Below are 56196 nucleotides of genomic sequence, written 5' to 3'. Positions count from 1 at the left end.
ATCCCAAGAAACATTGCGCACAGCGCTTGCTATGGGTGCAGATCGTGCGATTCTCGTCATTGCTGCGGATGATGTTCACACAGACATCGAACCTCTTGCAGTTGCGAAGATCCTCAAAGCCATCGTTGACGAAGAGCAACCAGGCATCGTTCTTGCTGGTAAACAGGCCATCGACAACGACATGAACGCAACCGGTCAGATGTTGTCTGCTCTGTTGGGTTGGTCACAAGGTACCTTTGCGTCAGAACTCGACGTAGACGGCGACAGCGCGACAGTAACACGCGAAGTTGACGGCGGCCTTCAGACGATCAAAGTCAAAATGCCTGCGATCATCACTGTTGATTTGCGCTTGAACGAACCACGCTATGCGTCTCTGCCAAACATCATGAAAGCGAAGAAAAAGCCGCTTGATGAGAAAACAGCAGCTGACTACGGCGTTGACGTAACTCCACGTCTCGAAATCGTTGGCACAACTGAACCAGAAGCACGCGCTGCCGGCATCAAAGTTGGCTCTGTTGACGAGCTGGTAGAGAAACTCAAAGAAGCGGGGGCTGTATAATGGCTGTTCTTCTTCTCGCAGAAGTCACCGATGGTGAATTGGCGCTCGACGCGACCGCAAAAGCTGTAACAGCTGCGGCCAAACTCGGCGACGTAACTGCACTTTGTGCAGGCGCAAATGCTGCCGCCGCTGGCGAAGCTGCTGCAAAAATCGAAGGCGTGTCAAAGGTACTCGTTGCCGAAGACGCCTCTTTGGGCCACCGCCTTGCGGAACCAACTGCAGCGTTGATCGCATCTTTGGCTGGCGACTATGAACACATCGTAGCCCCGGCAACCACTGACGCGAAAAACGTTCTTCCACGTGTAGCGGCATTGCTCGACGTAATGGTCATCTCTGACGTTTCTGGCGTCGTAGACGGCAACACGTTTGAACGCCCAATCTACGCGGGCAACGCGATCCAAACCGTTAAATCATCTGACAGCAAAAAAGTTGTGTCTTTCCGGACATCTACATTTGACGCTGCAGGCGAAGACGGTTCAGCTTCTGTTGAAACCATTGGTGCTGCTGCTGATCCAGCGCTCTCCGAATGGGTTGAAGACAAAGTTGCTGCGTCTGACCGTCCAGAACTCACCTCTGCTGGTGTTGTTGTTTCTGGTGGTCGCGGTGTTGGTTCCGAAGAAAGCTTTGCTTTGATCGAAACACTTGCAGACAAACTTGGCGCGGCTGTTGGCGCGTCGCGTGCGGCTGTTGACTCAGGTTATGCACCGAACGATTGGCAAGTTGGCCAAACTGGTAAAGTTGTTGCACCTGACCTTTATGTTGCGGTTGGTATTTCCGGCGCGATCCAGCACTTGGCTGGCATGAAGGATTCAAAAATCATCGTTGCAATCAACAAAGACGAAGAAGCACCAATCTTCCAGGTTGCTGACTTCGGTCTCGTTGCTGACCTGTTTGACGCTGTTCCAGAGCTTACCGAAAAACTCGGCTAACTCTTACGAACCCAAAAATACAAAAGGCCCGCTGTATACAACAGCGGGCCTTTTGCGTTCTGACCCGCGCTTTAAAGAAGCTCTTTGATCACCGGCGCGAGCATCTGCGCTGTTTCTCGATGTGCCCCGACCGACATCATGTTACGCGCGGCTGGTTCTTCCAACGGCGAAAAGACCATCCCCTCCGTCCCACGTTCACGCGCAGAGGCACTTGGGATGACTTCCACGTATGAATTCACCGATGGCCGCAATACGTCAATCATCGCCCGATCCACAAACAAAGGATCATCTCCTAAACCCTGCCGAACGTGATCTTGCTCCGGAGCATGATTGGCCAACCACAATAAAACCTTCACACCAGTAATCTGATCCAACAGTAATTGCATACGTGCCAGCCACGTTTCGCGTAACTCTGCCTGAACGAGGTTAAACCGATCAGATGCACGTGTTTTCAGCGCCGTCAACAAATGGCGTGTGAAATGAAACTCTGTAAAATCCACTTCACGAAACACTGATTGCATCAAATTCGTTGGCGCCAAGAACCGGTCATTGCGGCGCGGATGCACAGTATAATACCGGTTCGAAATGTTTTGTGCCCCAGTGATCTGAATCACTGTCACCTTGGCCCCTCGGCAATAACGCATCACCTCAGGATCCCCCAGAAAGGCATCGACTCCTGCATTGACACATCCGAAATTTAACGCGGGCATACGCATCTGTCGTTCAACCTGATTGATTAATGGGTTTTCAATAAATTTACCATAAATCTCAGACCCACCTAAAAAGGACAGATAGTTCCCTCGTGTTTTACGTTTCGGGCCACGAAACAACATTTTTGACCGCCCATATTGGCACGGACTATAGTCCAACAGGCTTTCGCCGTGGTGTTCATATGTCATGATACCCCCATATCCTAATTTAGACTCACCCAAGCCCAGTTAACCTGCCGGAGGTTTCTAAGTTCCTAAATCAGGAATTTGATGAAATTTTTCGAAACTTCGGTTTTTCAATCGCCCCTCTTGCGTCTTTGCGGCAGTGCAGCATAAGCTGCGCACGAATGGCGAAAGGAAGCCCAATGGAAATTCAATCGATCGGAATCGTTGGTGCAGGGCAAATGGGCAATGGGATTGCACATGTTTGCGCGTTGGCTGGTTATGATGTGATCTTGAATGATATTTCGCAAGAAGGCTTAGATAACGCTGTTGCCCTGATAAAAAAGAACCTTGATCGTCAGGTAAGTCGCGAAAAAATCTCGGCTGTTGAGGCCGAAACAGCATTCGCACGCATTACCACTACCTTAGACTTGTCTGACGTAGGTCAAACCGATTTGGTGATCGAGGCCGCAACGGAACGCGAAGATGTTAAAAACTCAATCTTCGACGCGCTTTTGCCTCACCTCAAACCAACAACGATTTTGACCTCTAACACTTCTTCGATTTCGATAACACGGCTTGCCTCCCGCACGGATCGGCCCGAGCGCTTCATGGGCTTCCATTTTATGAACCCCGTACCCATCATGCAGCTTGTTGAACTCATCCGTGGGATTGCTACTGATGAACCCACGTTCAAGGCCTGCTTGGCCGTTGTTGAACGTCTGGGCAAAACCGCTGCCAGCGCCGAAGACTTCCCGGCCTTTATCGTTAATCGCATTCTGATGCCGATGATCAACGAAGCCGTCTATACCCTCTATGAAGGCGTCGGATCGGTCAAATCCATTGATGAATCCCTCAAACTTGGGGCGAACCACCCAATGGGGCCGCTTGAACTGGCAGATTTTATTGGGCTGGACACATGTCTGGCGATTATGAACGTACTGCATGAGGGCCTTGCAGACACCAAATACCGTCCCTGTCCGCTGCTCACCAAATATGTCGAAGCAGGTTGGCTCGGCCGCAAAACACAGCGTGGCTTTTATGATTACCGCGGTGAAACACCTGTACCGACGCGATAATGCGTCGCTCCGATATGGTAACTGAGAAAACTTAGCGGTTTTTCAATGCGAGCGTTTTATCACGAAGCCACGCCATAAACTCGCGCGGTTTATCAACCATATCACCCATTTCATCTGGTGTAATAGCCTCACCAATAACCGGGTTTTGAGGTTTGTTGAGTGAACGACGTACCTCATGCAACAACAGCCCCTGCCGAAGCGTTGCTGATACTTTATCCGCAATATGATACGCCCGCGAATTCTTACCCGGAAAATAGATCGGCACGACGGTCGCGCCCGAACGTTTAATCATCTTCGCAGTAAATGGATTCCAGTCCCGTTCAATCGCTTCGCCAAACATGGTTTCCGTCGCTGCCACAGCGCCCGCAGGGAACAATACAATCACCCCACCCTTTTTCAAATGGGCCATGGAATCACGGCGCATCTCAAGGTTCTTCTGCACCGCATCCGCTTCGTGTGGAAAGGCCACCGGAATCATAAATTCTGCAATCTCAGGTACGCCCGTTAACAAACTGCGTGTCAGGATTTTATAATCAGTCCGAATACGGCCAATCAATTCGGCCAGAACCATCCCATCGACCAACCCGTGCGGGTGGTTCGCCACCACAACAACCGGACCTGTTTTTGGGATATTTAAAACCTGTTCTTCAGGGGTGAGCAAATCAATACCCATGATTTCCAGCCCTTGTGGCCAGAATGTCTGCCCCACAGGCGCACCTTGGCGTTCAAACTTACGGATCAACTGAAGCAGTTTAATCTTACCCGTCGTCCATTCGATCAGACGAATGGTGTTGGCCTTCCACGGGTTGCTAAACGTATTGGCATAGGACAGCCGCCCATGATCATAGGTTTCTTCGCCGATCTGTTCATTGGGTTGTGTATTATCTACCACGTTTTATCCGGTCTTCGCCATTGTGAGTGTCGCACGGCCTAAGCGCATCATATGCCTTCGCCGAAACGATCCGCAATCAAAGCTTCTAAAGCTGCCATCAGCTCGTCGGCTTGATCCCCTTTGGTTTCGACCTCGATAGATGTCCCGCGCGATGCAGCAAGCATCAGCAATCCCATGATTGAATCACCAGATGCATCCATGCCTTCGCGGGTAATATCAGCACTTGCGTTGAATTGCTCGACCACCTCGACAAATTTCGCCGAAGCCCGCGCATGCAAGCCCTTCTCATTAATTATATCAAGCGTTTTAAGCGCCATATCGGTCTTCCTAACCCAAAGGTCCGTCGCAACTGTTAATGTATTTCCGCCCAGCTTGTAAGGCCGCTGCGGTGGCCTCTTCAACTGATCTTGCCCGGCTTTTGGCCAATTTAACCAACATAGGCAAATTTGCACCATATAAGACCTTGCGATTGGCGCACTGACAGGCAGGTAGCGACAGATTTGACGGAGACCCACCAAACATGTCTGTTACCACGACGACACCGTCGCCTGTGTCCACCGCATCTGCCGCGGCGCAAATTTCGTTTCGTTTGTGGGCCCGGTCGTGATCGTATTCGATCGCAACCGCGCTTATACCTTCTTGCTTGCCGACAACATGCTCAACGGCTGCCAAAAACTCATTGGCGAGCCCCCCATGCGCAACGATCACTATTCCGATCACGCGTTATCACTCCGCTTGCTGGGGCTGCACCAGGCCCCCTCGTTCCAATTCTCGGTGCCGCACAGAAACAAGCCACCCCGCTTGCGCCAAATCCCGTGCCAATGCGATGGCTAACGTCACAGACCTATGTTGCCCGCCCGTACAACCAAACCCAATCGAAAAATGCGCTTTTCCCTCATCCATATAGGCCGGAAGCAACATTTTAGACAAATCTGACACTTTTTCGAAAAATGCCGGAAATCGTTTATCTGTAGAAACATAATCCGCCACAGCTTTATCCTGCCCATTTAAACGGCGAAGCTCTGCCTTCCAATAGGGGTTTCGCAGAAACCTCACGTCAAAGATCATGTCAACGCCACGTGGGATGCCGCGTTTATAGGAAAAAGACTGAACCGTCACCGCCAGGCGCTGCCCCGTTGTTCCGCCAAATTGGCGGCCAATCTCAGCGCGCAAATCATGTGGAGTCATTTCTGACGTATCAATCAATACGTTTGAGCGCGCCCGGATCGGAACAAGCAAATCAAATTCTCGCTCAATTCCTGTTTTTGGAGTTTCTTCGGGGGCCAAAGGATGACGCCTGCGGGTCTCTGAATACCGCCGCATCAGTACATCTAACCGACAATCTAAAAACAGGACTTCTAATGAAACACCCTGACTTTCACTCAGTTCGCCAATCATATCAACGAGCGCATTGGTGCTAAAATCCCGGTTTCGCACATCGATGCCCAATGCCATTGGTCGTTTTGCCGGTGGACCATCCAACAATCGCGGCAACAACGTCAGCGGCAAGTTGTCGATGGTTTCAAACCCCATGTCCTCAAACGTGTTGATCGCAGTTGATCGTCCCGCGCCCGAAGGCCCAGTGATGAGAATAATCCGTTGGTTTGCATCCGTTTGTGAGGATGGGTCAAGCATCAGGCATGTCGTCCATGTTTAACAAGTTGCAGTAACGCCGCTGCAAAATAATCTGCATTGACCTTGGCAAGCAAAGGCAATCGGACCCCTAAAATGCGGCATTCTCGCGGATGCGGCAAGCGGTCCTTTTCGACAGTCTCAAGATCAACAACCCATCGCAAATCAACAGGCCCTGCTGTCACTGCTCGCAATATCCCCACGCCGCGCGCTTCGATCAGCCCAGTTAGGGTTTCCGGACAACGCGCAATCAACCGTCCGCCCAATCGACCGACCTCAGTCCGGTCATCCGCAACCAATTCAGCACCGTACCCAAGCAACTGCAATGCCAAACCAGACTTTCCGCTGCCCGAGGGCCCTCGGATCAACAGCCCAGCCCCTTCAACAGACACCGTTGTCGCATGAAGCACCGTGCTTTCATCAAAAAGACCGCCCTTCTCGAAGGACGGTCTTTTTTCATTTTGCTTCGGTCTTTCGCTCATATTTATATCGGCAACCCGACCACAAACCGCGCGCCCAATGGCTCCGATGTTGCGTCCATATCTGTTGGGCGAATGTTTTCCGCCCAAATCACCCCACCATGCGCCTCAACGATCTGTTTAGAAATCGCGAGCCCAAGACCGGAGTTATTGCCAAACTGACCCTCTGGGCGTTCTGAATAGAACCGGTTAAACACTTTGGTCAGTGCCTGATTAGGGATCCCTGGGCCGGTATCTTCGACCACCACCAATACCCGATTTTCACGTTGCCGAACCCAAACACGGATCGCGTCCCCATCTTCGCAGAATGAAATCGCATTGGTGATCAAATTCACGAAAACCTGCGCCAACCGCGGCTCTAACCCCTGCACCAAAATTGTATCGCTAGGCACGTCAGAGATGAATTCGACCCCTTTGGATTTAGCCTCTTCGCCCAGATACTCAACAATATTGCCCAGCATTTTAATGAGGTTAAAGGTCTCTTCTTCCTCTTTGACCAACTCGCTATCCAACCGGGACGCATTGGAAATATCGCTTACCAAACGGTCAAGCCGGCGCACGTCATGTTCGATCACCTGCAGCAGCTTTTCCCGTTGATCATCACGTTTCGCAACACGCAAAGTACCCACAGCCGACCCAAGCGACGCCAAAGGGTTTTTAATTTCATGCGCCACGTCCGCTGCAAATTGTTCATTTGCATCAATACGATCATACAGCGCAGCCACCATCCCACGCAACGCACCCGACAGACGCCCGATTTCATCAGGACGTGCCGTCAAATCCGGTATTCGCACGCGACCCGGGCTCATTTTCCGGGCATTGCGATCACGACCCAGTTCCGCCGCCGCGGCCAAATCAGACACCGGATTGGCAATGATTGACGCGAGAACAAGGCTCAGCCCGATCGACACCAAAATCGCCACCACAAACATTTGTAGCACTTGTTCACGTTCTTGACGCACCAGCTGGTCGATTTCACCCGCCGCAGACACCAGCGCAACGACACCAACGGTATTCCCATCCACGACAATCGGCGACGCAACGCTAAAGCTCATACCGCTGTCTTCGGCTCGGATTGTATTGACCTGCGTATCACCCGCCATCGCTTCCATGGCCAACGCGCGCGCACGTTCTTCGGAGGTTAGGCTTATACCGTCATCGGCAACACCCAGTAGACCCGACAATCCCAACCAAATGCGATTTAGAAAATCAGTAATCAATGTGCTGCGGCCGGTGCGATCCGCCCCGGTCAAACCAGATTCAATTGGATTAAGCGTCCCAACCTTTGTCGCGACGACCTCTTCAGCGGGATCAAAGACAAACGCCTCAACCCCCGCCGGAAGATCAAGACCCTGAAGAACAGTATCAGGATCAACAAGCGCATCACTTTCGCTTACCGCCAAAACGCTTTCGAAAACATCGGCAACCAGTTCGGCCTCAACGACCAATCCAGCTTCGCGTTGATACACCAATGAATCGCGGAAAGGGTTCAGAAACAGGACCCCCACGACCAAAAAGATCAGTGCCAGCAAATTAAATGTGATAATTTTACGCGCCAATGGCGACCGGTTCAGCAGGATAAATCCGCGCCGTTCCCGTCGATCACGGGTCTCTTTGTCGGCCGTGCTTTCTGGGCCGACCCAGTCTTCGCCTAGGACGACATCCGCATTATGTGTTGAACTTTGGCCAGACAAATTGAACCCCGTTGTCAGCGTCACTCTTCGTTGTACCTGTAACCAATACCATAAAGTGTCTCAATCGCAGAGAAGTCACTATCTACATTTCGCATCTTTTTACGCAAACGTTTAATATGGCTGTCGATCGTACGGTCATCGACGTAAACCTGATCATCATAGGCCACATCCATCAGCTGATCTCGGCTTTTCACAAAACCGGGTCGCTGCGCCAGCGCCTGAAGCAACAAAAACTCTGTCACAGTCAGCGAAACATCCATACCCTTCCATGTCACCGCATGGCGCAATGGATCCATAGACAACTCACCGCGTGAGATCACTTTTTCTTCTTCGACTTCCGCAACTTCATCTGTTGCAATCGCTTCTTGCCGACGCAGAAGCGCGCGAATGCGTTCCACCAACAACCGCTGTGAAAATGGTTTTTTCACATAGTCATCCGCACCCATTCTCAGGCCAAGCACCTCGTCAATTTCGTCATCTTTTGATGTTAGGAAAATGACTGGCATTTTGGTTTTCTGGCGTAAACGCTGTAGCAAATCCATGCCATCCATGCGGGGCATTTTGATATCCAACACGGCCATATCTGGCAATTTACGATTAAATGCGTCTAGGGCAGATTGCCCATCATTATATGTTTCAACCTCGAATCCCTCGGCCTCAAGGGTCATGGAAACGGAGGTCAGGATGTTCCTGTCATCATCCACTAGCGCGATTTTCGACATTAGGATTGTCCTTATTCTGCTCTGATTATTATTTGCCTAATTTTTGTCACATTCTCCGATGTCTGCACTCAGGAATCAACCGCAAACGCGAATCACCGGGGGTAAGTGGCTACAATTCAACATATTAACCGTAACTATATGGCTAATTTGCCTCACCCAAGCCTAGCACCCCACGGAATCCAGCTGTATACAGCCGATGATTGCGCTAACTTCATTTGATTGCGCTAACTGGGCAAAACCAACCTGTTGTTTCTCTGAAACCCCATGTTAAGAGAGCGACATCAAATCGGCTCTGGTTTGATCAGCACCGGGAAGACCCGATGCCGAAAGTATTTAAGAGACAAAGGCCGCCACGGGCTGGCCACAGGAGTTTGAAGATGACAGGACGGGTCAACCCCGAACGCCGACTGGAAGATCAAGGTATCAACGGTCTTGGTAATGTCTATTACAACCTCATGGAGCCTGCCCTCGTAGAGGCAGCCCTAAAACGCGGCGAAGGCACGCTCGGTAAAGGCGGGGCTTTTTTGTGCTCCACCGGCAAACACACCGGTCGCTCCCCTAAGGACAAATTTGTGGTCCGCACGCCAAGCGTTGAGGATAGCATTTGGTGGGAAAATAACACCCCAATGGCGCCTGACGCATTCGACGTCCTTTACGCCGACATGCTAGAACACATGAAGGGTGGCGACTATTACGTACAGGATTTGTTTGGCGGCGCTGACCCAGAACACCGTCTAGACGTGCGTATGGTGACAGAGCTTGCCTGGCACGGTCTTTTCATCCGCACCATGCTCCGCCGTCCCGACCGCGAAGAACTGGACGAATTCGAACCAGAATTCACCGTCATCAACTGCCCCACCTTCAAAGCCGACCCCGCCAAACACGGCTGTCGCTCTGAAACAGTGATCGCTCTCAACTTTGAGAAAAAGCTGATCCTCATTGGTGGCACCGAATACGCAGGCGAAAACAAAAAATCTGTCTTCTCCCTGTTGAACTACATCCTGCCGGGCAAAGGCGTGATGGCGATGCACTGCTCCGCCAACCACGCAATCGGCAACCCTGTTGACACCGCCGTTTTCTTCGGCCTGTCCGGCACTGGTAAAACCACCCTGTCCGCTGATCCATCCCGCACACTGATCGGTGACGATGAACACGGCTGGTCTGACAAAGGCACCTTCAACTTCGAAGGCGGATGCTACGCCAAAACCATCAACCTCTCTGCTGAGGCTGAACCAGAAATCTACGCCACCACCTCTAAATTCGGCACCGTGATCGAAAACATGGTGTTTGACAAAGAGACCCTGGAGCTTGATTTCGACGATGACAGCCTGACCGCTAATATGCGTGCCGCCTACCCGCTGCACTATATTTCCAACGCGTCAGACTCAGCACTTGGTGGGCATCCGAAAAACATCATCATGTTGACCTGCGATGCCTTTGGCGTTTTGCCCCCCATCGCACGTTTGACCCCGGCACAGGCGATGTATCACTTCCTCTCTGGCTTCACCTCAAAGGTTGCTGGCACAGAGCGCGGCGTAACAGAGCCAGAGCCAACATTCTCAACCTGCTTTGGCGCCCCCTTCATGCCACGCCGCCCCGAAGCCTACGGCAACCTGCTCCGCGATAAAATCGCAGCGCATGGCGCGACCTGTTGGCTGGTCAACACCGGCTGGACCGGCGGCGCACACGGCACTGGCTCCCGTATGCCAATCCGCGCAACACGCGCCCTGCTGACCGCAGCGCTCGACGGCACCCTTGCTGACGTTGAGTTCCGCAAAGACGCAAACTTCGGCTTTGACGTGCCTGTGCATGTGCCCGGCGTTGCTGATCTGCTGCTGAACCCACGCCGCACTTGGGACAATCCCGAAAGCTATGACCGTCAGGCCGCCAAATTGGTCTCAATGTTCGCTGAGAACTTCGCCCAATACGAAGCCTACATCGACGACGACGTCAAAGCCGTCGCAATCGGCTAAACGCCCAGCAAATAAAAACACCAAAGCCCCGGTCACGCGCCGGGGCTTTTTTCATGTCTGGCTAACTTGACAACCCCACCCCCTACCAACCAAAGGGCAGCGCCCGGTCCGAGGCAAAAGCAAAGCGCCCGCCCATGGGGCGGATCGGGCGCTGCCCGTACGCGGCACGGGCTTAACTCAGCCTTGGTAGTGTTGGACAACAACTTCGATTGGCTCGCTCAGCCCATAAATGTCCGACAGTGTCTCAATACGATGCTTGGTACCGACCTTATTTACATCGAATATTTCGATATATTTTGTTGTTTTTGAATTGAAATGCAATCGGCAGATAGGATGGCGATTATTATCATCGAACAATATACCACAGTAAGATTTGGTATCTCGCATAACAATCCGTGTAACATCCGTTTGCTTTGCACAAATGGCTTTTACGATTAGATAGGCATCGACTTCTTCATCAGTAGTCACAACACCATCGTCACGTGCTTTTTCCTGCGTATTTATCTCCTCTGAACCTACGTCCCCTTCTTCGCTTCGCACACGTACCGGAAGCGAAATATCCAGGCGTTCTTGGATATAATCTCTCACGACGGCCCCAAACGCTTGCTCAACGGCTGGCGTCAGTTGCTCAACGATCCCTTTTGTTAAAGTTCCCTCATGCACCTGTCTGCCAATGAAGCGAACAAAATCTTCGTCCGGATTATCGAGTTGAGAACGCAAGTATTTTGAAATGACCCCAACCATTTTCATGCTGGATGCAGCATCCAATACACTCTCTAAATCGAAATCTTGCCGACGCATTCTACCAAGCTCTTCGACATCCTCCGCGGTGTAATTGGTAAAATCAAATTTAAAGAATGGACGACTATCCATCCTGTTTCGCTCTTCCATATCTGTATAGAACCAAACCTCCTTACCGTTGGTCAAAATAGCAATCCGAGCGCTAGTAACACCGAAGTACCGATACAGTTGGCTATGCTGGAGCTTACCCAAATTGTTCGAAATCGGTTTAGCCTCAATCAGGAAAACAACCTGACCGTCTATCATCAAGGCAAAGTCAACTTTTTCACCCTTTTTTATGCCAACATCTGCGGTGTATTCGGGCACGACTTGGTTTAAATCAAAAACATCGAACCCCAATGCCTGAATTAACGGCATGATCACCGACGTTTTAGTTGCCTCCTCTGTTTGCGCTTGAGTTATTGCTTGGCCTACTCTGACCGCGACGTTTTGAATTTGCTCTTGAAATGACATTCTGAAGCCTCAATTGAAATTGCCGAAATTCTGACCAGAAAAACATGCCTTAAAAAAAAGGCCCTTTCAACCATTGCGAGCAGACATTCAACCAACACAACAAAAACATGTACTCAAAATCCTTAACACAAATCCGCGTCTGCAAATCGTATGCATAAAATACATACAAAAAGCATACGATTGTCATACACTTTGTGCATTGTCGATTTTACGTTAACGATTGGCTTTGGGCGGCAAAAATCAGCCCCCCAACATCCCCCGGCGCAGCAGGTTTAGACCCGCGATGATCAGCACGATCAGCGTTGCTTTTTTAAATGTTTTTTGGTCAATGCGCCCCTGCACCCAAAACCCGATGCCCATCCCAATTCCGGCGGGGATCAGCATCAATATCGACAGTGGAAACGTCCCCATGTTCACCACCCCCGATTTCAAATGCGCCATAAAAAGCAGCACAGCCCCCAACCCATAGACCACGCCTTGAATGCGGATTTGTTCCTCTTTTTCTGTGTTCACCGCCGTCAGGTACGCTACCGTCGGCGGCCCCCAAACACCTGAAATTCCACCGATAAATCCTGCAACGCTTGCCGCCATGAATTGAAATCTCTGCCGCCGCTCTGGCGCGACCTGAAATTCAAATCCCACCAATTGCAGCCCCGCAAAAAGGCAAACCGGAACACCGATCATCAAAAACAAAATATGCGTGGGCAACACCGCAACCAACTGCGCACTGCTCACCAAACACACCGCCCCCACGATCAAAAACACCCGAAACGACACCATCGCCCGCCACGCAGCCTGCAATCCCCCCCGCAAAGCCTGCACCAAATTCGTGGCAACCGTCGGCACAATCAACAACGCCAAAGCCACCTCAACCGATGCCACACTACTGATCCCCACAATCATAATCATAGGCATCCCAAACCCCACCGCCCCCTTCACGACACCAGCTGTCAACGCAACGCCGGTTGTAACCAGCCAGAAAGAAAGGGGAAATTGGGAAATAAGCTCAAACATATAGGCCTCCGGTATCTTCTATACGCCGTTCTCCGCGCGCCGTCACGAAAGACATTTTTGTTCGAATACAGGCACGTATTCGTATTTAAGTTGCGCTGCAGCTGCAAAGGGAATATTCAGAACGCAACAATCCTGAGGAGTCATTCCATGCCACACGACGGACAAATCGCCATGACTGATACTGTAATCGCCGATCTATTACACGCAACAAGCGCGGCAATTGCCCCGGCAGAAACCTTTCTAAACAAAGCAAAAAATAGCATTAGATCTCTGGTAATTTCAGGTGATCGCGTTTCGGGTACCCTGCTTGAGCAGCACCAACATGCTGCACATGCATTGTCATGGTTCGCGACCTACGTCGAATCGCTCCGTCAAATGCAATCTTGGGCAGAGCGCCTAAGCAGTGATGGTAACTTTGGCGAAATCGAACAGCTGATCCATCAGATCGCTTTTGGAGAATATCTCCAACAAATGATCGGCGGCATCCCCATGAGCCAAGGCGAGATCGCCCGCCCAAGTGATTTAGGTCTTTCCCGCGCTGACATTTCAGAATTCGCAAGTGGTATCGAAGAGCAACTTTGTGACAACGCCAATACGCCCGCCGCACGCCTACGCCTCGTTGAACTGATGCAAGAACAACAGGGTAACGCAACCTTCGGGAAATCAGGGCTCGATGATGAACTGGAAATGATCCGCGATCAATTCCGCCGGTTTGCCGATGAAAAAGTTGTTCCCTTTGCCCATGAATGGCATCTGAAAGACGAACTGATCCCGATGGATATCATCGACGGGTTGGCAGAGCTTGGCGTCTTTGGCCTAACGATCCCAGAAGAATTGGGCGGCTTTGGGCTCTCAAAAGCATCGATGGTTGTCGTGTCAGAAGAATTGTCTCGTGGCTATATCGGTGTCGGGTCTCTTGGGACGCGTTCCGAGATCGCGGCAGAGCTTATTCTATGTGGCGGGACCCAAGAACAAAAAGAGCAGTGGCTCCCGAAAATAGCCTCTGCTGAGATTTTACCTACAGCCGTATTCACCGAACCGAACACAGGTTCTGACCTTGGCTCACTGCGCACGCGTGCTGTAAAAAGTGGCGACGATTATGAGGTAACAGGAAACAAAACCTGGATCACACACGCCGCCCGCACACATGTGATGACCTTGCTGGCCCGGACAGATCCCGATACGAGCAACTACAAGGGCCTATCCATGTTCTTGGCCGAAAAGACGCCAGGCGACGATAATGTTCCGTTCCCTACCGAGGGCATGACCGGTGGCGAAATCGAAGTTCTCGGATATCGCGGTATGAAGGAATACGAATTGGCCTTTGACGGTTTTAAAGTCCAAGGTGAAAACCTATTGGGCGGTGAAGAAGGTCAAGGGTTTAAGCAGCTTATGCAAACCTTCGAGAGTGCACGCATTCAAACCGCGGCCCGTGCAATTGGTGTAGCCCAATCCGCGCTAGAGGTCGGGATGCAATACGCCATTGATCGAAAGCAATTTGGTAAATCCTTGATCAGCTTTCCACGTGTCGCGGGCAAACTCGCCATGATGGCGGTCGAAATCATGGTCGCGCGTCAATTGACCTACCATTCAGCTTGGCAAAAAGATCATGATAAACGCTGCGATCTAGAGGCAGGGATGGCTAAACTTCTGGGTGCACGTGTAGCGTGGGCTGCAGCGGATAACGGCCTGCAAATTCACGGCGGCAATGGCTTTGCACTTGAATATGGCATTAGCCGAATTCTTTGTGATGCGCGTATTTTGAACATCTTTGAAGGGGCCGCTGAAATCCAAGCCCAAGTAATCGCACGCCGCCTGCTAGATTAAAAATATCGGGCTAAACACATCTGATGTTTAGCCCAACTCAGTTATGGGCGCGTCCAGACCAGATGGCAGGGAAATTGTACAGTATCCAACTCTGCATCCAATGCCGCCTCATCAACACATGAATTAAAGGCCCCCGAAATCGCTTCAAATTCTGTGTCATACCCTGACGACCAGCCCCAAACGCCGGCATCAGAAACAACGAATGCTGCTGCCCCTTCGGTGGTATCGCGAATTTCAAAAAAATCCTCTGTCGCCTCATAGCTAAGCGTTTGACCGGCCATGTCCTGATATCCGACAGGAATCAACGTCGCGTAGAGTGTACATTCGGCCTCGTGCGGCTGACGGTAATTCTCGCAGGTTTGCGTGGCCTGATAAACCGCAGCATCTTCGGTTAGATAACCTTTACTCCAACCGTAGGCACCGTTCGCGGAAATCACAAACGCCCCAAAGTAATTCGATTTGCGAAACTGTTGATCAAATTCTTGCTGGGTCGTGGGATGTAGTCGAACCCCAGAGTGAATTTGCACCGTGTGCGCCTGCGTGTATACTTGCACCTGCTGCGCGTGACCAACGCCCGCATTTAAACCTAAAACCATTGCACCGATTAATAGCTTCTGCATTTCAAACTCCTTTTATTAAACTAAGATCAGATTATCGCAGATTCTGATTTCGTCCAGAGTTTCATGACGCACAGTAGGAGCACTAAATGCTGAACTTGTCTTGTCACTGCAAATCTTTGATCTTGCTCGGCGTTCTGATGGTAGCAGCCTGTAGAGCAGATGAAACCGTTTCTGGCTACATCGACACAACCGCGACTTGGTCTCTTTCATCACTGGATGGGGAAGCCTACCTAAACTCCGCAACGATTGCCTTTCCCACAGAGGGACATGTCGTTGGAAGAGCGCCTTGCAACAGCTTCACAGCTGAGCAAAGCGCGCCCTATCCCTGGATTTCAATAGAAAGCATCGCGTCGACACGCGCGCTTTGTCCAGAAATTGAAGCGGAGAGCGAGTTTTTTGAACTTTTGCAATCTATGAGCATCGTAGAAGTTTCGGGGCGTATTCTAATCTTAACAAACGAAGCCGGTGTGCAAATGACCTTTGAGCTTCAGCCCTGACGCGCCAATAAATCGATCAACCGATCACGTGCCGCTGGGAGTTGCTTGCCAACCGAGTGCGCCAACTGCCCAGCCAAGAAATGACCGGTGGTGCTCAGCCCATCGACAATTTCACGGTCAGAGGCATCCCCCTGCCCGAGCAGGCACAAAGGCAGCGGCAGCAAACGATCGGCCCACTCCCCGGCACCCTGCTGGCTCACGGCACGGCCTGTCCGCGGGGAAACATAGGCCAGATCATCAAAACTGCCGGTAACAGCGCAACGTGAAAGATCCAACCCAAACCCCAGCTCGTCGAGCAACGCCAGCTCCCACCTTAGATAGGCAAGAGGCCAGGCATCCGTGACACTGAGCAAGTCCAGTAACGTCACGGTACCTTGAAACAATCCTGGATGAGCTTCGCGTTCGGGCAAAGCAAAACGCACCAATGCGGCAATTGCATTCAACCCAGCAAGCGCAAGCCGATCATTCATGACACCAGCAGTCCGGCTGCGAATGGGTTCGACGGTAAAACTGCCCAAATGGTCCGACAGCCGCGCCCGCCAGATCAAATCCAACTGCGAACCGGGTTGTAGTATCGGGGTCATTTTACGGCTAACCCCGCCACGCACGACACCTGCGTGCCGTCCATGGGACGCCGTTAGCACATCAATAATAACCGAAGTTTCGCCATGCTTGCGCACCGACAGCAAAACCCCTTCGTCACGCCATTCCATACCCAAAGCTTAATCGCAAAGCCCCGGCTCGTCGAGCAAATGACGCCCGGCACGATCTTCGACTTCAATAACCCAAAGGTCAGGATCAAACCCACGTTGTCGCCTCAAGGCCGCATCGACATCGGTTTCTGCACCTTCGGATAAAACCACCCAAGTTCGCTCACCGCTCATCAAATCAAATGAACGCTGATAGACCACAGCTTTGCCGTCCAATGTATTAAGCTTAACCAGAACGGCCCCGGCTGTTGCATCACCTTTTGCAGTGATAAACGCCGGGATATCCACTAGCCTAAGACGGGTGAGATAGGCCGAAACCCATATGTCCGCCGTCAGCCGTGTCATTCATTTCCGTCTTTGAATTCAAGGCCCATTTCAGAGTAACGCTCTTTTTCTTCGAGCCAATTGGGCCGCACTTTAACCTGTAGGAAAAGGTGAACTTTGCGCCCCAAAAACTCTTCCAATTCTTCACGCGCCGCTTTGCCAACACCTTTGATAGCCTCGCCTTTGTTGCCAAGAACAATACCTTTGTGACCATCGCGAATAACGTAGATCAACTGGTCGATCTTCACGGAACCATCTTTGCGCTCTTCCCATTTTTCCGTCTCAACGGTCAATTGGTAAGGCAATTCCTGATGCAGACGCAGCGTTAGCTTCTCGCGTGTCATTTCCGCTGCAATCATACGCATAGGCAAATCTGCGATCTGATCTTCTGGATAGAGCCACGGACTCTCAGGTAAACGTCCCGCCAACCACGTACGCAGATGATCCGCGCCGTGACCTTTTTCAGCAGAAATCATAAAGGTTTCTTCGAACGGATAAGCATCATTCAGTTTTTTGGTCAGCTCAAGCAAAGCTTCGGATTTTACGCGGTCGATTTTATTGATCGCAAGCGCAACAATTTGCCCCGCGGTTTCGCGTTCATGCAATACCTCAAGGATGGCTTCGACGCCTTCTGTTACGCCGCGATGCGCCTCTACCATCAACACGACAATATCAGCATCCGCTGCGCCGCCCCAAGCGGCTGCAACCATCGCACGATCCAATCGGCGCCGCGGACGAAACAGGCCCGGCGTGTCAACGAACACCAACTGCGCATCGCCTTCGATCGCAACACCACGAATACGGGCGCGTGTCGTTTGCACTTTATGCGTCACGATAGAAACCTTGGCCCCAACCATGCGATTGAGTAGGGTCGATTTACCAGCGTTCGGTTCGCCAATCAGGGCGACAAAGCCCGCACGTGTTTGTGTCATTTTCCAGCCTCCAGCCGGGTCAGTAGCGCCTTTGCAGCGGCTTGTTCAGCCGTCCGTTTGGCGTTAGCGGTGGCCTCTTCTGAGGCACCATTGTCAAGCTCTACACGGATGGTAAACACAGGTGCATGATCTGGACCTGAACGTTTAACTTCGCGGTAAACCGGCGGATTTTGTTTGCGGGCTTGCGCCCATTCTTGCAGCGATGTTTTTGCATCACGCGCATCAGTTTCTACGTCGTGCACACGTGCGCCCCAAAGGCGCAATACCATATCGCGCGCGGCCTCAAACCCACCGTCGAGGTACACACCCGCGATCACAGCTTCCATCGCATCCGCGAGCAATGCCTCTTTGCGCCGCCCACCTGACATCATTTCAGAACGCCCAAGCTTTAGAACGGTTCCCAATTCAATCTGACGCGCGACATCTGCGCAGGCCTCTTTGCGCACCAGCGCATTAAAGCGCGGGGCTAAACGCCCTTCGCTTGCTGCTTGGTCCGCCTTTAGCAGTGCCTCAGACATGACCAAACCTAGAACACGGTCGCCCAAGAACTCCAATCGCTGATTGTCATCGCGCGTTGGGGAGGACATAGAAGAATGCGTCACCGAACGCACAAGTGTTCTGGCATCGTTAAATTGATAGCCTATGCGGGCCTCGAAGGCCTTTAGATCTGCTGAAATTTTCACTCGACCGCCCGGAAAAAACGATCTGAACGCCATGTCCAGAAGTAAAACAAAGACCGTCCTGCTGAAGAGAATACAACCCGGTCAGCGCGGCCAATAAGGTTTTCAAATGGAACAAACCCCACACCACCACGGCTTTGCGGGAAGCGACTATCAATTGAATTGTCCCGGTTGTCACCCATAAAGAAATATTCACCTTCGGGAACAGTATAGACGTCTGTATTGTCACTAGGGCGATCCGCAACATTCAATATCGAATGCGAAACACCACCCGGCAGCGTTTCAATGAACCGCTCTTTGATGCAGTTATCACCTTCACGCGTGGCACAGGCAGGACGTCCGCCTTGTGGGCCCTGTGGTTCATATACTTCGACAAAATCACCGGTTGGTTCTTGCGGCGCTGCTTCGCCATTGATGTAGACGACGCCATTTCGTATCTGCACGCGATCCCCAGGCAAACCAATCAAACGCTTGATGAAATCTTGGCCGTTCACTGGATGGCGGAATACAACAACATCGCCGCGCTCTGGTTCAGAACCGAAGAGACGGCCAGAAATTGGGCAGGCTGAAAATGGGCAGGAATACTGCGAGTAACCGTAAGCCATTTTATTGACGAACAGGAAATCCCCGATCAGCAAAGTGTCTTTCATCGACCCTGAGGGAATCCAGAAAGGTTGAAAAAACAGCGTACGGAAAACTCCGGCGATAATCAGCGCCCAGAACACCGTCTTTACGGTTTCCATCACACCTTCGCCTTTTGTCGCGACTTCTTCCGCTTCCATTTATTCTGCCTTTCCAAGAGATTTATGTGCTACATGCGGTCCCGCGCCGGGGGAGTCAAGTTTACAGAGAATTTATTCAGCTTTTCGGCGGGCTTCGATCACTACAAATGCCTGTGCCCAAGGGTGATCATCGGTCAAAGTGACGTGAATAATCGCCTCATGTCCGGCGGGGGTCATCTGATTCAATCGGTCTTGCGCCCATCCGGTTACATCCATCACAGGTTGTCCAGATTTCAGATTGCTAACCGCCATATCCTTCCAGCTAATCCCCATCGCGAGCCCGGTCCCGAGCGCCTTGGAACAGGCCTCTTTTGCGGCCCAGCGTTTGGCATAGGTGCCTGCGACATCTCTGCGTCGTTCAGCTTTGGCTTGTTCACGTTCTGTAAATACACGGTTTTTGAAGCGTTCCCCAAAGCGATCTAGCGTTCCTTGAATACGTTCGATATTCGCAAGATCTGAACCGATACCTAGTATCATTCTGTATCGCTCCCAAGAGCCGCGATAATTTCGCCTGTTGCTTGGTTCAACTGAAAGTTCAGGTTTGTTGATACCGAACTGCCGCTGTCGAAATCATACAAACCAACAACCAAATTGAAATCCAATCCGGTCAACGGATCATAGCGTGCATTAAGCGTCGAAAAATCCAGGCCAGCAAATCCAATGCTACCATCTAGGCTAATCACCTTACATTGACGTGTCCCCAGCTCGTCAAAGGGCGGTGACACGACCAATACGTGCAACGCACCTGCTGCTGGTTCAGTTGTATCTAACGCTGCGATGCGCACCCGGCCGTTGGAAAAGGTTCTGGTGTTTTCTTCCCATGGCTCCATGATCGCATCGGCCCGCGCGCGCCAATCACAGTCTTCAACGCTTTGAGCAAACAAAGAGGTCGTGCAGAATATCAAACCGCTGATCGCAAGAAACAACATTCGCATAGTCAATCTCCTTTAGGTGTGTTCAATGTCCAGCACCATAATCCCATCTGCCCCGCCGGTACACTGCTTGACCAACTTTGCCCCCAATGCCTGATGCCGGGGATCATTCGCATATCGCTCAAGGGCCGACCGATCCGAAAACTCACAAATAAACCCATAAGGGTATTGCTGGGATTTTTGTTCAAAATCCCGGTTAGGTCCGTGGGAAAGCCCGCGAAATCCGTCCAAACACTCCATTAATGAAGCAAGGTCACGCATGACGGCATCGCATTCAGCCGGATCATGATCTGGCTTCAGCGCTAACATGACCACATGCGAAATCATGTGCGAGCTTCGTCCATCAGCCGACGCATTTCGGCCATCGCGGGGCCAAGCCCACGAAACACAGCTTCGCCAATTAAAAAATGACCAATGTTTAATTCAATCACCTCAGGCAACGCCGCAATGGGTTGAACAGTGTCATAGGTCAATCCATGGCCTGCATGAACTTCAAGCCCTAGAGAATGCGCAAATGTAGCCATTTCAGTTAGCTTTGCCAATTCGGCATCGCGTTCATCAAAGCGACCTTCGGAGTGAGCATCGCAATAAGCACCGGTGTGCAGTTCTACCACCTCGGCCCCGATACGATGGGCCGCTTCGATTTGGCGTTGATCCGCTGCGATGAAAATCGAAACACGGCAGCCCACATCACGCAGAGGTGCGATGAAATGTGCCAATTTATTTTCCTCGCGCGCAACTTCCAGCCCACCTTCAGTGGTCTTTTCTTCGCGTTTTTCGGGAACAATACAAACAGCATGCGGTTTGTGGCGCAGTGCGATCGCCTGCATTTCGTCCGTTGCGGCCATTTCAAAGTTCAACGGAACTGTCAAAGCCTCCATCAATCCATCAATATCACTATCCATGATATGACGGCGATCTTCGCGCAAATGAGCGGTAATACCATCCGCACCGGCCTCTTGAGCCAAGACACCTGCCCGAATTGGATCTGGATAGGCCCCACCGCGTGCGTTGCGCAGGGTCGCCACGTGATCAATATTCATCCCAAGCCGAAGCTTACCAGTTGATCCAAGATTCATTTGATTGCCCTTCAATTCAATTGTTGCCGAGACATTACTTATCGGAAGATGACTCGTCAGCCTTATTCGCTGATTTTTTGCGGCGAATTTCTTCAAATTTTGATTTCAGTCGACCTTTGCGCCGGTTTTGATACGCCGTCAAAAGCGGAGCGGAAACATAGTAACAAATCAACGCACACACCACGCCAGGAACGAGACCACCGACGAGATACGGCAAAAACACCTCTTTGTAGAAATCAATGAGGTTCGACCAGTCTGCGTGCGCATCGGTAAAAATGGCAAAAAAGTTATCAAACAGCTCACGAGCCGCCCCTTTGAAGACGTCGACAAGCCCGCGCGGTTCACCACCTTCATAGGTATTTCCAAGCATCCAGTGACCAAGCTGCAAAGACGTCGTTGCAATGATGGGAAATGTCACAGGGTTGCCAAAAAACGTAGCAAGCAAGGACGCCATAATGTTGCCCTGCATCACCCGAGCCAAAAAGGCCGCAACAAAGAAATGAAGTCCGAACAAAGGGGTAAAGCTGGTCAACACACCTGCAAAGATGCCTCTCGCAATACGATGCGGCGGGTCAGGTAAACGTTGCATCCTGTGCTTGGCATATTGATATGCACGCGCCCAGCCGCCTCGCGGGTATAAAAAATCGACAACCACCTTCCAAATCGGCCGCCTATCCCGTCGCTTAAAGACCACTTTTCGTCCTTCGCTGCGTAAGCATTTAAGGTTTACGTTCTAAATCGCGATGTCGCGCCAAAGAAGCAACATCGCTATCTGCCTGCAATACATTTCTAACATTGTGAAGATGCTCTGCATCTCGCAGATCAATATCCACCAGAAGTTTGTAAAAATCCGGTTTGCGGTCAACAAAGTTCAGATCGGAAATATTGGCGTGTTGCTCTCCGATCAACGTACAGATACGCCCGAGCACACCAGCATCGTTACTGATCGTAATTTCATAAGAAACCGAATAAATTGGTGCATGCCGTCCACTGTGCCACTGCAAATCAACCCAACGTTCCGGTTCATCCTCTAGGTCGGATAACACTGGGCAATCGATCCCGTGTATAACCACACCTTTGCCGCGGTATGTGATTCCGACGATCCGTTCCCCCGGAACAGGCTGGCAACACCGCGCACGTTCAAAACTTTGATCAGACGACAATCCAACAACTGTGCGGCTCGGATCAATTTCATCTTCTGCGCCTGAGATCAGGTCAGGGTACAGAACACTCACAACGTCCCGTGCGTTAATTTCCGCTGAGCCTAATCGAGCCAAAACCTCGTCGGCATCTTTCAGCGCCATGTGCTTGGCAACAATATCCAGCGCTTTGGTCGTGGATTTCTTACCAATATGTTCGAAGGCGACACGAGATAACTCCGCACCAAGTTTAACAAACCTCTCGCGGTCTTCCTCCCGCAGCGAACGCCGGATTGCAGCTTTGGCCTTTCCTGTTGCCACTATATCAAGCCAGGTAGCCTGAGGGCGCTGGCCTTCAGCAGTAACAATCTCAACGGATTGGCCATTTTTCAAGCGCGTCCACAAAGGAACGCGAATGCCGTCGACCTTTGCGCCGACACAACCGTCCCCAATTCGGGTATGGATCGCGTATGCAAAATCCAGAGGTGTCGCCCCGCGTGGCAGCTTAACCACATCCCCTTTGGGGGAGAAACAAAACCGCTGATCTGAATACATCTCAAGCTTTACGTGCTCAAGGAATTCGTCATGATCACCCGCGGCATCGAAACGCTCATTTAAGCTCGCCACCCATTTCGCGGGATCTACTGCAAACGGGTTCGCATCGCGCACGCCATCTTTGTATGCCCAATGCGCCGCTACACCGACTTCAGCGACATCGTGCATTTGCTGGGTGCGAATTTGAACCTCTACACGTTTGCCGTCTCGTCCTGAAACGGTTGTATGGATAGATCGATATCCATTCGATTTTGGTTGGCTGATATAATCTTTGAACCGCCCAGGTACGGCACGCCATCTCTGGTGAATGGCACCAAGCACCCGATAACAATCAGCTTCGTTCGACGTCACAATTCGAAAACCATAGATATCAGAAAGCCGGGAAAACCCTTGTTCTTTCTGTTCCATTTTACGCCAGATAGAATGTGGTTTTTTTGCACGCCCCAGAACACTGGCCTCGATCCCTGCCGTCTGCAATTCCAGACGAATATCACTGGTGATCTTCTGGATCACATCGCCTGTTTCTTTTTGCAGCGTAATAAAACGACGCATGATGGAATTACGTGCTTCAGGATTCAGAACATGGAACGAAAGGTCTTCCAATTCCTCGCGCATCCATTGCATCCCCATACGCCCAGCCAGCGGCGCATAGATATCCATGGTTTCACGCGCCTTTTGCATTTGCTTTTCTGGGCGCATCGATTTGATCGTGCGCATATTGTGCAAACGGTCGGCAAGCTTTACCAAGATAACCCGCATATCCTTAGACATGGCCATAAATAATTTACGGAAGTTTTCAGCCTGCTTCGCCACAGACGACGACAACTGCAAATTGGTCAGCTTGGTAACACCATCCACCAGTTCAGCGATTTCCACGCCAAACTTTTCTGCGACTTCGGTATAAGTCGAGTTGGTATCTTCGATTGTGTCGTGCAGCAACGCAGTGATGATTGTGGAATCGTCCAAACGTTGTTCCGTCAATAAAACGGCAACTTCGATCGGATGGCTAAAATAGGGCTCGCCTGATTGGCGAAACTGCCCTTCGTGCATGTCTTTGCCGTAGCGGTAAGCCTCGGCAATCAGGTCTACATTAGACTTGGGATTATAGGCGCGAACCTTTTCAAGAAGTTCTTCAACAGCGATCATTCAGTCCGCACCCATCGCTAAAGGCTTATTGCTGCCCTTGCGCTTCCATCAGTGCCCGAAGCAATTTTTCTTCAGACATATCGTCATCTTCCGGCTTGTCAGCTTCGGCACCCATTAGCAGCGCCATTGCATCTTCTTCTGGCTCATCAACTTCGATCTGAGTCTGGTTGCTTTCGATCATCCGCTCACGCAGTTCTTCAGCGGATTGGGTTTCGTCAGCAATTTCACGCAAGGAAACAACAGGGTTTTTGTCGTTATCACGATCCACAGTCAATGCAGAGCCAGACGCGATCTCACGTGCCCGGTGTGCTGCAAGCATCACCAGATCAAACCGGTTTGGTACTTTGTCAACGCAATCTTCAACTGTAACGCGCGCCATGAGCGACTCCCATCTACGGTGGAGGAATAGAAACCGTGTATTTAGGCGGTTTCTAAGGGGTTTACAAGCGAATATTCGGCCCAATCATGCTCTTGATTTCAGCGCAGTCAGCCTCGGGTAACTGCCCGCAAAGCTCTTTGGCAGTTTTTCCAAGCACCGGATGGCCCCAATCTGACGCAACGTCACACATTGGAACCAACACAAATGCGCGATCCTGAATCCGCGGATGAGGTAAAATCAATTCATCAGGAGATAAAACCATTTGATCATCAAGAGCGAGATTACTCCAATGCTCAAACACGTCTAAATTCGGCAATATCTGATCATCAAAGGCAATCAAATCCAAATCCAATGGGCGCATCCCCCACCGAATAATTCGCTCTCGACCATAATCACTTTCGATAGAATGTAGATAAATTAGAAGCTCTTGCGGCGAAAAATCTGTTTCAACAACCATCACCGCATTTACGAAATCTGGGCCAGCACCGGCAGGAAAGCAAGGGGTTTGGTAAAAACCGCTGACAGACATGACACGAACATTACTACTTTCGATATCTTTTGTAACCTTTTGGAGTCTTGCCAAAAGCGCGTCAGGCTCTAATATATCATTTGCACCAAGGGCCACGATTGCCTTGGATTGCAGTGTTTTGTGTTCTATGGGTTGCGACATTCGCAGTTTTCTCTAAATTACGGCAGGTTTTCGCCATATACAAAAGTACCCACTCACACACTCGCTTTCCAGAAACAAGGCGAAACTCTGGATACCGGAAGGGAATTTAATGTTTTATCGAGACGAACGGCTCGCGCTGTTCATCGATGGATCGAATCTATACGCAGCGGCAAAATCGCTAGGGTTTGACATCGATTACAAATTGTTACGACAAGAATTTATGCGTCGTGGCAAATTGTTGCGGGCCTTTTATTACACAGCATTGTTAGAAAATGAAGAGTATTCGCCAATTCGGCCCCTCGTAGACTGGTTGCATTACAACGGTTTTACGATGGTGACCAAACCGGCCAAAGAATACACTGATTCGATGGGCCGTAGAAAAGTCAAAGGCAACATGGATATCGAACTTGCTGTCGATGCCATGGAACTTGCGCCATATGTTGACCATATCGTTCTGTTCTCTGGGGATGGAGATTTCAGACCGCTTGTGGATAGCATTCAGCGTAAAGGTGTCCGGGTCTCTGTGGTATCAACGATTCGCTCTCAGCCGCCGATGATTTCGGATGAATTGCGCCGTCAGGCCGACAATTTCATCGAACTCGACGACTTGAAAGACGTCATTGGTCGCCCGACACGAGATCCAATCCCAGGCCAAGAGATGCCTGAAGAATAATCAAGCAAGGGGCTGTATGGCCCCTTGTTTCACTTTCAGGGCTAGACGCAACGCCCTACGCACCCTAGGTCTGTGACAACAGAAATCGGGGGGCCGGATGACGCTAACACCTCTTACAATTTACCTCGCTGCGCCGCGCGGCTTTTGTGCAGGCGTAGTTCGAGCGATTAAAATCGTTGAACTGGCGCTCGAAAAATGGGGCGCACCGGTCTATGTTCGCCACGAAATCGTGCATAATAAATTTGTCGTCGATGGCCTGAAAGACAAAGGCGCGATTTTCGTCGAAGAATTGGACGACTGCCCAGATGACCGCCCCGTCATCTTTTCTGCGCACGGCGTTCCAAAGACTGTACCCGCTGCCGCGGCGAAACGTGAAATGGTCTATGTCGACGCCACCTGTCCACTGGTATCTAAGGTCCATATAGAAGCTGAGCGTCATTCTCAAAACGGTTTGCAAATGGTGATGATCGGTCACGACGGCCATCCAGAAACCGTTGGCACCATGGGGCAGCTTCCAGAAGGCGAAGTTCTACTGGTAGAAACCCCAGCTGATGTCGCAACCCTAACTGTGCGTGACGAAGAAAAACTGGCGTATATCACCCAAACCACGCTTTCGATTGATGACACCGCTGGGATTGTTGAGGCCCTAAAGGCACGCTTTCCAGCCATCATCGGCCCCCACAAAGAAGACATCTGTTACGCCACAACCAACCGCCAACATGCGGTCAAAGCCATTGCGCCAAAAGCAGATGCTATTCTCGTCATTGGCGCACCAAACTCATCAAACTCAAAACGCTTGGTCGAAGTCGGCGCCGCTGCAGGTTGCCAGTATTCGCAACTGGTTCAACGAGCAAAAGACATTGATTGGCGTGCTTTGGACGGGATCAAATCCCTTGGCCTCACTGCCGGGGCCTCCGCGCCCGAAGTCCTGATGGATGAGGTCATCGCAGCCTTTCGTGAACGCTATGACGTGACGGTAGACATTATTGAAACGGCCGAAGAAAACGTAGAATTCAAAGTCCCCCGTGTTCTGAGGGAAACCGCATGATGGATAACGAAACGATCAACATCTACAACGCTCAGGCCAATAAATACGCTGACCTCACGCAATCAGATGCAGAAGATCAGATATTGGCTGACTTTATCCAAGCCCTGCCCAAAGGCGCTGTGGTGCTGGATTTGGGCTGCGGCCCCGGTCATTGGGCCGCCCGAATGCAAAGTGCAGGCCTTGCTGTTATTGCGACCGACGCCTCCGAAGAAATGGTAGCCCTCGCGCGGCAACACCCCGGCGTTGACGCCCGCCTTGCCACGTTTGATGAACTACCCAGTGACGTTAAATTTGATGGTGTCTGGGCCAACTTTAGCCTCCTCCATGCCCCTCGCGCAGATTTTCCCCGTCACTTAGCCGCCCTCAAAGCTGTCTTAAATCCCGGCGGCCTTCTGCATATCGGGCTAAAGACAGGCGACGGCGAACACCGTGATAAACTTGGCCGCCGTTACACTTATTACCAACCTGACGATTTGGATAAACATTTGAGAACCGCAGGCTTCACCCCGTTTCATCACCAAACCGGGGCCGGCACAGGTCTTGATGGACAAATTGCAAATTGGATAGTGGTACGCGCCCATGCCTGACTTATACGCTTACACAGATGGGGCTTGCTCTGGCAATCCCGGCCCCGGCGGTTGGGGTGCGCTCCTTTTAGCGAAAAACGGTGATGTGGTGGTCAAGGAACGCACGCTTAAAGGCGGCGAAGCTGACACTACCAACAATCGCATGGAATTGCTGGCCTCTATCCACGCGCTCGAAGCATTAGAGCGCCCCAGCACAATCACCGTTGTCACCGATAGCGCCTATGTGAAAAACGGCGTCACCGGATGGATTTTTGGCTGGAAACGTAACGGCTGGAAAACCTCAAACAAAAAGCCCGTTAAAAACGTGGAACTCTGGCAGCGCCTTGATGAGGCCCAAGCCCGCCACACCGTGACGTGGGAATGGGTCAAAGGCCACGCGGGCCATCCCGAAAACGAACGCGCTGATGAATTGGCACGGGCGGGAATGGAACCCTTCAAACCAAAAAAGGTCAAAGCAGAATGACCGCATTGGTCCTACTGGACTATGCCTCCGTTTTGGTCTTTGCCCTGACCGGTGCATTGGTCGCCAGTCGCGCACAACTTGATATCATCGGTTTTGCTTTTATCGCCTGCCTGACCGCGTTGGGCGGCGGGACAACTCGCGACGTATTACTAGATCGCAACCCAATCTTCTGGATCGCAGAACCCACCTACATTTTGATCGCTGTTCTGGCGGCATTGTTCATCTTTTTAACCGCTCACAAGGTTGAATCGCGCCTTCAGGTTCTGTTGTGGCTTGATGCCCTAGCCATGCCAATCGCGGCGGCTTCCGGCATAGGTGTAGCATTGGAAATGGATCAGGCCCCGGTTACTGTCGCGCTCATGGGGGTTACGACAGGTTGCTTTGGCGGATTACTACGTGATGTGGTCTGTAACGAAGTCCCCTTGGTGCTGAAACAGGGCGAACTTTATGTTTCTGCCGCGTTTGGCGGGGCTATAGTTGCGCTAATTTTAACGCCAATCTTCGGCCTCACCCTCTGGGTGTTGGGGGCCAGCGCAGCGATGATCTTTGTTTTGCGTGCAGGCAGTTTGATTTTTGGCTGGCGTCTTCCGGTTTACAAAAGCCGACCGCCCAAAGCCTAACTATTTTTCAAGATATCGGCGGTAGAGCCAAATCAAAACAACCGCCCCAATCACTGCGCCGACGAACCCAGCCATCCAACCCATAACAATCAACAAAAACCGCAAGACAAATCCGCCAACGATCGCACCCAAAACACCGATTGCAACCGTTGCCACCACGCTGGTTTCCATGCCCATCATCCGGGTCGCAATAAATCCCGCAGCAACACCGATAATGATCAATCCAATCAAACCCATTATCTGCGTCCTTTATAATGTGTTGGCACAATGATCAGCGCCCCAATGGATGACACAATCGCGTTCAGCCCTGGGCTGCCAAAGCCAATTCCGAACATGATCCGCACAAAGAAAAACAAGAATGCGCCACCAATGCAAATGATGATTGATGGGATGTATCCATTGGATGTGAAACCGGATCGTTCAGAGGCATAGCCAACAATCCCGGCGATCACGACTGTCCCCATCAATGTCAAAAACATCGTCTATCCTCCGATCACTGCGCCTTTGGCTACGGGAAATCCGCGTAAAAACACATCCTGATCCTGCGCGCCCTTGCCCGCCTTTTGCAAGCGCAAAAGCCGAACCGCTCCAGCTCCGCAAGCCACCGCCAACGTCTCATCCAGGACTTCGCCAGCAACGCCCTGCCCCTCGCACAACTCTGACTGGTGCAGCTTTACCCGCTCTTTGCCAATCATCGTCCATGCGCCAGGAAACGGCGAAAGCCCGCGAATTTGGCGATCCACCTCAACCGCAGAGCGCGACCAATCAATCGCGGCTTCTGATTTGTCGATCTTTGCGGCATAAGTCACGCCCTCAGCCGGTTGAGGCTCCGCCACCAGATCATCAAGCCCAGCCAACGCATCAACAATCGCATCCGACCCAAGAGTCGCCAGCCGATCATGTAAAACAGCCGTGGTATCAGTATCCGAAATTGGGATTTCTCGGCGTAGCAATACATCACCGGTGTCCAGACCTTCATCCATCTGCATAATGCAAACGCCGGTTTCGGCATCCCCCGCCATTATCGCCCGGTGAATGGGCGCAGCCCCCCGCCAACGTGGCAGCAACGAAGCATGGATGTTCAGGCATCCGCGCGCGGGCGCGTCTAAAATCGCCTTTGGCAACAGCAAACCATAGGCCACCACCACAGCAATATCCGCACCAAGCGCCGCAAACTCTGCCTGCGCCTCATCCGTTTTCAAACTCACCGGATGACGCACCAACAGGCCCAGCGCCTCTGCCTTCGCATGAACCGGGGTTGGGCGTTCTTTTTTACCACGACCTGCTGGACGCGGGGGCTGGCAATACACGCAAGCAATGTCATGCCCTGCCGCCACCAGCGCCTCAAGAACCGGAACTGAAAAATCCGGTGTTCCCATAAAGACGATCTTCATTTTGATTTCCGCAGTTTTTGGGCCTTCTTCAAAAACATCTGCCGCTTTACCGGTTTCAAATTGTCGAAATACATTTTGCCATTCAGATGATCGACCTGATGCTGAACCGATGTCGCCCAAAGCCCAACAAAATCACGACGATCCTGAACGCCATCTTCGTTGATAAAGGTCACCGTGATGGCGCGCGGACGTGTGATAACCGCCGACGCACCTGGCAAATTGGGGCTGGCTTCTTCGTGTTCACGTGGCTCAACTGAACTGTGCAAAATAACCGGGTTCGCCATGCGCACGGCTTGACCGCGTTCGCTTGAACAATCGACCACCGCAAGGCGCTGCATCACCCCAATTTGAACCGCTGCCAGACCAAGACCGGGCATCGCATCCATCGTGTCGACCATATCATCCCAAATCGCGCGGGTTTCATCCGTGACCTCTGCCACAGGCTCGGCGGGGGTGCGCAGGCGTTTATCTGGCCATGGCACAAAAGCACGTACTGTCATGTGTCTCTCCTATATCCCATTTCCAAAAGGGCACGCATCTCTGGCGCTTGGTGATCAAAAATCACCGTCCCATTTAAATGGTCAAATTCATGTTGGGCGCAGATCGCGGCAAAGCCTGTCAGGTGTTCTTCATGCGACGCACCCACAACATCTTGCCATCGCATCGTGATTTCAGCGTGCCGCACCACATCCGCAGCAACTCCGGGTATCGAAAGACAGGCCTCTTGCCCCGTTGTCATAGCCTCAGAGCGCTTGATGATTTCAGGATTAAAACAGGCATAGGGGCTATATGTACCCTCTTTCCATGTCGGATCCATCACAAACATCCGTGACATCACCCCAACCTGCGGCGCAGCTAATCCGCGACCGGGCGCGGCGTACATCGTATCAAACATATCTTGGATCAATGCCGCGTGATCCGAAGGGTTGGGCACCGGATCGCAAACCGTCTGCAACCTGACGTCAGGCCAAAGCACCACCGGCAACACCGCCATTAGCGGGTCATTTCACGTTTGAGCTTCTGCATTTTGCGCGTGATCATCTGCCTCTTCAGTGGCCTTAAATAATCAATAAACAAAATACCGTCCAAATGGTCGATCTCATGCTGAACACATGTGGCCCAAAGCCCATCAAACTGCGCCTCACGAATTTCGCCTTCCACATCCATCCAGCGCACACCAACTTCGGCCGGGCGTTCCACCTCAGCGTATTGCTCTGGGATCGACAGGCAACCTTCCTCATACACGTTCAACGCTTCGCTTTCCCAAATCACCTCCGGGTTAAACATCGCGATGGGTTTTGGCGTTGCGGCGTCTTCCTTTTCGCAATCCAGCACGATCAACCGCTGCGTAATACCAATTTGAGGCGCAGCGAGCCCAACGCCCGGCGCATCATACATGGTTTCCAGCATGTCCTCAGACAGCTTTTTCATCTCAGACGTGATGCCTTCAATCGGGCTGCACTTCTTTTTGAGACGCGGGTCGGGGTGGATTAGGATCGGTCGAATGCTCATGGCATTGATTTAGGCGATCTCACCCTTCTGTGCAACGGCTCTTGCACTCTCAGACAAAGAGGATAGCTTACGCAAAATCATTCAGGAGACCCAGATGAGCTTTGACGACATTATCGACCGCCGCGGCACCCATTCTGTCAAATGGGACGCAATGGAAAAAATCTATGGCGTTCCCGCCGACAAAGGCATTTCCATGTGGGTCGCTGATATGGATTTTCGCCCGCCGCAGTCCGTCGCCGACGCCATCGAAAAGATGCACAGCCATGGCGTTTATGGATACCACGGTGATGACGCATCATACCTTGAATCCATTCGTTGGTGGATGGACACCCGCCATGATTGGCAGATTGATCCCTCTTGGATTTTTACCACTCATGGTCTCGTGAATGGCACCGCCATGTGTGTGGATGCCTTTACCGCCCCCGGCGATGGCGTCATCCTGTTCACCCCGGTCTACCACGCCTTTGCCCGCGTGATCAGCGCCGCTGGCCGCCAAGTGGTCGAATGTCCGCTGGCAAACAATAATGGTCGTTACGAAATGGACTTTGCCGCCTATGACGCGCAAATGACCGGCAATGAAAAAATGATCATTCTCTGTTCACCGCATAACCCCGGTGGCCGTGTCTGGTCGCGCGAAGAACTACAAGGCGTTGCAGATTTCGCCAAACGCCACGACCTGATCCTTGTGTCTGACGAAATCCACCATGACCTCGTGTTTGGGGGCCACACACATATTCCGATGTCCAATGTGGATCGCTCGATCACCGATCGCCTTGTGATGATGACCGCAACGACTAAGACATTCAATATCGCAGGCAGCCACTCCGGCAATGTGATCATCGAAGACCCTGCCTTGCGCGCCAAATTCGCAGGCCGTATGGCCGCGATGGGCATTTCTCCAAACTCGTTTGGCCTGTTCATGGCCGAAGCGGCCTACAGCCCCGAGGGCGCAAAATGGCTGGACGACCTTGTCGAATACCTAGACGGCAACCGCAAAATTCTTGACGAAGGCCTAAACGCCATTCCCGGCATTAAATCCATGGATATGGCCGCGACCTACCTCGCTTGGGTTGATTTCACCGATACAGGGATGAGCGCGGAAGAGTTCACCAAACGTGTGCAAAACGACGCCCAAATCGCGGCAAACCACGGCCCAACATTTGGCAAAGGAGGCGAAAGCTTCCTGCGGTTTAACTTCGCCACCCCCCGCGCCCGCATTGTTGACGCGGTTGAGCGCATGCAAAAAGCATTTGCTGATTTACAATAACAGCTATCAGGGCGCGCTGACCTTTATTGGGGGTCTGCCCGCCCTAAATCCGATTTGATCTGCTGGCGAATTTGTCCGCATTCCGGCCTGAGTGGATCACGGTAAAAATCGTGTTCCAGCCCTGGAAAAACCGTGCTTTGAAGCGGTATGCTACCCAGCCACGTCGCCGTAGGTTTTGCCGGATCATTGCCCCCAAAGAACACATGATTTGGAATCGACACAGCGGCCTCATTCCTCAGCCGCGTTGATGAAATGCAATAGAGTCGATCAAGCCTTAGCCCCAAACCAACAGCCTGCCACAACACAGTCCCACCAGCGCTATACCCCATTCCAATACAGCCGTCTAAACGCCGCTCCATCAGCGATGCGACCGCACGTTGCATTCCGTTTTCGCGAAACAGATGAACATGCAATCCCTCACCCGTTAATTCGGGTCGCCCACATAGCTGCGCCAAACTATGCCTCTCAACCCCTGCAATTTTCGGGATTTGCGACAACACACAATTTTCTGCATCCGGTTGGCCAAAAATATCGGAAACAACAAAAAACTTCATAGCAACGGCTGATCAGCTTTCCTTGCGTTTCGCATCTTCAACGAAAACACTGTTACTTGGCGTGACCCCCCGATGGTATGTGCAAAACGTGTCATGCGCATCAGGCGTTGTCGTGTGAATTTTGATGTTGGTGATCACTTCAACCGCTCCGTGATCTAAACAAGCCTGCTGGGCGTCTTTCACCACTTGCAGTAGATGATCCAACTCCCCTTTCATCGTGGTTTCCATCGCACCCACCTGAAACGGAACGCCCGCCTTTTTCACTACGTCAATCGCTCGGTCGACCACCTCAAAATTGCGGCCTTCTCTGACGCGTGGGATCACCTGAAATGCCAAAAACACCTCTGTTTCCGTCTGATCAATTTGTGACATGTTTTGTCCTCTTAAGGAATACGGTCAACTTTCCTCAGCGCTACCCCTCTTTCGGGGTAAAATCCAGCAGGAACAGGTAGCTTTTGCCACTCTCAAATGCGCGGGCCTACGGGGCGGAAAACCTTTGTCAAATCTGACCAACGCTTATCAGACGGCAGGTGTGTTTTACGAAAATGCAAAATCGTATGCATAAAAACCATATAAAAGCTGCATAATTCCTGCATAGAAACCATACACCGGATTTTAACGGGGTACAGGACGTCCGCGCATGCGCGATTGGGCAGCGTATTTTCCCACCCCAGCGGTCAATTCCAACCCGTTTCAGATTAACACTTTCGTATTTTTGATCTGAACCGCGCTGTGTTCAGGGTAAGACACTAATGAGCGCAACCGGCGCATGTTCTTCCCGCGCAAAATCCAACGCCGCTTTGTCAGCGACTGCAGTATTGCGTTTGAATTCATAAACCATTTCGCCGTTTTCCTCATCTGAGGCCACGATCAAACATTGCGACAAATGTCGCGCGCCATCGTAAATGTCCACTAACCCTCTGAGGTGTGGCGCATTTTTAGCATCTAGCGCAAGCCCGTCTTCCCAAATGCGCAGCACCGGAAAGATCTCATCATCGTTATGGATGCGCAGGCGAGTTTTCTTCTTCAGCGCCTTTTTACGCGCCGCATCCAATCCCGCCTGAACTTCTTTTGGTAAAAACGTGCTCATGATTCTTTCCCTAGTCTTCGTCTCTAGACTGACATGGAAAAGGTTAACGTCAAACCACCCTTTTGGATAAAACCAACTTTCTTAGGTATTGATGTCTTCAACCAAATTCACACCAGTCACCGGACGCAAAACATGTGGAATAGCAGGATCATACAAAGCAGAATCCTTAAAATCCTGCCCCTCCCGCAACGCAGGCCCCACCATGATCAACGCCGTCCGCGTAATCTTTTCCGCGCGCACCTTTTTGCGAATATCAGACAGCGTCCCACGGATCAAAATTTGATCGGGCCATCCCACGCGATACCCAACAACTACAGGGCAATCTGCGCCATAATGCGGGGTCAAAATGCGTTCGATTTCGCGCATGTTACGCACAGCCAAGTGAATTGCCAAAGTCGCGCCAGTACGACCAAAGTTCTCAAGCGTTTCACCCTCTGGCATTGATGTGGACTGCATCGACATACGGGTCAAAACGATAGATTGCGCAATTTCAGGAATCGTCAATTCTTGCTTCATCGCAGCCGCCATCGCCGCATAGGCTGGCACACCAGGAATAACTTCGTAGTCAATCCCATCCGCACGCAAACGGCGAATCTGCTCAGCAATCGCACCGTAAAGCGATGGATCACCAGAATGCACACGCGCCACGTTTTCACCGCGCTTATGCGCTGCCAAAATTTCAGCGTGGGTGTCATCCAAGGTCATCGGAGCTGTGTCCATCACTTTTGCACCCTCAGGCGCACAAGCCACCACTTCTTCCGGCACCAGTGACCCGGCGTATAGGCATACCGGACACTCCCCGATCACGCGCTCCGCTTTTTTGGTTAAAAGTTCAGGATCTCCCGGACCCGCACCAATAAAAAATACAGTCATCTCATCTCTCCTATACCTGCGCGTTGCAGGCTCACCGCGCCCCATGCTCCCATAAACAGCATGGGCGCAGCCCATTCCATTTGCTTAGGCCGTTTCTGCCAGATCACCATCAATACGACGCGCGTAACCACGTGGCGTGTACATCCGTGGCCCTTCGCCAAGCTGCGCGAGCTTTGAGTGGCTGGAACCGATAAGAACAACGGTCAACATATCCACTTCATCCACTTCCAATTCAGAAAGCTTGCGATACCGAACATGCTCTTCCGGGCGACCCAACGAACTCGCAAGCATCACAGGCGTATCAGCGGGGCGATGCTTTAACAGAATATCGCGCGCTTCTGCCAACAATGTCCGACGACGCATTGAAACGGGGTTATAAAAGGCGATCACGAAATCCCCTTCAGCCGCTGCATGCAACCGCTTCACGATGTCTTCGCGTGGGGTTAGCAGATCGGACAATGAAATAGCGCAGAAGTCATGCCCCAATGGCGCGCCTGCACGCGCAGCAGCACCTTGCAACGCAGAAACACCCGGTGTTGAAACAACATCAACACGGTGTGCCGCATCAGATACGCCACAGTCTTCTGGAGAGCGATCCAAAAGTTCAAACACCAGCGCGCCCATCGCGTAAATCCCAGCATCACCAGAACAAATCAGAGCAACGTTTTTGCCTTTGGCAGCTTGCTCAAGCGCAAAGCGACAACGATCTTCTTCGCCACCCAATGGGAAATCAGAACGTGTTTTGCCGTATGCAATCGGGCCCAACAGGTCGATGTATAGACCGTATCCAACCAGTTCTTCAGCTTCGGACACAAGGCGTGAAGCCTCAGGCGTACGCCAACTGTGTTGACCCGGTCCAATCCCGATGATGGACAAACGCCCACGGCTGCGGCCCGCATATTCCACAATCGGATCAGCAGCTCGTGCGAGCGCACATGTCGCATTTGCCGTTTTCTGTTTTGTAATCACCAATTCAGATGACCCGCCCGCAGCAGCTAAGGCCGACCCTTCGCTCACGCCGTGGCATCCAACTTCGGCAAAAACCACGTCAGATGGGTTGGCCAAACGTGCGGCTTCGGCTTCCAGCTCAGCCGCAGTAAACAAACGCAATGGTACACCCAAACGGCGCGCAACTTCGTTCATTGCAGGCTCGTCACCTTTCAGATCGATGGAATTCACAGATGCAATCGCACCTTTGGCAATCCCAGCTTCTGTCAATGACGCCTCAACAAGCGACCAGAGCTCTTCTGGATCAGCATTGCGCGCACACCCAACACCCAAGGCGAACCGTTGAGGGTGATAGACAAGCGTTGTATCGCTCCCTTCCACCGGGGCTTCGCTGACAGTCAAAGACACTGCGCCCGCTGCATCGGACTGAAGATCAAAGATCGTTTCGCCAGAAATACACGGCTTAGCGCCGCTCAGCAGCTCAGCCATCACAGACTTTGCGTCATCCGGATTGGCCAAACGGTAGCCAGCAGGCGGGGCATCTAAAGCAACACCCATCGCAACATCACCCGCAGTTGTCACAGCCGCTTTGGCCTCAATCGCTTCGGCAATATCTGCAGCCAAACGGTTCGCACCGCGGTGCCCACCCAACAAAGGAACAACAACAGAGCCATCATCAGATACAGCCACCACTGGGGGCTCAGAACGTTTGTCGGCCAACAATGGCGCAACAGCCCGGATCAAAATGCCAGAGGCACAAACACCCACAATAGGCGTGCCAGCCGCAAACAAAGTACGTGCATGCTCTAACGCATCAGGAAAGAACGCATCAGCGACGTCTACACGCCCTTCGCGGCCATGCACCACAGCGCCCAAGGTTTTTGCCACGCGATGCGCAACAGCTTCGCCTGAACGGGACAGGCAGAGTACGACAGGTTTCAAAGCCATGGATCGGCCCCCTTTGTCACAAGTATCATTGAAAAATATGGTGCTGGCGCAGGTGCACGATCCAGCGGAAGCCGCCGTTCGTTTTCCAGCGTTGCACGTTCGACATAGACAGCACGATCCAACAGCCCTAGCCGTTCAAGGATCGCACGAATTTTACCAAGGTGGCGCCCCACCTTCATGATCACGATGGAATCTGCCGAATTGATCCGGTGTTCCATATCTTCCCCATCCAACGGGCCGGGAATAACTGTCAACACCTCGTTGCGCGCCACAAGTGGCATCGCCGAAACTGCAGCACAGGCCGTTACCGATGTCACACCCGGCACAACTTCAGTTTCGAATTCCTCAGACAGACGCGCAAATAGATACATGAACGAGCCATAGAAAAATGGATCGCCCTCGCATAGGCAAACCACATCTTGGCCACCGCGAAGCGCCTCTGCAATTTCTGCTGCGCCCGTGTCATAGGCAGCTTGCGCCGGACCACGTTCAACTGTCATGGGAACATCCATAACAATTTCACGCGCGTCAGGTGCAATCAGGTCTGCTGCGATTGAACGCGCAAAACTATCGCCCCCCGCAAGCGCCGGATAGGCCACCACATCAGCTGCACCAATCAGCCGCGCTGCTTTTAGGGTCATCAATTCAGGGTCGCCCGGCCCAAGCCCAACGCCATAGAGTTTTCCGTTCATCTTTTTACCAAACTCAGCTGTGTGACGGGCATCAACGGACGCCAGCCTGTTAACGGCCCAATCGGTTCCGCGCGGTTCACCGCGAGTTTGACCAATTGACCGCCGTATTCTTTATGCAGTGCCATCAGCACCGCTTCACTTTCCAAGGTCACTGCATTCGCAACCAACCGACCAAGCGGGCGTAGTGCATCCCATGCCGTTGCAAAAGTTTCTTTGCTTAGACCGCCGCCGATAAACACTGCATCAGGTGTCGGCAAGCCGTCTAATGCCTCGGGGACTTTGCCATCGCGCAATTCCAATTTCGGTGCACCCAATGCCAGCGCGTTTTGGGCAGCTAGGTCTCTGCGATCCGCGCGGGCTTCTATCCCGATGGCGCGGGCTTCTGGTGCTGAGCGCATCCATTCGACCGCAATCGATCCGCACCCACATCCAATGTCCCACAAGAGCGCACCACGCATGGGCATCAGCTTCGCCAAGCTCACTGCTCGGACTTCTTGTTTGGTCATCGTTCCATCGCTCAGGAACATATCATCAGGCAAACCCGGAACACGTGGCAGCAAAGTAGCCTCCGGCGCAGCGATGCATTCAACGGCGAGGGTATTAAACTCAGGAACATCGTGGCTCCAACCCTCAGCAACCCCATCAAAGCGCGCTTCGTTTTTCCCGCCCATAGCGGCCAAAACTGTCAACTTCGATGCGCCAAACCCACGTTCTGTCAAAAAACTCGCAATTTGCCCTGGCGTTTCACTTCCAGTGGTCAAAATAAGCAACCGTTGATCAGGCTGAATATAGGCAATCATTTGTTCAACGGGACGGCCATGCACCGTCAACGTTTCAAGATCCGCCATAGACCACCCCATCCGCGCCGCCGCGAGTTGAAATGCCCCGACCTGCGGATGATATACGATCTCAGCCGGGTTCATTTCCCGGCCAATGCGCGCGCCAACAGAAAACCACAATGGATCTCCCGTCGCCAAAACAACCACACGCTTTCCACGATGGGTTTTCAAAGTTTCAATCAACGCGTTAAACGGCGACGGCCACGCAATTCTTTCTGCCTCAGCGGTCCCAGCCAAGGCATGATGGCGCTTTCCACCAACCACAACTTCTGCAGCTTCAACAACTGCACGAGTCGCTGAGGTCAGACCATCTAAGCCATCTTCGCCTAGACCAACGATATGCAGCCATGGCGTCATTGCTTGGCAATCTCCGGCAATCCAGCCGAAAGCGCGTTCACCGCAGCAGATGCGATCGCTGAGCCACCACGGCGGCCACGCAGCGCGACAAATTCACAGCCTCTTGGGCGTTCTGCAAGTTCCGCTTTGCTTTCCGCAGCGCCGACAAAACCGACCGGGAACCCCAAAATCACAGCAGGCTTGGGTGCCCCTGCATCAATCATCTCAAGCAAATGAAACAGTGCAGTTGGTGCATTTCCTACCGCAACTACTGCCCCCTCAAGATGCGGTTCCCACAGCTCCACCGCCGCGGCAGAACGCGTATTTCCAATATCTTTGGCGCGATCAGGCACCGTTGAATCGTTCAGCGTCACAATCACCTGATTATCCGCAGGCAAATAGCGCCGAATAATTCCCGCACCAACCATTTCGCAATCACACAGCACAGGCGCGCCGGCCTTTAACGCTTCATGACCTGCGGCATATGCATTTGCTGAGAACGCCAGCCGATCCGCAACTTCGACCATCCCACAAGCATGGATCAAACGGATAGCAAGGCTCTGCATCCCTTCGTCAAACCGATCCAAGTTTGCTTCGCGCCGCACGGTCGCAAAGCTCTCGCGGTAAATCGCCAGTGGTTTTTTTTCATATCGCATGACGGTCCCTCTCAGCATGTCCCAAAGATACAGCGAAAGCCCCGTTCGGGGGCTTTCTCATTGAGATCACGTTAGCCTTTCTTACGTGCGCTTTCCGGGCCATGCGGATGTTTCGCATGCGGGTATTCGGCGTGGTGGTGATCGTGGTCATGATGGTGGTGGTGGTCATGGCTATGCCCGTGGTCGTGCGAATGGTCATGATCGTGATGATGGTGATCCATATCCAAGCGACATTCGCCGGTGCAGAATGTGTCACACAATTTGCAATCCCCCACGTTGGAGCCCGGTGCATTCGCGCCTTGACCTTCTACGTGGTGGTGGTGGCTTTCTTGCACCGCACCAACTTCGGCCTCGAACCCCAAAACTTGTGTGCGGTATTTGCAGGTCCCACAGGTTGGTGGGACGATTTCACCGATTTGTTCCTGTACGCGTTCAGCAAAGGTTTCCAACACCAACGGATGATCGTTTAGATACCCGGCTTTGACAAATTCAATGTCCGGGTACTGCGCAGCGACCTGATCCGTAAAGCCGTAAATACGGTCAATCAAAATGCCCGCAAATAGGAAATATGGGAAGACGACAACGCGCTTATATCCAAGCTTCACGGTGTGCTGTAGGCAAGGTTCAACCAGAGGGAATGTGACACCGGAGTAGCCAACTTCGCACCAACCAAAGCCCATACCTTCTTGCAGCATGCGTGCAATTTTTGAAACGTTGCCATTCGCATCCGGGTCAGACGCACCGCGCCCAATCACAACAAGGCACGTATCTTCTAACGCAACTTCGCCATGCTCAGCATTAGCAGCATCGATAGCCTCTTGAACACGAGCACCAGCAGCAGCGATCATTTTAGGATCAACGCCCAATTCGCGACCGTAGGACACATCAATTCCATGCTTGGCCGCATAGGTATTTAGAACCGTCGGAATATCGTTTTTGGCATGCATCGCCGCAAACAGCATTCCCGGCACCGCAAGGATTTTGTCACAGCCCGCATTACGCAAGCGATCTAAGCCATCTCGGATTACAGGATTAGCAAATTCCAAATACCCATAATCGGTTTCCCAATCAGACGGCAAAAGCGGCGGTAGTTTTTCAGCCAATACAGCAAATTCGTCAACTGCATCTTGACTACGTGAACCGTGTCCACAGATCATCACACCGATTTTTGTCATGGGCTTATGCCTCCTGCTGGCAGGATGAAACCTGCGGGCCAATTCATCACACAGAACCTGCATACCAGAAGCGAAGAACAAACAAGTTTGCTCAGGTTGACGACGCTGTCGCTGGCCCCCTGCTTGGGTCGACCGCGAAACAACCACCACTCCGGCCCAAAGGCTCCGTCATTTATGGCGGTATAGGCGGCGAAACACACCAGCGCAACGGGATTCGCGGCGCGCTACGATAGGATAGCGACACGTTTGATAAACGACTGGGATCATCTCTTGTGCGCAAGCGCACCGTCGCTGCGCGTCAGTGGTACTTTTCTATATCTCATGATCTCGTAGGTTCGACCGAACCGATGATGCAGGGGAATTCGATGGGTCAGCTTGTAGATGGCAAATGGCATGACGTTTGGTACGACACCAAATCAACAGGCGGCGCGTTCAAACGAACCACCGCTGGTTTTCGCAATTGGATTACCTCCGACGGCACAGCCGGGCCCACGGGCCTCGGAGATTTCAAAGCCGAAAGTGGCCGCTACCACCTCTATGTTTCTCACGCCTGCCCATGGGCCCATCGCACACTTATCTTTCGCACTCTCAAGAGTTTAAGTGAACACATCAGCATTTCAGTCGTGCATCCCGACATGTTGGGCGACGGTTGGTCCTTTGCCGCAAATTACCCCGACGCAACAGGAGATACGCTTTATAACCTCCCTTTTGCGCGTGACATCTACACAAAAGCCGACCCAACCGTGTCCGGGCGTGTCACAGTGCCAATCTTATGGGACAAGCAACGCGAAACAATCGTCTCGAACGAAAGCTCTGAAATCATTCGCATGTTTAACAGCGCGTTTAATACAATAACGGGCAATAGGGATGATTACTGGCCTCGGCACATGCGCGACAACATCGAAGAGATAAACGCACGCATATATTCAACCCTCAACAACGGTGTTTACAAATCCGGGTTTGCCACCACCCAAGCTGCCTATGACGCCGCGATTCACCCGCTTTTCGACACACTTGATTGGTTGGAACAGCACCTATCGCAAAACCGGTACTTATTGGGAGATACAATAACAGAAGCAGATTGGCGTCTGTTCACGACACTCATCCGGTTTGATCCTGTTTATCACCTACACTTTAAGTGCAACAAAAAGCGTATCATCGATTACCCACACCTCTGGGCCTATACGCGCGAACTTTACCAATGGTCAGGTGTCGCAGATACCGTGAATATGGATCATATCGTGCGCCACTATCACTTCAGTCACGACAGCATAAATCCACATAGGATCATTCCCATCAATCCTGAGCTGGACTACTGGGCGCCGCACAATCGGGAAAACTAAGCTGTGATCATTCAATGCGGGTGGTAAGAATTTTTAAACCTGCCACTCCAAATGCCGCTGCGAACGCTGCTTCGAACCAACGCTTCAGACGGACATATCCGCGCATCATCGGAGGTGAAGAGAACAACAACGCATAACCATGGAAAACTACAGCGCTTTGCAATCCAACCGCAAAAATGACCAGCAACAAAGTCTGCGGACCAGCGCCAGCAGGTAACCCAATCGCGTAAAGCGAACCGAAGAACAATACTGCTTTCGGATTAGTGAGATGCAGTGCCAATCCTTTTAAATAGGCCTTTCTATGGGATTTCGTCTCGAACGCATTGGCCGCAACACCACCGCCTCTGATCGCAGATTTGGCCGATTTATAAGCCAAGAACAGAAGGTATGCGGCACCAAAATATCGGATCACCTCAAAGGCCCAGGCATTCGTCACCATTACCGCTGCCAACCCAAATGCAGCGGCAATAGACCAGATAAATGACCCTGACGTTACCCCGGCAGCAACCGCGAGCCCATAGCCACGCCCGGCCCCCATCGACGTTCCCGCAATCGCCATTGTCGCAGGTCCGGGGCTGGCCGACGCTATCAGACCAGCCAAGAGAATTAATGATAGGTTTAAGTCAGGATTCATAGGTGTACCTCTGAGATGTACTGTTTCACCTGAAATCAAAACACACAACCCACCCCTTGCACAGTTCAATGGAATCCGCTTCATAGGGCCCAGCGAACGGAGAACAAAGATGACCACTTGGATCACCATATGTGACACCTGCAAACAAGATGATTGGGATGCGGAAAAAGGCCTTCCAACAGATGGCGAAGTATTGGCAGAACTTATTGAGGCCAAAGCAGAAGGCGACGTGAAAACACGACGCGTGTCTTGCCTCATGGGGTGTACGCGCAGCTGTAACGTTGCAATCCAAGGAGCGGGAAAACTAAACTACACTCTAGGTCAATTTACCGCCGACGCAGCCTCTGCCGAGGGGATCGTAGAATATGCAAAAATGCATGCTGAAAGTGCAACCGGTCAGGTCCCCTTTCGCCAATGGCCGCAAGCTATCAAAGGTCATTTCGTAACGCGGCATCCGCCAATCCCTGCGGACGACTGATATGAAACGAGATCACGGTGGCGGCTTGGACGCGGCAATTGCTGAATTTGGTGGGACACGCAAGACCTGGCTGGACCTATCTACAGGGATAAATCCAGATGCTTATCCACTGCCCGATTTGCCACATGATGCATGGACCGCTCTGCCTGACCAAGCCGCGTTAGATCGCCTGATTGATGCAGCTCGGGCTCTATGGAACGTCCCAGCTGGCGCTGCCATATTGCCAACCCACGGGGCCTCTGCCCCGATTGCCCGTATTCCGTCACGCGCCAAATCGAGCCGTGTTCTCATCCCTCAACCCACATACAATGAACACGCTGCTGCATTTGAAGCCTGCGGAATCGAAGTGATCGCATCTGGTGAGGCCGATACCAAAGTCATGGTGAACCCTAACAACCCAGATGGACGCTATTGGGGCAAAGACGACCTAACGGCCGCCCTAAATATCGTCGACGAAAGCTTTGGTGACGTTGACCCAAATCGCACGCTTATCCAATACAGTGACCGTCCAGACACTTTGGTTCTGAAAAGTTTTGGGAAGTTCTGGGGCTTGGCGGGTTTGCGCCTTGGGTTTGTCGTTGGTCACCCAGATCACATCAACCCATTGCGCGATACATTGGGGCCTTGGTCTGTGTCTGGTCCTGCACTGGCTATCGGAGCAAAGGCATTTTCAGACCATGCATGGAACGCACAAACCCGCGCACATCTCCAGCAAGGCAGCGATCGCCTTGATACACTCATGACGACAAATGGTGCGCAACTGGTTGGCGGCACCACCCTTTTCCGACTGTATGAAGTTGACAATGCGACTGCCTGGCAACGTAAACTTGCTCAACACCACGTCTGGAGTCGGATTTTTCCGTATTCCGACACATATCTACGCCTCGGCTTACCCGCAGCAGATCGTTGGGGCCATCTAGAAAACGCACTATCATGACGGCGTTCATCCTTCCCATCGCTATGTTGCTGGACGCTGCACTGGGTGAACCCAAATGGCTTTGGGATCGGATACCGCACCCTGCTGTTCTCATGGGACGCATCATTGGAGGGGCGGATACGAAGTTCAACTCTGGCCTGCACCGGAAATTCAAAGGAATATTGGTCTGTGCTAGCCTTGTGTTATGTGCAGCATTCCTTGGAATACTGATTGAAAGCCTGCCATTTGGATCTGTTTTAAGTGTGCTGATCACCGCAATCCTAATCGCACAAAAAAGCCTAACCCAACATGTTCAAGCCGTTTCAACCGCCCTGCGTGGATCCATCGAAGACGCGCGATATGCCGTTTCAATGATCGTAGGGCGTGATACATCGAACATGGATGGGCCAGCCGTCGCACGGAGTGCAATAGAATCCGCCGCAGAGAATATGTCTGACGGCGTTGTCGCCCCAATATTTTGGTTTCTGATCGCGGGCCTGCCAGGATTGTTGGTTTATAAAATCGTCAACACCGCCGATTCTATGATCGGATATAAGAATGAACGCTATGGAGATTTTGGCTGGGCCTCTGCCCGGTTTGATGACGTTTTAAATTGGGCTCCTGCGCGCCTCACTGCAATTCTCATTGCCTTAACCAGCTTACGAACAGATGCTTTTGCCGTTATCACACGTGACGCAAAACTCCACCGATCCCCCAATGCGGGTTGGCCCGAGGCTGCAATTGCCGTTGTTCTAGGGATCTCGTTATCTGGTCCGCGCAGCTATGATGGCGAAATGCGTGATTTTCCCTTTGTGCATCCCGAAGGAACCCCAAATGCCAATGCCGATGACATCGACGCAAGCCTGAGTGTTCTTTGGCGCGTCTGGACGGCATTGTTGATTTTCGCACTCATTCTCACCGCGTTTTAGGCGTGTTCTGGCCGTCCAGAGTTGCCAAGTCACGATACCACACATAAGATTTGCCCAAATTATAAGAGAGGCCTCATGCGTTTATCCGTTTTCTTATCTGCCCTTTTTCTATCCACAGCCGCCCATGCTCAAGCCATTGTGCCTTGTGGTGGAAATTTTAACACCTTCATTAACAACATTCGATCTGAGGCTGTGTCCCAAGGTCATTCGCGCAACGCTGTTGATCGTTTTTTGGCCAATGCTAGCCAAGACAGCCGCACGTTACGCGCAGACAGATCCCAAGGCGTTTTTCGCCGCGATTTCATTGATTTTTCGCGCGCAGTCATTCGCCAAGACCGCTTGACCAATGGCCGCCGCAACGCTGACCGCTACGCATCTATTTTTAATCGGATCGAAAGTGAATACGGTGTTTCACGCGGCGTTTTGCTTGCATTTTGGGCGCTGGAAACCGACTTTGGCGCGGTTCAAGGGGACTTTAATACGTTAAACTCTCTGCTAACTTTAGGGCACGATTGTCGCCGTCCTGAGTTGTTTCAGCCACAAATTTTTGCAGCGCTCGAACTCTATGAACGCGGCGATTTTGACCCTGTACGCACACAGGGCGCATGGGCCGGTGAAATCGGCATGGTGCAGATGCTGCCCCGCGATATTCTCGAAAACGGTATTGATGGAGATGGCGACGGCGAAGTAAACCTGAAAACGTCAGCACCTGACGCCCTGCTGTCGGGCGCGCGTATGCTTGCAGATTTAGGTTGGCGCCGTGGGGAACCATGGCTTCAGGAAATCGATGTTCCACAAAATCTAGATTGGGCGCAAACCGGGCTAGACAACAGCATGAGCGTCAACCAGTGGGAACGCGCAGGTGTACAGGCGCGCAGCGGCAGCCTTGGCAATGGAAATTTGCAAGCCTCCGTTTTACTGCCTATGGGGCGTAATGGACCTGCCTTTTTGGCCTACCCAAACTTTCACGTTTATTTTGAATGGAACAAAAGCTTTGTCTATGTGACAACCGCCGCATATTTTGCCACGCGCCTTGAGGGTGCCCAGATTTTTGATGCAGGCAATCCTACCCCCGGCCTGTCCGGATCTCAAATGGAACAATTGCAACAAAAACTATCAAACCGCGGACATGATGTTGGCGGTATTGATGGCATTCTCGGGGCACGCACACGTGCTGCAGTTCAGGCCGAACAAACACGTCTGGGTTTGCCCGCTGACGCTTGGCCGACCCTTGAACTCCTCAATCGGCTGTAAATCAGAACCTTGGCTCCGCGCGGCAATCACAAAACCTGCGCGGACGCTAGTCCCCACAATTTAGCAACATTCAACTCGAATTTTCTGGGCGTATAGGGTAACGATCCCCCTCTTCGGTAATCACGATGAGCCTGTCGTTATTCATGACGTACAGATCACAGCGGGCAAATCCATTGCCATATGTCACGCACACTGTGCTGTCCTCTTCAACCGTGTACTGTCCCAAAGCAGTTCCACCAGCTCCGTAGGTGTATCCGTAGACACCATCCGCAGTGAAACGCGAAGATCCGCCGTCGTAAAACGTAATTTCATGCCCAACCAACAGCGTTTCAAGTTCATAACTGTTCAACAGCACATCCCCTTCTCTCACCGACCAATCTTGGGCGAATGAAGGGGAACACAACAAAAGAAACGTGATACATAATTTATTCATGTTTAGACCCTTTTACGCGTACTTTGACACACATAGATCAAAGAACACCTCACAATAGGGTGAGCTAGGCCACCATCGCAGCCGCACGTTTTAGATCTACGCTCACCAATTGACTGACGCCTTGTTCCGCCATGGTCACCCCAAACAGCCGATCCATGCGCGCCATTGTCACTGCGTGATGTGTGATGATTAAAAACCGCGTGTCTGTTTGCCGGGTCATCTCATCTAATAGATCGCAGAACCGTGTCACATTGGCATCATCCAGGGGCGCGTCCACCTCATCCAATACGCAAATTGGGGCTGGGTTTGCCAAAAACACTCCAAAGATCAACGCCAGCGCTGTCAGGGTTTGTTCCCCACCAGACAGTAGGCTAAGCGTCGATAACTTTTTACCCGGTGGCTGGCACATAATCTCTAATCCCGCCTCTAACGGGTCGTCACTTTCGACCAAGACAAGTTTGGCTTCGCCCCCGCCAAATAGATGTTTGAACAGCAAAGAAAAATTTTCATTCACTTGCTCGAATGCCGTTAGCAAACGTTCACGCCCCTCACGATTAAGCGATGAAATACCAGATTGAAGTGCCTTAATTGCCTCTTCCAAATCGGTTTTTTCGGCCAATAGGGTGGAATGTTCCTTCTCCACGCTTTTGCTATCTTCCTCGGCGCGCAAATTCACCGCCCCCAAAGCATCTCGCTGCCGCTTCAGCCGATTTACATCAGCTTCGATGGCATGCGCATTAGGCATATCATCGGGTACGACTCCTAGTCGCTCTAGCAAAGTTTCTGGGCTAGCACTCATTTCTTCGTTAATGCGCGCTGCGGCTTGCTCAACTGCGTCTTTATTGGCCATGGCCCGTGCGTCTGCGCCTGCACGCGCTTCTCTCGCTTCTGATGCTGCGCGCTCAGTTGCGCGTTCATTGTTAACGGTTTCCCGTAATGCAGTTTCGGCCTCTGCCAGCCGGTCAGACGCTAAAGTTCGACGGGTTTGAGCCGCAGCAATAGCCCCTCCAATTTCATTACGTTTCGCCGTAATTTCTTCCGGAGCGACCAAAGCAATCTCTAGCGCTGCTTCGCTCTCTGCTTTACGATCTTCCAGTTCTGCGATGCGCTTTTCTGCTGTTTGCAGTCGATGCCGCCAACCGCTCAATTCTTTGATGATTTCCTGCGTGCGTTTGGTGCGCGCTTCACCTGCACGGCGCAGCTCATCTAACGCAGAACGCTTGGTCAGCATCGTAACCCGCGCAGCTTCAACATTTAGTTTGACGCTTTCCACGTTACCGCGTGCCGCATCCAAATCGTCCAGCCCTTCTACCGCGCGCTTTGCGTCACGCATCGCGAGGGCAGCTTTTTGCGCTTCGTCCCCATAGCGACTTCTCGCAAGGCCCAAAGTTTCCAATTGCCCAACCGCGATACTTTTGTCAGCTTCGGCCTTTGACTGCGCCCTCGAAGCATCAGCCATTCGGCCATCCGCAACCCGCCGCGCATTGCGCGCATTCGCGTCAATTTCGCTGCATTCTACAAGCTTAGCTTTCAAAAGGTCATGCGCGCGCATTGCGCCATCCGCCCGCGCGGTGGCGTCTTCTAGGTCGCGCTTCAAACGTTCCAGTCGATTTAGTTGTTGCAAACGCAATGCCGCCGCGGAAGGCGCGTCTTCGGCAGCGGCACGAAATCCATCCCAACGCCATAGATCCCCTTCCAAACTGACCAAACGTTGCCCCGGCATAAGTTCTGCTTGCAATACAGGTCCGTCTTCGACTGCAACCAAACCTACCTGCGACATACGCCGCACCAAGACCGGCGGCACCGACACATGATTTGTTAGCGCTGGCACAGCGCGGGGCAGCAACTGGGGTTGAGTATATTTTGGCAATTCCGCCCAACCAGACGCCATATCACGTTCAACTTCTGGGGCACGCAAATCATCGGCTAATGCTGCACCAAGTGCTTTTTCAAAACCATCTTCAACTTGCAACGCATCCAAAATCTGGCCACCTTCGGCGGTATCTCGATCAACCAGTTTTGACAAAGCAGATGCCTCAGCCCGCAAGGCATTGAGTTCTCCTTCGGCTTCTGAACGTCCCGCTCTCGCGTCGCCTTCGCGAGATTGGGCTTCTGTTCGGGCGGTATCGGCTAGAACTAAATCATGTTCGGCATGGTCCGCGTCAGCAGTGGCCTGGGCTTGCGCCTGTTCGGCGCGCGCAAATTCTACATCTGCACGCTGTACAGCTTCGCCTGCCTTTGTCATTTCAGCATTGGCGCGTGCAACTTCTGCTTCATTGCGCTGCAACGTTGTCTTTGTATCACTCAGCAATCTTTGCCCTGATTGGTGACGAGCCGCCAAACGTGCAACATCTTCGGTCAATTGCGACAGTTCTGTTTCGCGGGTTTGCATAATCTGCGCGGCACTTACTGCCTCTTCCGTTGCTTCGTCCTGACGTGTATCAAACCCATCGGCTCCTTTTGCCAGCTGCGCTTGTTCCCACTCCAACCGCTCAATGGTTTGTTCGGCATCTTTGTTCAGATCGGCCTCGCGTGCCTGATCCTTCGTCAATTGCGCAATACGACCACGTAGCGTTTCGATCATCTGATGCGCAGCTGTTTCTTGATCAGCCAACGTGTCGCGCTGAACTTGAAGCCGTTGCAAAATAGCCGAAGCCACGGCCTCTTCTTCGCGTAGCGGAGGGAGTACATTTTCTGCCGTTTCTCTCACGGTGGCGGCTTGGCGGGCATCCGCTTCGGCCTGGGCGGTTCGTTTGGTGAATTCAGTTAACGCCAAATCCGAAGCAAGCCTTAAATCTTCGGCTTCCTTCCAACGGCGATATAGCAACATGCCTTCTGCCGTGCGCAATTCAGCCCCGATCACGCGATACCGCACCGCCTGGCGCGCTTGGCGGGCAAGTTGCGCAAGTTGGCTGGCCAATTGGTCCAAAACATCATCGACTCGGGCGAGATTTGCAATTGCGCCGTTAAGCTTTAATTCCGCTTCATGACGCCGTTGATAGAGCCCAGAAATGCCTGCCGCCTCTTCCAGTATCCGGCGACGGTTCTGCGGCTTTGCGTTAATGAGTTCAGAAATCTGTCCTTGGCGCACCAACGCAGGGGAATGCGCGCCCGTGGAAGCATCTGCAAATAGCATCTGTATGTCACGCGCCCGCACATCCTTAGAATTCGCCTTATAAGCCGACCCGGCATCTCGCGTAATGCGGCGCACGATTTCCAGCGTATCAAGTTCGTTAAATCCGGCTGGCGCGAGCCGCTCCCGGTTATCAACTTGCAATACAACTTCGGCAAAATTGCGTGCGGGGCGCGACGAGGTCCCCGCAAAGATCACGTCTTCCATTCCGCCGCCGCGCATTGCCTTAGGGCGGTTTTCCCCCATGACCCAACGCAGTGCCTCAAGCAGGTTCGATTTCCCGCACCCATTCGGCCCAACGACACCAGTCAACCCATCTGCGATTATCAGATCGGTCGGATCGACGAAGCTTTTAAAGCCATTGAGTCTGAGTTTGGAAAACCGCAAATGATACCCTCTTAGTGATTCCGTAAGCACCAGCATCAGTGCCGAAGGTCTGCTGAGTCAACGTTGAACCCCAGAATATGCTATGATTTTCACTATTATCCACCAAATATTGACGTTTTCCCACCATATGGCCGCCGCGCGCCTCTTCTAAGAGGTCGTAAATCCGCTTGACGCACGCGCCTCTTCTGCCCAAATGGCGCATGCACGGTTTTCGGAGTCGCCTCCGATAGGGAATTTGGTGCAGGTGACCCAATTCGGGGCCCAACTCCAAAGCCGCCCCCGCGACTGTAAGCAGTAAGCGCACGCCTATATCCACTGGTTTCGACTGGGAAGGTGGCACAGCGCGTCGAACTGCGAGCCAGGAGACCAGCCGCGCAACGAACAGGAAACGGACGGGGTGTTCCGTGAAGGCTGCGACCTTCCACGCGACCCTCTTTGACAGAGGACTATAGATATGGCTGGCAAAATTCCGGCAACAGTTGTGACAGGCTTTTTGGGTGCAGGGAAAACCACACTCATCCGTCACATGCTCGACAATGCTAACGGCAAACGCATTGCACTGATCATCAACGAATTTGGTGATCTTGGTGTTGATGGCGACATCCTAAAAGGTTGCGGCGATGAAACCTGCACCGAAGACGATATCATGGAGCTGTCAAACGGTTGCATCTGCTGCACCGTGGCCGAAGATTTTGTGCCGACGATGCAAAAGCTGCTAGAGCGCGAAAATGCGCCCGACCACATAGTGATTGAGACCTCTGGCCTTGCGTTGCCACAACCGCTGGTGCGCGCATTCAACTGGCCTGAAATTTCAACCAAAGTGACCGTTGATGGTGTTGTCACCGTTGTCGATGGCAAAGCGGTGTCTGACGGCCAATTCGCCCACAACCTTGCGGCTGTCGAAGCACAACGCAAGATGGACGAAAACCTAGACCATGAAACGCCACTCTCTGAGCTGTTCACCGATCAGGTCGCGTGTGCGGATATGATCGTGGTCAATAAATCAGATTTGCTGGGCGCTGAAGAAACCGACGCGCTGGTGACCAAACTGCGCGCAGAATCTCGCGATGGCGTGCAAGTTGTTAAATCGACCATGGGCGCGTTGCCTGTTGATGTGCTTTTGGGCCAAGGCATCGGCGCCGAAGCTGATCTTGAAAACCGCCATGAAGTGCATCACCACCACCATGATCACGACGACGATCATCACGATGATGATGACCATCATGATGACGACCACCATCATCACCACGATCACGACCATGATGAATTTGAAAGCTTTGTTGTGACCCGAGCTGCAGTCAGCGACCCCAAGGCTTTTGCTGATCAGGTCGTTCAGGTCATTCGTGACCACAACATTCTGCGCCTCAAGGGTTTTGCTGCGGTTGAAGGCAAACCAATGCGTCTAACCTTGCAGGCTGTTGGCCCGCGCATCGACACCTATTTCGATCGCCCATTCGCGGCCAATGAAACCCGCGAAGCGCGGTTGGTGGTAATTGGCGAATCCGGTTTGGACCGCGCAAAAATAGAGAAAGCATTGTCAGCATGAGTATTCAGGTAGTATTGGGTGACCCCCACCACGTAGAAGCCGTCGCGCTTTTACGTCAAAGCCACGCTTTGATGGAGGAGCTGTTTCCTGCAGAATCCAATCACTACCTGTCTATTGATGCCCTTTGCGAACCCAATATCCGGTTTTTCCACGCAAAAGTGGATGACCGGATACTGGGATGTGCTGCCCTCGCTATCAAAGATGGCTACGGCGAAATCAAGTCTATGTTTGTGTCACCTGATGCACGCGGTACCGGGCTCGCCCAACGGCTGATGGAGCAACTCGAAAGTTGTGCGCGCGACGAAAACCTACCGATGATGAAACTTGAAACGGGCTACCTTCTGGAAGCTGCGCACAAGCTTTATCACGCCCATGGCTTCACCGAATGTGCTGCGTTTGGTGATTACGAAGACGACCCCATCAATCTGTTTATGGAAAAGACCCTCTGATGCACCTTTTGGCGGCCACCCCCGGCGCAATCGACGACGGAACCGAACCTTTTGATCTGGGGCAAACACCCGCCGATGTGGTGTTTATTTCTGCCGCAGATACTGAACTTGCGGGTCTATCCCAAGCGCGTAGCGAAATGGACAACCCGCCCAGTCTACGCCTAGGCAACCTGACCCACCTCAACCATCCGATGTCTGTTGATCTGCATATCGACAACTGCGCCTCAAAATCACGCTTGGTCATTGCGCGTGTTCTGGGTGGTGCTGGGTATTGGAAATATGGGTTTGAGCAATACGCCGCGCGCCTCCATGAGGCTGGTGTTCAATTTGCAACCCTTCCCGGTGACGATAAACCGGACGCCGAATTGCGTCAGTATTCCACTGTATCAGAAGAAGACTATGACGCCCTTTGGGCCTATCTGGTCGAAGGTGGCCCAGAAAACTCAACCAATTTCTTACGCTACGCCAAAGCCATTGTTGAAGACACTGAACACCCGGAATCTGCACGCCCGTTATTGCGAGCAGGTGTTTATTGGCCGGGTGCAGGCGTTTCAGATTTAAGTACAGCACAGAACAATTGGCACGCCGAAGCACCTGTTGTACCGATCATTTTTTATCGAGCCTTGGTCCAAGGCGCTGGGTTGCACCCAATTAATCGCATGGTGCGGAGCCTGCTAAAAAAGGGACTAAACCCGCTTCCCATTTTCGTGGCCTCGCTGAAAGACCCAATTTCTGTCGCCTCTTTAGAGGAATTATTCACCAGTGCGCCACCATCGGTTATTTTGAACTGTACCAGTTTTGCTGTTGGATCACCGCATCAAGGAGAGCATTCCAAAGGGGCATCGAACCCCTTTGAAATGCCAGCCGCCCAAAAGGCGCCTGTGTTCCAAGTCGTTCTGGCAGCTTCTTCAGAGCGGGCGTGGGAAGAGGGTCTAAACGGGCTGTCCGCCCGCGACATCGCAATGAATGTCGCCCTACCGGAAGTGGATGGGCGCATTCTATCTCGCGCGATTAGCTTTAAAGGCGAGGCTTTTTTCGATGAGGCAACGGAGTGCCCGATTGCGACGTATCAGGCGCGCGGTGATCGCGTTGAATTCGTTGCACAGCTCGCCCAGAAATGGGCTGCATTGCGCCACAAAGAACCGAAAGACCGCAAAGTTGCACTCGTGCTGGCCAACTACCCAAATAAAGATGGCAGACTGGCAAACGGGGTTGGATTAGATACGCCTGCGGCGACAGTTCACACCTTAAACTTGCTGCGCGATGCCGGTTACAACGTGACGGACATTCCCAGCGACAGTGATGCCCTTATGGCGTCGGTGATGGCTGGACCGACCAATTGGCTCACGGATCGTGCGGAGCGGAGCGGCGGTGTTTCTTTATCGCTTGAGGCTTACCAAGCGTATTATAGTGAAATGCCGTGGAATGTACGGCAACGGATCGAGGATCGGTGGGGTAAACCTGCAGATGATCCGTTTTTTGACGGCGGTGCTTTCAAGCTATCCATCCTGACCTATGGCAATGCGGTGGTAGGTATTCAGCCCGCACGTGGCTACAACATTGATCCAACCGAAACCTATCATTCGCCTGATCTGGTTCCGCCACATAATTACATCGCCTTTTATTTCTGGCTGCGCCACGCCCATGGAGCGGACGCGATTGTTCATATGGGGAAACATGGTAACCTAGAATGGTTGCCCGGAAAGGCGCTATCGCTTTCGGCGGAGTGCATTCCCGAAGCGATCTTGGGTCCGGTGCCCCATGTTTATCCCTTTATCGTTAACGACCCCGGCGAAGGCACCCAAGCAAAACGCCGCGCCCAAGCGGTTATCATTGATCACCTAACACCACCATTGACCCGCGCGGAAACTTACGGACCCCTGCGCGATCTGGAGGCGCTTGTGGACGAATACTATGAAGCCGCTGGTATAGACGCCCGACGTATCGAATACCTGCGCCGTGAAATTCTGTCTTTGACTTCGGCCACCGGCATTGGCGCAGATGTAGGCATGGACGGTGCTGACGAAGATCAAGATCTCGCTAAGTTAGACGCCTACTTATGTGAGTTAAAAGAGGCTCAAATACGCGACGGCCTGCATATCTTTGGGCAATCTCCCGAAGGACGGCTGGAACGTGATCTGGTGCAAGCGCTGATCCGTATCCCGCGTGGAGACGGTAAAGGGCAGGATGCATCAATGGTCCGTGCACTGGCATCAGATTTTGGGTTCGACTTTGACCCTTTGGATTGCGAAATGTCCGCCCCATGGCTTGGAGAAAAGCCTGAAACTTTGCAAAACTTAACCACTGACGGGTGGCGCAGCAACGGCGACACTGTTGAACGGTTAGAGCTACTGACCCTTGCAATGCTGGATGGTGAAATTGCCGCTCCGGGGCCATTATCGCAACAAGTGTTGGACTTCGCGCTTAACAACGTGCGCAACACTGTACAGGCCTGCGGACCAGAGGAAGGGGCGGGGCTTCTCACCGCTCTTTCAGGGCAGTTCGTCGCCCCGGCACCATCCGGTGCCCCGACCCGCGGACGATTGGATGTTTTGCCAACCGGACGAAATTTCTTTTCTGTCGACAGCCGAGCAGTTCCCACCCCAACCGCCTGGGCGTTAGGATGGAAATCAGCAAATCTATTGATTGAAAAACACCTCCAGACCCATGGGGATTGGCCGCGCGCTATGTTGCTGACGGCTTGGGGCACGGCAAACATGCGGACTGGCGGCGATGACATCGCACAGGCTTTGGCCTTAATGGGGGTAAAACCCAAATGGGACAGTGCAAACCGCCGTGTCACCGGGTTTGAAGTTCTTCCTCAAAGTGTACTTGGGCGCCCACGTGTGGACGTAACTTTGCGCGTATCTGGGTTTTTCCGCGACGCATTTCCGCAACTTATTTCGCTTGTCGATTCCGCGGCCCGCGCTGTAATGGCGCTTGAGGAATCCGATGATTTAAACCCTGCAGCAGCCCGTGCTCGAAGCGAAGGGGACGCCGGAAAATTCCGTGTCTTTGGATCAAAACCCGGTGCGTATGGCGCGGGGCTTCAGGCCATGATTGATGAACGCCTGTGGAACGACAAAGCCGATTTGGCCGAGGCCTACCTTGAATGGGGCAGTTACGCCTATGGGCAAGGGGCTGAAGGCACCAAAGACCGCGCTGGTTTTGCCCAACGTTTGTCAGAAACCGAAGCCATCGTGCAAAACCAAGACAACCGCGAACATGATGTCCTAGACAGCGATGATTATTATCAATTCGAGGGTGGTGCAGCAGCAGCGGTTGAAACCCTTCAGGGGCAAACGCGCCCGATCTATCACAACGATCATTCACGCCCAGAACGCCCTGTCATTCGGACCTTGGACGAAGAGATCAGTCGCGTTGTCAGATCTCGTGTTGTGAACCCGAAATGGATCGATGGAGTGAAGCGCCACGGCTATAAAGGCGCATTTGAAATGGCTGCGACGCTGGATTACATGTTTGCCTTTGCCGCCACGACAAGCGCGGTGAAAAGCCACCACTTTGATCTCGTTTATACAGCATTCATCGAAGAGGATGACACTCGGGACTTCATCGAAAACCATAATCCGGCAGCGCTACGCGAAATGGCGGAACGGTTTCAGGAAGCGATGGATCGCGACTTGTGGC

62 protein-coding genes and 1 riboswitch (2 of these 63 running past the window's edge) are annotated in these 56196 nt (G+C 52.3%); of the genes, 20 read left to right on the top strand and 42 right to left on the bottom strand.

Annotated features, from left to right (window positions below; translation table 11 throughout):
* Window positions 1-559 carry the 3' portion of an electron transfer flavoprotein subunit beta/FixA family protein gene (locus G9C99_RS14510; protein WP_166418231.1) on the top strand. Its footprint begins 200 nt before the window's first position, so the window shows 559 of its 759 coding nt (coding positions 201-759); its start codon lies off the left edge, out of view; the stop codon is at window positions 557-559.
* On the top strand, window positions 559-1488 hold the full coding sequence (locus G9C99_RS14505) for an electron transfer flavoprotein subunit alpha/FixB family protein (RefSeq protein ID WP_166418230.1): 930 nt from the start codon (window positions 559-561) through the stop codon (window positions 1486-1488). The genes G9C99_RS14510 and G9C99_RS14505 overlap by 1 nt, the downstream gene beginning before the upstream one ends.
* 71 nt (window positions 1489-1559) lie before the next feature.
* Here G9C99_RS14505 and G9C99_RS14500 read toward each other — a convergent pair whose 3' ends face one another.
* The gene (locus G9C99_RS14500; protein ID WP_166418229.1) at window positions 1560-2387 is read right to left on the bottom strand and encodes a DUF6473 family protein; all 828 of its coding nucleotides are present in this window, start codon (window positions 2385-2387) and stop codon (window positions 1560-1562) included.
* Between the two features lie 176 nt (window positions 2388-2563).
* On the opposite strand from G9C99_RS14500, the gene G9C99_RS14495 reads away from it, so the two are divergent.
* Window positions 2564-3439, top strand: a complete 876-nt coding sequence (locus tag G9C99_RS14495) for a 3-hydroxybutyryl-CoA dehydrogenase (protein WP_166418228.1) — start codon at window positions 2564-2566, stop codon at window positions 3437-3439.
* A gap of 31 nt (window positions 3440-3470) precedes the next feature.
* Here the strand turns inward: G9C99_RS14495 and G9C99_RS14490 are convergent, their stop codons facing one another.
* The 7 genes from G9C99_RS14490 to G9C99_RS14460 form a co-directional block, all read right to left on the bottom strand.
* The gene (locus G9C99_RS14490; RefSeq protein WP_166418227.1) at window positions 3471-4331 is read right to left on the bottom strand and encodes a lysophospholipid acyltransferase family protein; all 861 of its coding nucleotides are present in this window, start codon (window positions 4329-4331) and stop codon (window positions 3471-3473) included.
* Between the two features lie 47 nt (window positions 4332-4378).
* On the bottom strand, window positions 4379-4648 hold the full coding sequence (locus G9C99_RS14485) for an HPr family phosphocarrier protein (RefSeq protein WP_166418226.1): 270 nt from the start codon (window positions 4646-4648) through the stop codon (window positions 4379-4381).
* A gap of 10 nt (window positions 4649-4658) precedes the next feature.
* Entirely contained in the window at window positions 4659-5051 is a 393-nt protein-coding gene (locus tag G9C99_RS14480) for a PTS sugar transporter subunit IIA (RefSeq protein ID WP_166418225.1), read from the bottom strand.
* Between the two features lie 6 nt (window positions 5052-5057).
* Entirely contained in the window at window positions 5058-5966 is a 909-nt protein-coding gene (gene rapZ, locus G9C99_RS14475; RefSeq protein ID WP_166418224.1) for an RNase adapter RapZ, read from the bottom strand.
* On the bottom strand, window positions 5966-6373 hold the full coding sequence (locus tag G9C99_RS14470) for an HPr kinase/phosphorylase (RefSeq protein WP_331460009.1): 408 nt from the start codon (window positions 6371-6373) through the stop codon (window positions 5966-5968). The genes rapZ and G9C99_RS14470 overlap by 1 nt, the downstream gene beginning before the upstream one ends.
* A gap of 74 nt (window positions 6374-6447) precedes the next feature.
* The gene (locus G9C99_RS14465; RefSeq protein ID WP_166418222.1) at window positions 6448-8160 is read right to left on the bottom strand and encodes a sensor N-terminal transmembrane domain-containing protein; all 1713 of its coding nucleotides are present in this window, start codon (window positions 8158-8160) and stop codon (window positions 6448-6450) included.
* Window positions 8157-8858 carry a response regulator transcription factor gene (locus G9C99_RS14460; RefSeq protein WP_166418221.1) on the bottom strand — a complete coding sequence of 234 codons (702 nt, stop codon included), beginning with the start codon at window positions 8856-8858 and terminating at the stop codon, window positions 8157-8159. Before G9C99_RS14460 ends, G9C99_RS14465 begins: the two co-directional genes overlap by 4 nt.
* 377 nt (window positions 8859-9235) lie before the next feature.
* Between G9C99_RS14460 and G9C99_RS14455 the strand changes: the two genes are divergently transcribed.
* Window positions 9236-10831 carry a phosphoenolpyruvate carboxykinase gene (locus G9C99_RS14455; protein WP_166418220.1) on the top strand — a complete coding sequence of 532 codons (1596 nt, stop codon included), beginning with the start codon at window positions 9236-9238 and terminating at the stop codon, window positions 10829-10831.
* 177 nt (window positions 10832-11008) lie between these two features.
* Here the strand turns inward: G9C99_RS14455 and G9C99_RS14450 are convergent, their stop codons facing one another.
* Both G9C99_RS14450 and G9C99_RS14445 read right to left on the bottom strand, forming a co-directional pair.
* Window positions 11009-12085, bottom strand: coding sequence for a type I restriction endonuclease (locus tag G9C99_RS14450; RefSeq protein ID WP_166418219.1), 1077 nt, complete (start codon window positions 12083-12085; stop codon window positions 11009-11011).
* Window positions 12086-12325: 240 nt separating this feature from the next.
* Window positions 12326-13099, bottom strand: coding sequence for a sulfite exporter TauE/SafE family protein (locus G9C99_RS14445; RefSeq protein WP_166418218.1), 774 nt, complete (start codon window positions 13097-13099; stop codon window positions 12326-12328).
* Between the two features lie 147 nt (window positions 13100-13246).
* Here G9C99_RS14445 and G9C99_RS14440 point away from each other — a divergent pair, with 147 nt between their 5' ends.
* Entirely contained in the window at window positions 13247-14926 is a 1680-nt protein-coding gene (locus tag G9C99_RS14440; RefSeq protein WP_166418217.1) for an acyl-CoA dehydrogenase family protein, read from the top strand.
* A 41-nt stretch (window positions 14927-14967) separates the two neighbouring features.
* Here G9C99_RS14440 and G9C99_RS14435 read toward each other — a convergent pair whose 3' ends face one another.
* The gene (locus G9C99_RS14435; protein ID WP_166418216.1) at window positions 14968-15546 is read right to left on the bottom strand and encodes a DUF4189 domain-containing protein; all 579 of its coding nucleotides are present in this window, start codon (window positions 15544-15546) and stop codon (window positions 14968-14970) included.
* Between the two features lie 86 nt (window positions 15547-15632).
* Between G9C99_RS14435 and G9C99_RS14430 the strand changes: the two genes are divergently transcribed.
* Window positions 15633-16043, top strand: coding sequence for an META domain-containing protein (locus G9C99_RS14430; protein WP_166418215.1), 411 nt, complete (start codon window positions 15633-15635; stop codon window positions 16041-16043).
* Here the strand turns inward: G9C99_RS14430 and recO are convergent.
* The 13 genes from recO to folK form a co-directional block, all read right to left on the bottom strand.
* Window positions 16034-16756 (bottom strand): DNA repair protein RecO, encoded by a 723-nt coding sequence (gene recO / locus G9C99_RS14425; RefSeq protein ID WP_166418214.1) that lies wholly within the window; start codon window positions 16754-16756, stop codon window positions 16034-16036. The genes G9C99_RS14430 and recO overlap by 10 nt on opposite strands.
* 9 nt (window positions 16757-16765) lie before the next feature.
* Complete coding sequence (locus G9C99_RS14420; RefSeq protein ID WP_166418213.1) at window positions 16766-17098, bottom strand: DUF1491 family protein; 333 nt, start codon at window positions 17096-17098, stop codon at window positions 16766-16768.
* On the bottom strand, window positions 17095-18009 hold the full coding sequence (gene era / locus G9C99_RS14415) for a GTPase Era (protein ID WP_166418212.1): 915 nt from the start codon (window positions 18007-18009) through the stop codon (window positions 17095-17097). Before era ends, G9C99_RS14420 begins: the two co-directional genes overlap by 4 nt.
* On the bottom strand, window positions 18006-18692 hold the full coding sequence (gene rnc, locus G9C99_RS14410) for a ribonuclease III (protein ID WP_166418211.1): 687 nt from the start codon (window positions 18690-18692) through the stop codon (window positions 18006-18008). Before rnc ends, era begins: the two co-directional genes overlap by 4 nt.
* A complete protein-coding gene (gene lepB / locus G9C99_RS14405; RefSeq protein ID WP_166418210.1) occupies window positions 18689-19471 on the bottom strand; it encodes a signal peptidase I in 783 nt (260 codons plus the stop codon). The genes rnc and lepB overlap by 4 nt, the downstream gene beginning before the upstream one ends.
* A gap of 72 nt (window positions 19472-19543) precedes the next feature.
* Window positions 19544-19948 carry a holo-ACP synthase gene (acpS, locus tag G9C99_RS14400; protein WP_166418209.1) on the bottom strand — a complete coding sequence of 135 codons (405 nt, stop codon included), beginning with the start codon at window positions 19946-19948 and terminating at the stop codon, window positions 19544-19546.
* Window positions 19945-20406: a hypothetical protein gene (locus G9C99_RS14395; protein ID WP_231704082.1), complete on the bottom strand. Its 462-nt coding sequence runs from the start codon at window positions 20404-20406 to the stop codon at window positions 19945-19947. The genes acpS and G9C99_RS14395 overlap by 4 nt, the downstream gene beginning before the upstream one ends.
* A 12-nt stretch (window positions 20407-20418) precedes the next feature.
* Window positions 20419-20730 carry a Dabb family protein gene (locus tag G9C99_RS14390; RefSeq protein WP_166418208.1) on the bottom strand — a complete coding sequence of 104 codons (312 nt, stop codon included), beginning with the start codon at window positions 20728-20730 and terminating at the stop codon, window positions 20419-20421.
* Window positions 20727-21482, bottom strand: a complete 756-nt coding sequence (locus tag G9C99_RS14385; RefSeq protein WP_166418207.1) for a pyridoxine 5'-phosphate synthase — start codon at window positions 21480-21482, stop codon at window positions 20727-20729. Before G9C99_RS14385 ends, G9C99_RS14390 begins: the two co-directional genes overlap by 4 nt.
* A 34-nt stretch (window positions 21483-21516) precedes the next feature.
* Window positions 21517-22137, bottom strand: coding sequence for a DUF2062 domain-containing protein (locus tag G9C99_RS14380; RefSeq protein WP_331460013.1), 621 nt, complete (start codon window positions 22135-22137; stop codon window positions 21517-21519).
* A 64-nt stretch (window positions 22138-22201) separates the two neighbouring features.
* Window positions 22202-24322 carry a RelA/SpoT family protein gene (locus G9C99_RS14375; protein ID WP_166418205.1) on the bottom strand — a complete coding sequence of 707 codons (2121 nt, stop codon included), beginning with the start codon at window positions 24320-24322 and terminating at the stop codon, window positions 22202-22204.
* Between the two features lie 25 nt (window positions 24323-24347).
* Entirely contained in the window at window positions 24348-24701 is a 354-nt protein-coding gene (rpoZ, locus tag G9C99_RS14370) for a DNA-directed RNA polymerase subunit omega (RefSeq protein ID WP_166418204.1), read from the bottom strand.
* Window positions 24702-24762: 61 nt separating this feature from the next.
* The gene (folK, locus tag G9C99_RS14365; RefSeq protein WP_166418203.1) at window positions 24763-25371 is read right to left on the bottom strand and encodes a 2-amino-4-hydroxy-6-hydroxymethyldihydropteridine diphosphokinase; all 609 of its coding nucleotides are present in this window, start codon (window positions 25369-25371) and stop codon (window positions 24763-24765) included.
* A gap of 109 nt (window positions 25372-25480) precedes the next feature.
* Between folK and G9C99_RS14360 the strand changes: the two genes are divergently transcribed.
* The 5 genes from G9C99_RS14360 (at window position 25481) to G9C99_RS14340 (ending at window position 28762) form a co-directional block, all read left to right on the top strand.
* Complete coding sequence (locus G9C99_RS14360; RefSeq protein WP_166418202.1) at window positions 25481-26044, top strand: LabA-like NYN domain-containing protein; 564 nt, start codon at window positions 25481-25483, stop codon at window positions 26042-26044.
* A 97-nt stretch (window positions 26045-26141) separates the two neighbouring features.
* Window positions 26142-27092: a 4-hydroxy-3-methylbut-2-enyl diphosphate reductase gene (gene ispH / locus G9C99_RS14355; RefSeq protein ID WP_166418201.1), complete on the top strand. Its 951-nt coding sequence runs from the start codon at window positions 26142-26144 to the stop codon at window positions 27090-27092.
* Window positions 27089-27679 (top strand): class I SAM-dependent DNA methyltransferase, encoded by a 591-nt coding sequence (locus tag G9C99_RS14350; RefSeq protein WP_166418200.1) that lies wholly within the window; start codon window positions 27089-27091, stop codon window positions 27677-27679. Before ispH ends, G9C99_RS14350 begins: the two co-directional genes overlap by 4 nt.
* On the top strand, window positions 27672-28142 hold the full coding sequence (gene rnhA / locus G9C99_RS14345; protein ID WP_166418199.1) for a ribonuclease HI: 471 nt from the start codon (window positions 27672-27674) through the stop codon (window positions 28140-28142). Before G9C99_RS14350 ends, rnhA begins: the two co-directional genes overlap by 8 nt.
* Complete coding sequence (locus G9C99_RS14340) at window positions 28139-28762, top strand: trimeric intracellular cation channel family protein (protein ID WP_166418198.1); 624 nt, start codon at window positions 28139-28141, stop codon at window positions 28760-28762. Before rnhA ends, G9C99_RS14340 begins: the two co-directional genes overlap by 4 nt.
* Here the strand turns inward: G9C99_RS14340 and G9C99_RS14335 are convergent, their stop codons facing one another.
* The 6 genes from G9C99_RS14335 to def (G9C99_RS14310) are packed head-to-tail and all read right to left on the bottom strand — an operon-like array spanning window position 28763 to window position 31668.
* Window positions 28763-28999 carry a GlsB/YeaQ/YmgE family stress response membrane protein gene (locus tag G9C99_RS14335; protein ID WP_166418197.1) on the bottom strand — a complete coding sequence of 79 codons (237 nt, stop codon included), beginning with the start codon at window positions 28997-28999 and terminating at the stop codon, window positions 28763-28765.
* Window positions 28999-29241, bottom strand: coding sequence for a hypothetical protein (locus G9C99_RS14330; protein ID WP_166418196.1), 243 nt, complete (start codon window positions 29239-29241; stop codon window positions 28999-29001). The genes G9C99_RS14335 and G9C99_RS14330 overlap by 1 nt, the downstream gene beginning before the upstream one ends.
* Window positions 29242-29244: 3 nt before the next feature.
* Window positions 29245-30156 (bottom strand): methionyl-tRNA formyltransferase, encoded by a 912-nt coding sequence (fmt, locus tag G9C99_RS14325; RefSeq protein WP_166418195.1) that lies wholly within the window; start codon window positions 30154-30156, stop codon window positions 29245-29247.
* Window positions 30153-30656 carry a peptide deformylase gene (def, locus tag G9C99_RS14320; protein ID WP_166418194.1) on the bottom strand — a complete coding sequence of 168 codons (504 nt, stop codon included), beginning with the start codon at window positions 30654-30656 and terminating at the stop codon, window positions 30153-30155. Before def (G9C99_RS14320) ends, fmt begins: the two co-directional genes overlap by 4 nt.
* Window positions 30653-31150 (bottom strand): peptide deformylase, encoded by a 498-nt coding sequence (gene def / locus G9C99_RS14315; RefSeq protein ID WP_166418193.1) that lies wholly within the window; start codon window positions 31148-31150, stop codon window positions 30653-30655. Before def (G9C99_RS14315) ends, def (G9C99_RS14320) begins: the two co-directional genes overlap by 4 nt.
* Window positions 31150-31668, bottom strand: a complete 519-nt coding sequence (gene def / locus G9C99_RS14310) for a peptide deformylase (RefSeq protein WP_166418192.1) — start codon at window positions 31666-31668, stop codon at window positions 31150-31152. The genes def (G9C99_RS14315) and def (G9C99_RS14310) overlap by 1 nt, the downstream gene beginning before the upstream one ends.
* Before the next feature lie 94 nt (window positions 31669-31762).
* On the opposite strand from def (G9C99_RS14310), the gene G9C99_RS14305 reads away from it, so the two are divergent.
* Entirely contained in the window at window positions 31763-32935 is a 1173-nt protein-coding gene (locus tag G9C99_RS14305; RefSeq protein ID WP_166418191.1) for a MalY/PatB family protein, read from the top strand.
* Window positions 32936-32958: 23 nt separating this feature from the next.
* On the opposite strand, the gene G9C99_RS14300 is transcribed toward G9C99_RS14305, so the two are convergent.
* The 9 genes from G9C99_RS14300 to G9C99_RS14260 all read right to left on the bottom strand — a co-directional run bounded on the left by G9C99_RS14300 (window position 32959) and on the right by G9C99_RS14260 (window position 41046).
* Complete coding sequence (locus tag G9C99_RS14300) at window positions 32959-33489, bottom strand: dienelactone hydrolase family protein (protein WP_166418190.1); 531 nt, start codon at window positions 33487-33489, stop codon at window positions 32959-32961.
* A 12-nt stretch (window positions 33490-33501) separates the two neighbouring features.
* A complete protein-coding gene (locus G9C99_RS14295) occupies window positions 33502-33861 on the bottom strand; it encodes a thiamine-binding protein (RefSeq protein ID WP_166418189.1) in 360 nt (119 codons plus the stop codon).
* 364 nt (window positions 33862-34225) lie between these two features.
* Complete coding sequence (locus tag G9C99_RS14290; protein WP_166418188.1) at window positions 34226-34579, bottom strand: hypothetical protein; 354 nt, start codon at window positions 34577-34579, stop codon at window positions 34226-34228.
* Window positions 34580-34660: 81 nt separating this feature from the next.
* The gene (cobM, locus tag G9C99_RS14285; RefSeq protein WP_166418187.1) at window positions 34661-35452 is read right to left on the bottom strand and encodes a precorrin-4 C(11)-methyltransferase; all 792 of its coding nucleotides are present in this window, start codon (window positions 35450-35452) and stop codon (window positions 34661-34663) included.
* Window positions 35453-35536: 84 nt separating this feature from the next.
* Window positions 35537-37348, bottom strand: coding sequence for a precorrin-3B C(17)-methyltransferase (gene cobJ, locus G9C99_RS14280; protein ID WP_166418186.1), 1812 nt, complete (start codon window positions 37346-37348; stop codon window positions 35537-35539).
* Window positions 37339-38040, bottom strand: a complete 702-nt coding sequence (gene cobI, locus G9C99_RS14275; RefSeq protein WP_166418185.1) for a precorrin-2 C(20)-methyltransferase — start codon at window positions 38038-38040, stop codon at window positions 37339-37341. Before cobI ends, cobJ begins: the two co-directional genes overlap by 10 nt.
* Window positions 38037-39236 (bottom strand): precorrin-6y C5,15-methyltransferase (decarboxylating) subunit CbiE, encoded by a 1200-nt coding sequence (gene cbiE / locus G9C99_RS14270; RefSeq protein ID WP_166418184.1) that lies wholly within the window; start codon window positions 39234-39236, stop codon window positions 38037-38039. Before cbiE ends, cobI begins: the two co-directional genes overlap by 4 nt.
* Entirely contained in the window at window positions 39233-39871 is a 639-nt protein-coding gene (locus tag G9C99_RS14265; protein ID WP_205859864.1) for a precorrin-8X methylmutase, read from the bottom strand. The genes cbiE and G9C99_RS14265 overlap by 4 nt, the downstream gene beginning before the upstream one ends.
* Before the next feature lie 71 nt (window positions 39872-39942).
* Complete coding sequence (locus G9C99_RS14260) at window positions 39943-41046, bottom strand: sirohydrochlorin chelatase (protein ID WP_166418182.1); 1104 nt, start codon at window positions 41044-41046, stop codon at window positions 39943-39945.
* Window positions 41047-41411: 365 nt separating this feature from the next.
* On the opposite strand from G9C99_RS14260, the gene G9C99_RS14255 reads away from it, so the two are divergent.
* Entirely contained in the window at window positions 41412-42389 is a 978-nt protein-coding gene (locus tag G9C99_RS14255) for a glutathione S-transferase family protein (protein WP_166418249.1), read from the top strand.
* A 7-nt stretch (window positions 42390-42396) separates the two neighbouring features.
* On the opposite strand, the gene G9C99_RS14250 is transcribed toward G9C99_RS14255, so the two are convergent.
* Entirely contained in the window at window positions 42397-43023 is a 627-nt protein-coding gene (locus G9C99_RS14250) for a LysE family translocator (RefSeq protein WP_166418181.1), read from the bottom strand.
* A gap of 109 nt (window positions 43024-43132) precedes the next feature.
* Here G9C99_RS14250 and G9C99_RS14245 point away from each other — a divergent pair, with 109 nt between their 5' ends.
* The 4 genes from G9C99_RS14245 (at window position 43133) to G9C99_RS14230 (ending at window position 46600) form a co-directional block, all read left to right on the top strand.
* On the top strand, window positions 43133-43501 hold the full coding sequence (locus G9C99_RS14245; RefSeq protein WP_166418180.1) for a DUF1636 family protein: 369 nt from the start codon (window positions 43133-43135) through the stop codon (window positions 43499-43501).
* 1 nt (window position 43502) lies between these two features.
* Window positions 43503-44438, top strand: coding sequence for a threonine-phosphate decarboxylase (locus G9C99_RS14240; RefSeq protein WP_166418179.1), 936 nt, complete (start codon window positions 43503-43505; stop codon window positions 44436-44438).
* Window positions 44435-45346 (top strand): adenosylcobinamide-phosphate synthase CbiB, encoded by a 912-nt coding sequence (cbiB, locus tag G9C99_RS14235; RefSeq protein ID WP_166418178.1) that lies wholly within the window; start codon window positions 44435-44437, stop codon window positions 45344-45346. Before G9C99_RS14240 ends, cbiB begins: the two co-directional genes overlap by 4 nt.
* A 75-nt stretch (window positions 45347-45421) precedes the next feature.
* Window positions 45422-46600 (top strand): lytic murein transglycosylase, encoded by a 1179-nt coding sequence (locus G9C99_RS14230; protein WP_166418177.1) that lies wholly within the window; start codon window positions 45422-45424, stop codon window positions 46598-46600.
* Window positions 46601-46670: 70 nt separating this feature from the next.
* Here G9C99_RS14230 and G9C99_RS14225 read toward each other — a convergent pair whose 3' ends face one another.
* Both G9C99_RS14225 and smc read right to left on the bottom strand, forming a co-directional pair.
* Window positions 46671-47033, bottom strand: coding sequence for a hypothetical protein (locus G9C99_RS14225; protein ID WP_166418176.1), 363 nt, complete (start codon window positions 47031-47033; stop codon window positions 46671-46673).
* A 64-nt stretch (window positions 47034-47097) separates the two neighbouring features.
* Window positions 47098-50553, bottom strand: coding sequence for a chromosome segregation protein SMC (gene smc / locus G9C99_RS14220; protein ID WP_166418175.1), 3456 nt, complete (start codon window positions 50551-50553; stop codon window positions 47098-47100).
* Window positions 50554-50741: 188 nt separating this feature from the next.
* A riboswitch (cobalamin riboswitch) is annotated at window positions 50742-50942 on the top strand.
* Between the two features lie 65 nt (window positions 50943-51007).
* Between smc and cobW the strand changes: the two genes are divergently transcribed.
* The 3 genes in view from cobW to cobN are tightly spaced (each overlapping or abutting the next) and all read left to right on the top strand, a layout consistent with a single transcriptional unit that may run on beyond the window.
* Entirely contained in the window at window positions 51008-52099 is a 1092-nt protein-coding gene (cobW, locus tag G9C99_RS14215; RefSeq protein ID WP_166418174.1) for a cobalamin biosynthesis protein CobW, read from the top strand.
* Window positions 52096-52548, top strand: coding sequence for a GNAT family N-acetyltransferase (locus tag G9C99_RS14210; RefSeq protein ID WP_166418173.1), 453 nt, complete (start codon window positions 52096-52098; stop codon window positions 52546-52548). Before cobW ends, G9C99_RS14210 begins: the two co-directional genes overlap by 4 nt.
* Window positions 52548-56196 carry the 5' portion of a cobaltochelatase subunit CobN gene (gene cobN, locus G9C99_RS14205; protein WP_166418172.1) on the top strand. The gene runs 50 nt beyond the window's last position, so only the first 3649 of its 3699 coding nucleotides appear in the window; the start codon lies at window positions 52548-52550; the stop codon falls past the right edge of the window. Before G9C99_RS14210 ends, cobN begins: the two co-directional genes overlap by 1 nt.

This window comes from Cochlodiniinecator piscidefendens, from assembly GCF_011326755.1.
Lineage (GTDB): Bacteria > Pseudomonadota > Alphaproteobacteria > Rhodobacterales > Rhodobacteraceae > Cochlodiniinecator > Cochlodiniinecator piscidefendens.
Note: the sequence above shows the minus strand (reverse complement) of the source record. Positions and strands in the feature narration are given on the sequence as shown.

Excerpts from the sequence above, each read along its gene's own strand:
- G9C99_RS14505 (WP_166418230.1), top strand. The coding sequence starts at position 559 with ATGGCTGTTCTTCTTCTCGCAGAAGTCACCGATGGTGAATTGGCGCTC.
- G9C99_RS14500 (WP_166418229.1), bottom strand. The coding sequence starts at position 2,387 with ATGACATATGAACACCACGGCGAAAGCCTGTTGGACTATAGTCCGTGC.
- G9C99_RS14495 (WP_166418228.1), top strand. The coding sequence starts at position 2,564 with ATGGAAATTCAATCGATCGGAATCGTTGGTGCAGGGCAAATGGGCAAT.
- G9C99_RS14485 (WP_166418226.1), bottom strand. The coding sequence starts at position 4,648 with ATGGCGCTTAAAACGCTTGATATAATTAATGAGAAGGGCTTGCATGCG.
- rapZ (WP_166418224.1), bottom strand. The coding sequence starts at position 5,966 with ATGCTTGACCCATCCTCACAAACGGATGCAAACCAACGGATTATTCTC.
- G9C99_RS14460 (WP_166418221.1), bottom strand. The coding sequence starts at position 8,858 with ATGTCGAAAATCGCGCTAGTGGATGATGACAGGAACATCCTGACCTCC.
- G9C99_RS14455 (WP_166418220.1), top strand. The coding sequence starts at position 9,236 with ATGACAGGACGGGTCAACCCCGAACGCCGACTGGAAGATCAAGGTATC.
- G9C99_RS14450 (WP_166418219.1), bottom strand. The coding sequence starts at position 12,085 with ATGTCATTTCAAGAGCAAATTCAAAACGTCGCGGTCAGAGTAGGCCAA.
- G9C99_RS14445 (WP_166418218.1), bottom strand. The coding sequence starts at position 13,099 with ATGTTTGAGCTTATTTCCCAATTTCCCCTTTCTTTCTGGCTGGTTACA.
- G9C99_RS14440 (WP_166418217.1), top strand. The coding sequence starts at position 13,247 with ATGCCACACGACGGACAAATCGCCATGACTGATACTGTAATCGCCGAT.
- G9C99_RS14435 (WP_166418216.1), bottom strand. The coding sequence starts at position 15,546 with ATGCAGAAGCTATTAATCGGTGCAATGGTTTTAGGTTTAAATGCGGGC.
- G9C99_RS14430 (WP_166418215.1), top strand. The coding sequence starts at position 15,633 with ATGCTGAACTTGTCTTGTCACTGCAAATCTTTGATCTTGCTCGGCGTT.
- recO (WP_166418214.1), bottom strand. The coding sequence starts at position 16,756 with ATGGAATGGCGTGACGAAGGGGTTTTGCTGTCGGTGCGCAAGCATGGC.
- G9C99_RS14420 (WP_166418213.1), bottom strand. The coding sequence starts at position 17,098 with ATGACACGGCTGACGGCGGACATATGGGTTTCGGCCTATCTCACCCGT.
- era (WP_166418212.1), bottom strand. The coding sequence starts at position 18,009 with ATGACACAAACACGTGCGGGCTTTGTCGCCCTGATTGGCGAACCGAAC.
- lepB (WP_166418210.1), bottom strand. The coding sequence starts at position 19,471 with ATGGAAGCGGAAGAAGTCGCGACAAAAGGCGAAGGTGTGATGGAAACC.
- acpS (WP_166418209.1), bottom strand. The coding sequence starts at position 19,948 with ATGATACTAGGTATCGGTTCAGATCTTGCGAATATCGAACGTATTCAA.
- G9C99_RS14395 (WP_231704082.1), bottom strand. The coding sequence starts at position 20,406 with ATGCGAATGTTGTTTCTTGCGATCAGCGGTTTGATATTCTGCACGACC.
- G9C99_RS14390 (WP_166418208.1), bottom strand. The coding sequence starts at position 20,730 with ATGATTTCGCATGTGGTCATGTTAGCGCTGAAGCCAGATCATGATCCG.
- G9C99_RS14385 (WP_166418207.1), bottom strand. The coding sequence starts at position 21,482 with ATGAATCTTGGATCAACTGGTAAGCTTCGGCTTGGGATGAATATTGAT.
- G9C99_RS14375 (WP_166418205.1), bottom strand. The coding sequence starts at position 24,322 with ATGATCGCTGTTGAAGAACTTCTTGAAAAGGTTCGCGCCTATAATCCC.
- rpoZ (WP_166418204.1), bottom strand. The coding sequence starts at position 24,701 with ATGGCGCGCGTTACAGTTGAAGATTGCGTTGACAAAGTACCAAACCGG.
- folK (WP_166418203.1), bottom strand. The coding sequence starts at position 25,371 with ATGTCGCAACCCATAGAACACAAAACACTGCAATCCAAGGCAATCGTG.
- G9C99_RS14360 (WP_166418202.1), top strand. The coding sequence starts at position 25,481 with ATGTTTTATCGAGACGAACGGCTCGCGCTGTTCATCGATGGATCGAAT.
- ispH (WP_166418201.1), top strand. The coding sequence starts at position 26,142 with ATGACGCTAACACCTCTTACAATTTACCTCGCTGCGCCGCGCGGCTTT.
- G9C99_RS14350 (WP_166418200.1), top strand. The coding sequence starts at position 27,089 with ATGATGGATAACGAAACGATCAACATCTACAACGCTCAGGCCAATAAA.
- rnhA (WP_166418199.1), top strand. The coding sequence starts at position 27,672 with ATGCCTGACTTATACGCTTACACAGATGGGGCTTGCTCTGGCAATCCC.
- G9C99_RS14340 (WP_166418198.1), top strand. The coding sequence starts at position 28,139 with ATGACCGCATTGGTCCTACTGGACTATGCCTCCGTTTTGGTCTTTGCC.
- G9C99_RS14335 (WP_166418197.1), bottom strand. The coding sequence starts at position 28,999 with ATGGGTTTGATTGGATTGATCATTATCGGTGTTGCTGCGGGATTTATT.
- G9C99_RS14330 (WP_166418196.1), bottom strand. The coding sequence starts at position 29,241 with ATGTTTTTGACATTGATGGGGACAGTCGTGATCGCCGGGATTGTTGGC.
- fmt (WP_166418195.1), bottom strand. The coding sequence starts at position 30,156 with ATGAAGATCGTCTTTATGGGAACACCGGATTTTTCAGTTCCGGTTCTT.
- def (WP_166418194.1), bottom strand. The coding sequence starts at position 30,656 with ATGACAGTACGTGCTTTTGTGCCATGGCCAGATAAACGCCTGCGCACC.
- def (WP_166418193.1), bottom strand. The coding sequence starts at position 31,150 with ATGGCGGTGTTGCCGGTGGTGCTTTGGCCTGACGTCAGGTTGCAGACG.
- def (WP_166418192.1), bottom strand. The coding sequence starts at position 31,668 with ATGAGCATTCGACCGATCCTAATCCACCCCGACCCGCGTCTCAAAAAG.
- G9C99_RS14305 (WP_166418191.1), top strand. The coding sequence starts at position 31,763 with ATGAGCTTTGACGACATTATCGACCGCCGCGGCACCCATTCTGTCAAA.
- G9C99_RS14300 (WP_166418190.1), bottom strand. The coding sequence starts at position 33,489 with ATGAAGTTTTTTGTTGTTTCCGATATTTTTGGCCAACCGGATGCAGAA.
- G9C99_RS14295 (WP_166418189.1), bottom strand. The coding sequence starts at position 33,861 with ATGTCACAAATTGATCAGACGGAAACAGAGGTGTTTTTGGCATTTCAG.
- G9C99_RS14290 (WP_166418188.1), bottom strand. The coding sequence starts at position 34,579 with ATGAGCACGTTTTTACCAAAAGAAGTTCAGGCGGGATTGGATGCGGCG.
- cobM (WP_166418187.1), bottom strand. The coding sequence starts at position 35,452 with ATGACTGTATTTTTTATTGGTGCGGGTCCGGGAGATCCTGAACTTTTA.
- cobJ (WP_166418186.1), bottom strand. The coding sequence starts at position 37,348 with ATGGCTTTGAAACCTGTCGTACTCTGCCTGTCCCGTTCAGGCGAAGCT.
- cobI (WP_166418185.1), bottom strand. The coding sequence starts at position 38,040 with ATGAACGGAAAACTCTATGGCGTTGGGCTTGGGCCGGGCGACCCTGAA.
- cbiE (WP_166418184.1), bottom strand. The coding sequence starts at position 39,236 with ATGACGCCATGGCTGCATATCGTTGGTCTAGGCGAAGATGGCTTAGAT.
- G9C99_RS14265 (WP_205859864.1), bottom strand. The coding sequence starts at position 39,871 with ATGCGATATGAAAAAAAACCACTGGCGATTTACCGCGAGAGCTTTGCG.
- G9C99_RS14260 (WP_166418182.1), bottom strand. The coding sequence starts at position 41,046 with ATGACAAAAATCGGTGTGATGATCTGTGGACACGGTTCACGTAGTCAA.
- G9C99_RS14255 (WP_166418249.1), top strand. The coding sequence starts at position 41,412 with ATGGGTCAGCTTGTAGATGGCAAATGGCATGACGTTTGGTACGACACC.
- G9C99_RS14250 (WP_166418181.1), bottom strand. The coding sequence starts at position 43,023 with ATGAATCCTGACTTAAACCTATCATTAATTCTCTTGGCTGGTCTGATA.
- G9C99_RS14245 (WP_166418180.1), top strand. The coding sequence starts at position 43,133 with ATGACCACTTGGATCACCATATGTGACACCTGCAAACAAGATGATTGG.
- G9C99_RS14240 (WP_166418179.1), top strand. The coding sequence starts at position 43,503 with ATGAAACGAGATCACGGTGGCGGCTTGGACGCGGCAATTGCTGAATTT.
- cbiB (WP_166418178.1), top strand. The coding sequence starts at position 44,435 with ATGACGGCGTTCATCCTTCCCATCGCTATGTTGCTGGACGCTGCACTG.
- G9C99_RS14230 (WP_166418177.1), top strand. The coding sequence starts at position 45,422 with ATGCGTTTATCCGTTTTCTTATCTGCCCTTTTTCTATCCACAGCCGCC.
- G9C99_RS14225 (WP_166418176.1), bottom strand. The coding sequence starts at position 47,033 with ATGAATAAATTATGTATCACGTTTCTTTTGTTGTGTTCCCCTTCATTC.
- cobW (WP_166418174.1), top strand. The coding sequence starts at position 51,008 with ATGGCTGGCAAAATTCCGGCAACAGTTGTGACAGGCTTTTTGGGTGCA.
- G9C99_RS14210 (WP_166418173.1), top strand. The coding sequence starts at position 52,096 with ATGAGTATTCAGGTAGTATTGGGTGACCCCCACCACGTAGAAGCCGTC.